Annotated in this window: 52 protein-coding genes (1 of these 52 running past the window's edge); 28 read left to right on the forward strand and 24 right to left on the reverse strand. The window is 71.5% G+C overall.

Annotation, left to right across the window (positions count from 1 at the left end; all coding sequences use genetic code 11):
* On the reverse strand, positions 1 to 843 hold an 843-nt coding region (locus EXE41_RS06560; RefSeq protein ID WP_137690651.1), incomplete at its 3' end, for an alcohol dehydrogenase catalytic domain-containing protein.
* Positions 844 to 935: 92 nt separating this feature from the next.
* Positions 936 to 2,021, reverse strand: coding sequence for a sulfite exporter TauE/SafE family protein (locus EXE41_RS06565; protein ID WP_086216994.1), 1,086 nt, complete (start codon positions 2,019 to 2,021; stop codon positions 936 to 938).
* A gap of 216 nt (positions 2,022 to 2,237) precedes the next feature.
* Between EXE41_RS06565 and EXE41_RS19880 the strand changes: the two genes are divergently transcribed.
* From EXE41_RS19880 to EXE41_RS06585, 5 genes are all read left to right on the forward strand, one after another.
* Positions 2,238 to 2,366 (forward strand): hypothetical protein, encoded by a 129-nt coding sequence (locus EXE41_RS19880; protein ID WP_256370414.1) that lies wholly within the window; start codon positions 2,238 to 2,240, stop codon positions 2,364 to 2,366.
* Positions 2,363 to 4,774, forward strand: a complete 2,412-nt coding sequence (locus EXE41_RS06570; RefSeq protein WP_137690601.1) for a type II/IV secretion system ATPase subunit — start codon at positions 2,363 to 2,365, stop codon at positions 4,772 to 4,774. The genes EXE41_RS19880 and EXE41_RS06570 overlap by 4 nt, the downstream gene beginning before the upstream one ends.
* Positions 4,771 to 6,894: a type II secretion system F family protein gene (locus EXE41_RS06575; RefSeq protein ID WP_241987203.1), complete on the forward strand. Its 2,124-nt coding sequence runs from the start codon at positions 4,771 to 4,773 to the stop codon at positions 6,892 to 6,894. The genes EXE41_RS06570 and EXE41_RS06575 overlap by 4 nt, the downstream gene beginning before the upstream one ends.
* Before the next feature lie 73 nt (positions 6,895 to 6,967).
* Entirely contained in the window at positions 6,968 to 7,639 is a 672-nt protein-coding gene (locus EXE41_RS06580; protein ID WP_049931854.1) for a hypothetical protein, read from the forward strand.
* Between the two features lie 431 nt (positions 7,640 to 8,070).
* A complete protein-coding gene (locus EXE41_RS06585; RefSeq protein ID WP_137690602.1) occupies positions 8,071 to 8,766 on the forward strand; it encodes a hypothetical protein in 696 nt (231 codons plus the stop codon).
* Positions 8,767 to 8,806: 40 nt separating this feature from the next.
* Here the strand turns inward: EXE41_RS06585 and EXE41_RS06590 are convergent, their stop codons facing one another.
* Positions 8,807 to 9,295 (reverse strand): cupin domain-containing protein, encoded by a 489-nt coding sequence (locus tag EXE41_RS06590; protein WP_137690603.1) that lies wholly within the window; start codon positions 9,293 to 9,295, stop codon positions 8,807 to 8,809.
* A 339-nt stretch (positions 9,296 to 9,634) separates the two neighbouring features.
* Here EXE41_RS06590 and EXE41_RS06595 point away from each other — a divergent pair, with 339 nt between their 5' ends.
* Positions 9,635 to 11,206, forward strand: coding sequence for an alpha-isopropylmalate synthase regulatory domain-containing protein (locus EXE41_RS06595; protein ID WP_199240860.1), 1,572 nt, complete (start codon positions 9,635 to 9,637; stop codon positions 11,204 to 11,206).
* 51 nt (positions 11,207 to 11,257) lie between these two features.
* Positions 11,258 to 11,569, forward strand: a complete 312-nt coding sequence (locus EXE41_RS06600) for a hypothetical protein (protein WP_049931849.1) — start codon at positions 11,258 to 11,260, stop codon at positions 11,567 to 11,569.
* 27 nt (positions 11,570 to 11,596) lie between these two features.
* Here the strand turns inward: EXE41_RS06600 and EXE41_RS06605 are convergent, their stop codons facing one another.
* Complete coding sequence (locus tag EXE41_RS06605; RefSeq protein ID WP_094592884.1) at positions 11,597 to 13,042, reverse strand: MATE family efflux transporter; 1,446 nt, start codon at positions 13,040 to 13,042, stop codon at positions 11,597 to 11,599.
* 29 nt (positions 13,043 to 13,071) lie between these two features.
* Positions 13,072 to 14,175: an ATP-binding protein gene (locus EXE41_RS06610; protein WP_158294399.1), complete on the reverse strand. Its 1,104-nt coding sequence runs from the start codon at positions 14,173 to 14,175 to the stop codon at positions 13,072 to 13,074.
* A gap of 127 nt (positions 14,176 to 14,302) precedes the next feature.
* Here EXE41_RS06610 and EXE41_RS06615 point away from each other — a divergent pair, with 127 nt between their 5' ends.
* Together EXE41_RS06615 and ilvA are read left to right on the forward strand one after the other, a co-directional pair.
* Positions 14,303 to 14,710, forward strand: coding sequence for a gamma-glutamylcyclotransferase family protein (locus EXE41_RS06615; RefSeq protein WP_049931846.1), 408 nt, complete (start codon positions 14,303 to 14,305; stop codon positions 14,708 to 14,710).
* A 263-nt stretch (positions 14,711 to 14,973) separates the two neighbouring features.
* Positions 14,974 to 16,185, forward strand: a complete 1,212-nt coding sequence (ilvA, locus tag EXE41_RS06620; protein ID WP_137690606.1) for a threonine ammonia-lyase — start codon at positions 14,974 to 14,976, stop codon at positions 16,183 to 16,185.
* A gap of 357 nt (positions 16,186 to 16,542) precedes the next feature.
* Here the strand turns inward: ilvA and EXE41_RS06625 are convergent, their stop codons facing one another.
* The 5 genes from EXE41_RS06625 to folP all read right to left on the reverse strand — a co-directional run bounded on the left by EXE41_RS06625 (position 16,543) and on the right by folP (position 23,573).
* Positions 16,543 to 17,103 carry a hypothetical protein gene (locus EXE41_RS06625; protein ID WP_137690607.1) on the reverse strand — a complete coding sequence of 187 codons (561 nt, stop codon included), beginning with the start codon at positions 17,101 to 17,103 and terminating at the stop codon, positions 16,543 to 16,545.
* A 138-nt stretch (positions 17,104 to 17,241) separates the two neighbouring features.
* Positions 17,242 to 18,312 carry an NAD(P)/FAD-dependent oxidoreductase gene (locus tag EXE41_RS06630; protein ID WP_086215769.1) on the reverse strand — a complete coding sequence of 357 codons (1,071 nt, stop codon included), beginning with the start codon at positions 18,310 to 18,312 and terminating at the stop codon, positions 17,242 to 17,244.
* A gap of 158 nt (positions 18,313 to 18,470) precedes the next feature.
* Positions 18,471 to 19,193, reverse strand: coding sequence for a bifunctional 2-polyprenyl-6-hydroxyphenol methylase/3-demethylubiquinol 3-O-methyltransferase UbiG (locus EXE41_RS06635; protein WP_094579804.1), 723 nt, complete (start codon positions 19,191 to 19,193; stop codon positions 18,471 to 18,473).
* Positions 19,194 to 19,270: 77 nt separating this feature from the next.
* A complete protein-coding gene (locus EXE41_RS06640; protein WP_049931836.1) occupies positions 19,271 to 20,767 on the reverse strand; it encodes a DHH family phosphoesterase in 1,497 nt (498 codons plus the stop codon).
* Positions 20,768 to 20,852: 85 nt separating this feature from the next.
* A complete protein-coding gene (folP, locus tag EXE41_RS06645) occupies positions 20,853 to 23,573 on the reverse strand; it encodes a dihydropteroate synthase (protein ID WP_137690608.1) in 2,721 nt (906 codons plus the stop codon).
* A 146-nt stretch (positions 23,574 to 23,719) separates the two neighbouring features.
* On the opposite strand from folP, the gene EXE41_RS06650 reads away from it, so the two are divergent.
* From EXE41_RS06650 to EXE41_RS06665, 4 genes are all read left to right on the forward strand, one after another.
* Positions 23,720 to 24,754, forward strand: a complete 1,035-nt coding sequence (locus EXE41_RS06650; protein WP_086215766.1) for an ABC transporter ATP-binding protein — start codon at positions 23,720 to 23,722, stop codon at positions 24,752 to 24,754.
* Positions 24,751 to 25,506, forward strand: coding sequence for an ABC transporter permease (locus EXE41_RS06655; RefSeq protein WP_049931830.1), 756 nt, complete (start codon positions 24,751 to 24,753; stop codon positions 25,504 to 25,506). Before EXE41_RS06650 ends, EXE41_RS06655 begins: the two co-directional genes overlap by 4 nt.
* A gap of 91 nt (positions 25,507 to 25,597) precedes the next feature.
* Complete coding sequence (locus tag EXE41_RS06660) at positions 25,598 to 25,741, forward strand: zinc ribbon domain-containing protein (RefSeq protein WP_129452291.1); 144 nt, start codon at positions 25,598 to 25,600, stop codon at positions 25,739 to 25,741.
* Between the two features lie 89 nt (positions 25,742 to 25,830).
* Positions 25,831 to 26,844 carry an aldo/keto reductase gene (locus EXE41_RS06665; RefSeq protein ID WP_137690609.1) on the forward strand — a complete coding sequence of 338 codons (1,014 nt, stop codon included), beginning with the start codon at positions 25,831 to 25,833 and terminating at the stop codon, positions 26,842 to 26,844.
* Between the two features lie 14 nt (positions 26,845 to 26,858).
* On the opposite strand, the gene hisH is transcribed toward EXE41_RS06665, so the two are convergent.
* Positions 26,859 to 27,512 (reverse strand): imidazole glycerol phosphate synthase subunit HisH, encoded by a 654-nt coding sequence (hisH, locus tag EXE41_RS06670; RefSeq protein ID WP_137690610.1) that lies wholly within the window; start codon positions 27,510 to 27,512, stop codon positions 26,859 to 26,861.
* 129 nt (positions 27,513 to 27,641) lie between these two features.
* Here hisH and EXE41_RS06675 point away from each other — a divergent pair, with 129 nt between their 5' ends.
* From EXE41_RS06675 to EXE41_RS06685, 3 genes are all read left to right on the forward strand, one after another.
* The gene (locus tag EXE41_RS06675) at positions 27,642 to 28,682 is read left to right on the forward strand and encodes a phosphate/phosphite/phosphonate ABC transporter substrate-binding protein (RefSeq protein ID WP_137690611.1); all 1,041 of its coding nucleotides are present in this window, start codon (positions 27,642 to 27,644) and stop codon (positions 28,680 to 28,682) included.
* A gap of 71 nt (positions 28,683 to 28,753) precedes the next feature.
* Positions 28,754 to 29,572, forward strand: coding sequence for a phosphonate ABC transporter ATP-binding protein (gene phnC / locus EXE41_RS06680; protein ID WP_049931823.1), 819 nt, complete (start codon positions 28,754 to 28,756; stop codon positions 29,570 to 29,572).
* The gene (locus EXE41_RS06685) at positions 29,569 to 30,576 is read left to right on the forward strand and encodes an ABC transporter permease (protein WP_049931821.1); all 1,008 of its coding nucleotides are present in this window, start codon (positions 29,569 to 29,571) and stop codon (positions 30,574 to 30,576) included. Before phnC ends, EXE41_RS06685 begins: the two co-directional genes overlap by 4 nt.
* Positions 30,577 to 30,582: 6 nt before the next feature.
* On the opposite strand, the gene EXE41_RS06690 is transcribed toward EXE41_RS06685, so the two are convergent.
* The 3 genes from EXE41_RS06690 to EXE41_RS06700 form a co-directional block, all read right to left on the reverse strand.
* Positions 30,583 to 31,215: a uracil-DNA glycosylase family protein gene (locus EXE41_RS06690; RefSeq protein WP_137690612.1), complete on the reverse strand. Its 633-nt coding sequence runs from the start codon at positions 31,213 to 31,215 to the stop codon at positions 30,583 to 30,585.
* 65 nt (positions 31,216 to 31,280) lie between these two features.
* Entirely contained in the window at positions 31,281 to 31,847 is a 567-nt protein-coding gene (locus tag EXE41_RS06695; protein WP_137690613.1) for a DUF99 family protein, read from the reverse strand.
* Positions 31,848 to 32,030, reverse strand: coding sequence for a DUF5786 family protein (locus EXE41_RS06700; protein WP_007995123.1), 183 nt, complete (start codon positions 32,028 to 32,030; stop codon positions 31,848 to 31,850). It lies immediately after the preceding gene.
* A gap of 112 nt (positions 32,031 to 32,142) precedes the next feature.
* Here EXE41_RS06700 and EXE41_RS06705 point away from each other — a divergent pair, with 112 nt between their 5' ends.
* Positions 32,143 to 32,784, forward strand: coding sequence for an MBL fold metallo-hydrolase (locus EXE41_RS06705; protein ID WP_137690614.1), 642 nt, complete (start codon positions 32,143 to 32,145; stop codon positions 32,782 to 32,784).
* A gap of 238 nt (positions 32,785 to 33,022) precedes the next feature.
* On the opposite strand, the gene EXE41_RS06710 is transcribed toward EXE41_RS06705, so the two are convergent.
* Together EXE41_RS06710 and EXE41_RS06715 are read right to left on the reverse strand one after the other, a co-directional pair.
* The gene (locus tag EXE41_RS06710; RefSeq protein ID WP_006629440.1) at positions 33,023 to 33,172 is read right to left on the reverse strand and encodes a 50S ribosomal protein L40e; all 150 of its coding nucleotides are present in this window, start codon (positions 33,170 to 33,172) and stop codon (positions 33,023 to 33,025) included.
* Positions 33,173 to 33,257: 85 nt separating this feature from the next.
* On the reverse strand, positions 33,258 to 33,527 hold the full coding sequence (locus EXE41_RS06715) for a co-chaperone YbbN (protein ID WP_006111654.1): 270 nt from the start codon (positions 33,525 to 33,527) through the stop codon (positions 33,258 to 33,260).
* Between the two features lie 158 nt (positions 33,528 to 33,685).
* On the opposite strand from EXE41_RS06715, the gene EXE41_RS06720 reads away from it, so the two are divergent.
* From EXE41_RS06720 to hisE, 3 genes are all read left to right on the forward strand, one after another.
* Positions 33,686 to 33,847, forward strand: a complete 162-nt coding sequence (locus tag EXE41_RS06720; RefSeq protein ID WP_049910744.1) for a preprotein translocase subunit Sec61beta — start codon at positions 33,686 to 33,688, stop codon at positions 33,845 to 33,847.
* 94 nt (positions 33,848 to 33,941) lie between these two features.
* Entirely contained in the window at positions 33,942 to 34,535 is a 594-nt protein-coding gene (gene pdxT / locus EXE41_RS06725; protein WP_049931813.1) for a pyridoxal 5'-phosphate synthase glutaminase subunit PdxT, read from the forward strand.
* Positions 34,532 to 34,858, forward strand: coding sequence for a phosphoribosyl-ATP diphosphatase (gene hisE, locus EXE41_RS06730; protein ID WP_094495442.1), 327 nt, complete (start codon positions 34,532 to 34,534; stop codon positions 34,856 to 34,858). The genes pdxT and hisE overlap by 4 nt, the downstream gene beginning before the upstream one ends.
* Before the next feature lie 20 nt (positions 34,859 to 34,878).
* On the opposite strand, the gene EXE41_RS06735 is transcribed toward hisE, so the two are convergent.
* Positions 34,879 to 35,274, reverse strand: coding sequence for a hypothetical protein (locus EXE41_RS06735; RefSeq protein ID WP_086215759.1), 396 nt, complete (start codon positions 35,272 to 35,274; stop codon positions 34,879 to 34,881).
* Between the two features lie 116 nt (positions 35,275 to 35,390).
* Here EXE41_RS06735 and EXE41_RS06740 point away from each other — a divergent pair, with 116 nt between their 5' ends.
* The 8 genes from EXE41_RS06740 (at position 35,391) to EXE41_RS06775 (ending at position 50,891) form a co-directional block, all read left to right on the forward strand.
* On the forward strand, positions 35,391 to 36,353 hold the full coding sequence (locus EXE41_RS06740) for a glycerophosphodiester phosphodiesterase (RefSeq protein WP_241987204.1): 963 nt from the start codon (positions 35,391 to 35,393) through the stop codon (positions 36,351 to 36,353).
* Between the two features lie 69 nt (positions 36,354 to 36,422).
* Positions 36,423 to 38,723: a hypothetical protein gene (locus EXE41_RS06745; protein ID WP_137690615.1), complete on the forward strand. Its 2,301-nt coding sequence runs from the start codon at positions 36,423 to 36,425 to the stop codon at positions 38,721 to 38,723.
* 119 nt (positions 38,724 to 38,842) lie between these two features.
* Complete coding sequence (leuS, locus tag EXE41_RS06750; protein WP_137690616.1) at positions 38,843 to 41,515, forward strand: leucine--tRNA ligase; 2,673 nt, start codon at positions 38,843 to 38,845, stop codon at positions 41,513 to 41,515.
* Positions 41,516 to 41,585: 70 nt separating this feature from the next.
* Positions 41,586 to 42,998: a kynureninase gene (kynU, locus tag EXE41_RS06755; RefSeq protein WP_086215756.1), complete on the forward strand. Its 1,413-nt coding sequence runs from the start codon at positions 41,586 to 41,588 to the stop codon at positions 42,996 to 42,998.
* 111 nt (positions 42,999 to 43,109) lie between these two features.
* Complete coding sequence (locus tag EXE41_RS06760) at positions 43,110 to 45,746, forward strand: PAS domain-containing protein (protein WP_137690617.1); 2,637 nt, start codon at positions 43,110 to 43,112, stop codon at positions 45,744 to 45,746.
* A 158-nt stretch (positions 45,747 to 45,904) separates the two neighbouring features.
* Positions 45,905 to 48,859, forward strand: coding sequence for a DEAD/DEAH box helicase (locus EXE41_RS06765; RefSeq protein ID WP_199240861.1), 2,955 nt, complete (start codon positions 45,905 to 45,907; stop codon positions 48,857 to 48,859).
* Positions 48,860 to 48,939: 80 nt separating this feature from the next.
* Positions 48,940 to 50,445, forward strand: coding sequence for a stage II sporulation protein M (locus EXE41_RS06770; RefSeq protein WP_137690618.1), 1,506 nt, complete (start codon positions 48,940 to 48,942; stop codon positions 50,443 to 50,445).
* A 92-nt stretch (positions 50,446 to 50,537) separates the two neighbouring features.
* Positions 50,538 to 50,891, forward strand: a complete 354-nt coding sequence (locus tag EXE41_RS06775) for a hypothetical protein (RefSeq protein WP_086215754.1) — start codon at positions 50,538 to 50,540, stop codon at positions 50,889 to 50,891.
* A 230-nt stretch (positions 50,892 to 51,121) separates the two neighbouring features.
* Here EXE41_RS06775 and EXE41_RS06780 read toward each other — a convergent pair whose 3' ends face one another.
* Complete coding sequence (locus EXE41_RS06780) at positions 51,122 to 51,511, reverse strand: DUF6276 family protein (RefSeq protein ID WP_094495448.1); 390 nt, start codon at positions 51,509 to 51,511, stop codon at positions 51,122 to 51,124.
* Between the two features lie 116 nt (positions 51,512 to 51,627).
* Complete coding sequence (locus tag EXE41_RS06785) at positions 51,628 to 52,329, reverse strand: V-type ATP synthase subunit D (RefSeq protein ID WP_049931793.1); 702 nt, start codon at positions 52,327 to 52,329, stop codon at positions 51,628 to 51,630.
* 153 nt (positions 52,330 to 52,482) lie between these two features.
* Positions 52,483 to 53,907: a V-type ATP synthase subunit B gene (locus tag EXE41_RS06790; protein ID WP_049931791.1), complete on the reverse strand. Its 1,425-nt coding sequence runs from the start codon at positions 53,905 to 53,907 to the stop codon at positions 52,483 to 52,485.
* Positions 53,908 to 53,909: 2 nt separating this feature from the next.
* Positions 53,910 to 55,673: an ATP synthase subunit A gene (locus EXE41_RS06795; RefSeq protein WP_137690619.1), complete on the reverse strand. Its 1,764-nt coding sequence runs from the start codon at positions 55,671 to 55,673 to the stop codon at positions 53,910 to 53,912.
* A gap of 1 nt (position 55,674) precedes the next feature.
* On the reverse strand, positions 55,675 to 56,004 hold the full coding sequence (locus tag EXE41_RS06800) for a V-type ATP synthase subunit F (RefSeq protein ID WP_006629423.1): 330 nt from the start codon (positions 56,002 to 56,004) through the stop codon (positions 55,675 to 55,677).
* Positions 56,001 to 57,047: a V-type ATP synthase subunit C gene (locus tag EXE41_RS06805; protein ID WP_049931788.1), complete on the reverse strand. Its 1,047-nt coding sequence runs from the start codon at positions 57,045 to 57,047 to the stop codon at positions 56,001 to 56,003. Before EXE41_RS06805 ends, EXE41_RS06800 begins: the two co-directional genes overlap by 4 nt.
* A protein-coding gene (locus EXE41_RS06810; RefSeq protein ID WP_049931787.1) for a V-type ATP synthase subunit E crosses the window boundary here: on the reverse strand, positions 57,044 to 57,047 show its final stretch. 575 nt of this gene lie beyond the right edge of the window; 4 of the gene's 579 nt are visible here — the last part of the coding sequence; its start codon lies off the right edge, out of view; the stop codon is at positions 57,044 to 57,046. The genes EXE41_RS06805 and EXE41_RS06810 overlap by 4 nt, the downstream gene beginning before the upstream one ends.

The raw sequence follows: 57,047 nt of genomic DNA on the forward strand, positions 1-57,047 counted from the left end.
CCCCTCGACGGCGCCCCGCGTCCCGACCAGCTGCTGGGCGTCGACCGACACCGGCTCGCCGGGGATCCCGGCGACGATCACCGAACCGTCGATCCCGAGCCCACCCACGACCGACTCGATGGCGTCGCTCGCGGGGGCAGTCGTGAGGACGACGCTCGCGCCGCCCAGCTCCGAGAGCCGCGCGGCCGGGTCCGACTCCGCGGCGTTCACGAAGTGGTCGGCCCCGAGGTCCCTCGCGAGCGGCTCCTTCTCGGGGGTACGCGAGATCGCGACCGTCTCGTAGCCGGCGGCGTGCGCGTACTGGACCGCGAGGTGACCGAGCCCGCCGACGCCGACGACGGCGACGAGGTCGCCGGCGCGGGCGTCGGAGTTACGCAGGGCGTTGTAGGTAGTGATCCCGGCGCAAAGCAGCGGGGCGGCGTCGACAGCGTCGAGGCCGTCCGGGATCGCCGCCAGCGCCTCGGCGGGGACGGTGGCGTACTCGGCGTAGCCGCCGTCGAACGTGAGCCCGGTGATCTCGGCATTCTCGCACTGAAGGAACTGCCCGCGGCGACACGGCTCGCAGGTGAAACAGTGGCCGCCGTGCCACCCCGCGCCGACGCGCTCGCCCGGCTCCCACGCGTCGACATCGGCGCCGACCGCGTCGACGCGCCCGGCGACCTCGTGGCCGGGGACGCGCGGGTAGTCCACGCCGGGATAGCCGCCCTCGACGACGAACTCGTCGCTGCGGCAGATCCCGCACGCCTCGACGGCGACCCGGACCTCGCCGGGGTCCGGTTCCGGCACGTCGCGCTCCACGAGTTCGAACTCGGCTCCGGGCTCCGGCACGACCGCGGCACGCATGGTGTCCGTCATCGGAACACGCTCCGGTCGAGACGATCAAGAAGCTGACGCCGGCGGCGATACGACCGGTCGGCGGCGGGGGGCGTCAGCCCTCAGATCCCGCCGGCGGCCATCGCGAACAGCGCGACTGCGATGACCGCGAACAGGCCGCCCACGCCCGCCTTGATCGTCCCGGTGTCCAGCGCGGTCGAGACGTACGGGGCGATCTGCCCGCCGAGCGTCGTCGCCGGGACCGTCCAGACGACCATGTTCCACGGCGTCGTCGCCAGGTCCATCGTGTGGCCGCCGACCAGTCCGCCGCCGAACACGTGGACGACGGACGCCAAGACGGCAGTCGTCGCGACGACGATGTGGTTGGTGCCGATCGCCACGCGGACCGGGACCTGCGTCCGGAGCATCGAGATGATCCCGAGCTCGCCGATCCCGAAGCCGGCGAGCCCCTGGAACACCCCGCCGACGCTGTAGTTGAGGAACCGTTCGAGGTAGCCGCCGCGGGAGTAGGTGTAGTCGTCGCCGTCGCGGTCGACCCGGGTGACGGTGCCGGACTCGTCGGTGTCGACGCCTGCCGGCCCGAGCTTGTTATCGTCGTCGGGGAGATCCGGTGACGAGCCGCCGTCGGTCGCGACCTCCTCGTCGCCCCCGCTCTCGGTGGGGTCGCCGTGGGCCAAGTTGGCCTTGAACAGCAGGTACGAGGCCGCCAGAAGCGCGACCCCCAACAGCGCGTGGAACACCGGTTCGGGGATCACGAACGAGAGGAGCGCCCCGCCGACGACGAACGGGACGCCGCCCAACACGAGCGAGAGCGAGAGCCGGCGGTCGACGAGCCCGTACTGGATGAACGCGAGCGACGAACTCGACAGCCCGAACGACTCGCTGATGAGGCCGATCTTCACCAGCGTCGTCGGCTCCAGCGGGTAGGCGACCAGCGGGAAGGCGAAGATGAGGAACGGCACGAACAGCGCCGACCCGCTGATCCCGACGGTGTTGACGATCGTGGCGCCGGCGGTGAAGACCGCGAACAGCCACCAGTACTCGGTCCAGTAGCCGACGCCGGCGTCGGCGGGCGTCGGCGCGAAGGCGTACACGCCCCCGACGAACGCGAGGGGAGCGAGGAAGACGAAGACGTGCTGATAGCGCAGAAAGGCGCGCTGAACGTCGCTCGACAGTGACGTGCTCATTGAGGCGTGGAACGCGGGTTACGGGGAGACGAATAAATGCGTTTTCACACGTCACGATAGTGATGATCGATCGTCACCGTCGCGGAGCGCGTCGGAGCGGGTACCGCACCTTCGATATCCGACCGGACGAGCGCACGTTTTCGCGGCGTGAAATGAATGGACAGTGACAGAAAAGAAACGGTTAAACGGAGCCGTAGATCACCCGCGGATCGAACGATGACACGGGATCTCGGGACCGCGGCGCACGGCGTCTCGGGGACGGCGACGCGCCCGCCGGGCGCGATAGACGCGATAAGCGGAGAGACGACGACTGCGGACCGGCGGAGCCGGAGGACGGGGCGGTGAGCGACGGAGCGACCCTCCGGATCGTCGACGAGCCCGACGAGGGGTCGAGCGGTGCGGTCCCCGCGCCGGTGCCGCCGGACGACCCCGAGGCGTGGTACGCCCCGGACGTCCGGGCGCAGTACGAGGCCGCCCCCGGCGTGGTGGCGACCGTCCGCGAGCGCGACGGCGGGCGGTTCGGCTACGACGCCCGCGAACCGCCGCTGTCGGTCGGGGACGAGCGCGCGCTCGACCGCGTCCGGGACCGCTTCTCCGCAGTGCGGCACCGTCGCCCGCTCACCCGGGTCGGGGTCGTCGAGCGCTCCGAGGCCGGGTTCGAGCCGAAGTACGCGGAGGCGATCGACCGGTTGGTGGACGCGAGCGCCGCCGCGCGTCGACGGATCGACTACCACGCGCTGCGGGAGTTCCGGCTGCTCGGCGCGCTCACGCCGATCGCCTTGGACGACCGAATCGAGGTGGCCGACGTGGGCGACGACCGCGAGCTTGTCGTCCACACCGAGACGTTCGCGCCGCTGGAGACGGGGATCGACGCCGACGCCGACTACGTCGAACGCGTGGCGGCCGAGCGGCTCGCGCAGTACACCGTCGAGTTCGCCGGGCTCGCGGTCGAGGTGGTCCTCTACCGCGAGCGGCTGCTCGGCTCGGACGCGTTCGAGACGAAGTACGCCGTGCTAGAGCCGGACCTTCTGCCCGGCGACGAGGAGCTCATCGAGGAGTGTAAGTCGCGGATCTGGGAGACGACCGTCAGCGACGTGATCGAGGATCGGGAGTCGTTCGTCGCCGCCCGCGCCCGCCGCTTCCTCTCGCGGCGGCTGACCGCGCGCAACACCCGGGCGTGGCTCGACGCCGCCGCGTACCGGGCGAGGTCGGCGCTCGCGGACCGGGGGCTCGTCGCGCCGCCCGTCGACTCGCGGTTCGCCCGCGACCGGCTCGACGACCTCGCGTACTACGTGCTGCGCGACTTCGTCGGCGAGGGGATCCTCACGGTCCCGATCCGCGACCCGCACCTCGAAGACGTGGAGGCGAACCGGGTCGGAGAGCGCGTGAAGGTCGTCCCGCGCGCGTCCGTCCTCTCCGGCGCGGCGGACGAGACGGGCCGTTCCGCCGCCGCGAGCCGGGGTGACGGCGAGGCCCCGGCGGTCGGCTCTCGGATCCCGACGAACCTCGCGTTCGAGGACGAGACGACGTTCGTCGACGTCGTCACGGGGATCGCCGCCCGCGACGGGACGGAGCTCAACGCCTCGACGCCCTCAGCGAAGGTGAACCTCGAACTCGACGGCGTGCCGCAGACGATCCGGTGTGCGGTGGCGCTCCCGGTCATCTCCGAGGGCGGCCCGCACGTCTCGATCCGGAAGCAGCGCGCAGACGCGCTCACCCCGGTCGACCTGATCGAGCGCGGGACCCTGTCGGTCGACCTCGTGACGCTGCTGTGGCTGCTGTACGAACACCGCGGGGTCGTCCTCTTCGCCGGACCGACGGGGGTCGGCAAGACGACGCTGCTCAACGCTCACGCGCCGTTCATCCCGTTCGACGCCCGACCGGTCTCCGTCGACGAGGGCTCCCGCGAGGTCCGGCTCCCCCACGAGACGGGCGTCTCGCTCACCACGCGCGACCACGAGGACGCCTACAAGTCGGTGGGAATGGCCGAGCTGATGACCGAGGCCAACTACCTCAACCCTGACGTGGAGGTCATCGCCGAGATCAACACCCCGGAGAGCTTCGAGACCTTCGCGGAGAGCCTGAACACCGGCCACGGCGTGATCGGGACGACGCACGCGGAGGACATCGAGGCGCTGGCGAACCGCCTGCGCGAGCGCGACCTGCCCGCGCGCCTGCTGCGGGAGGTCGACCTCGTCGTCTTCCCGCGGCGGGTCGACGGCGAGCGGTACGTCTCGCGGGCGATCGAGCCGCTCTCCGAGGCCGCGTACGACGGCCTCGGCCCGGAGGCGACGCGGAGCCCGACCGGCGACCCGAAGCGCGGCGGTGCGGGCGTCGTCGAGGCGGGCGGGGAGTCCGTCCGGTACAACACGGTCGCGTGGCGCGACGGCGACGGGACGTTCCGGTTCCCCGGCGCGCCGGGCGGCGACGCGGACGGGGCGGCGTCGAGCGCGACCGCGGCGGGCGAAGCTCCGGGCGGCGGTCGGGACAGCGACCCGCTGTTCCGCGCCTTCGACCGGATCGCAAGCCGGACCGACCGTGACCGCGAGGCAGTCGCCGCCGAGTTCGCGTCGAAGCGTCGGTACGTGGAGTTCCTCGTGCGAGACGGCGTCGACGACCCGGACGAACTGTTCGAGTTCCTCGCCGACCTGCGTACCGACGAGGCCGCGACCGTCGAGCGCGCCGCGCGGATGATGGACCGCGACGACGGGGGCGAGAGCCGAGACGAGTCAGCGGAACGGGGGCGGCCGTGAGCCGGCGTCGCGCGACCGAAACGGTCGGCTCCGAGGCGAACAGCGCGAGCGCGGCCGGGACGTGCGCGGGCCAATCGGACGCGGCGCACGCGGACCGAGCGGACGCGGCGCACGCGGACCGAGCGGACGCGGCGAGTGTAGACGCGACAGGCGAGACGGGCGCGGACGACCCCGTCGCGGCGGGCGGGCGGTTCGCGGTCGTCGGCCGGGTCTGCTACGCGCTGTTCGCGCGCCACGCGAGCGACCGGCGGCACGACGCCGACCGGAAGCGGTACCGCGGCACCGCGCTCGACACCGGGTTCGAGACGTACCTCTCGGGGGCGTACGGGCTCTCGTGGATCGTCGCGGCCGCCGCCTTCCTGCCCGCGCTGGTCGTCGCGGCGGGCGCGGCGCCCGCGGTCGCGGCCGCGGTCGAGGCGCGGTTCGGCGCGGCGTTGCTCGCAGCAGGGTCGACGGCGACGCCGGCCCCGACGCCGGACTCGGTCGGCCCGCTCCGCACGGACCGGGCCGCGCTGCTCGTCGCTACCGGTGTCGCGCTCCTCGCCAAGCGCGCGACGGTCGCGGTGGCCGGACTCCACCTGCGGTGGGTGGTCGCGACGCGGCGGACGGACATCGAGCGCACCCTCCCGGGGGCGGTGCGCTACCTCGAACTGCTCTCCTCGGGGAGCGACGAGCCGCGGGCCATGCTCCGGAAGGCGGCCGACGGCGACGCGTACGGCGGCACCGCGACCTCGTTCCGGAAGGCGCTCAACGCCGCCCGGCTCGCGGGGAGCCTCGACGAGGGGCTCCGGCGCGTGGCGCGGGACACCCCGTCGCGGGAGCTGCTCGCGCCGTTCCTCCTCAAGTTCCGGAAACACGCTGCCACCGGCGACGAGGCGCTCTCCGAGTTCCTCGCGACCGAGCGCCGGATGCTCTCGCACCGGCAGGACCGCGCCCGGAAGCGAGCCCGGCGGTTCCTCGAACTGCTCACGGAGCTGTTCGTCGCCGTGTTGGTGTTGCCGGCGCTTCTCGTCATCGGCGCGACCGCGCTGTCGGTCGTGATCCCCGAGCTGCTCCCGCCGGTCTCGACGCCGGTCGGCGTGGTCCCGACCCGGGCGGTCGTCCTCTACGGCGCGGTCGCGTTCCTCGTCGCGTTCGGCCTCGCGGCGGCGGTCGCGGTGGGCACGCTCCGCCCGCCGAGCCAGCGGGCGAGCTACGAGGCGCCGGCGAGCCCGCGGGCGGTCCTCGCGACCGCCGGGCGCAACCCCGCGAGCACGGCCGTCGTCGCCGCGGGGCCGGCGGTCGCCCTCGCGCTCTGGCTCGCGGTCGCGGGCTACACGCTGGTCAACGTCGCCCTCGTCGGCTACGCCGCCTTCGCGGTGCCCGTCGGGCTCGTCGCGGCGCGCCGCACGCGGATCGACGACGCGAAGGACCGCGAACTCGCCGACTTCGTCCACGCCGTCTCGGGCCACGTCGCGCAGGGGCGCCCCCTCGAGGCCGCGGTGGCGGCGGTCGCGCGCGACGCCGACCTCGGCGTCCTCGACGACGACGTGGCCGACCTGGCGTTCGCGCTGCGGTCGACGACCGCGCCCGCCGACTCGGCCCGTTCGGAGCCCGGAGCCGGCTCACCGGAGGAGCCGACCGCGGTCGACCTCCGCGGGGCCGCCATCGAGCGGTTCGTCGACCGCGTCGACACGCCGCTCGCCGCGCGGACGCTCGGGCTCGTCACGGGGGCGTTGAACGCCGGCAGCGACGCCGACGCCGTCTTCGAGACGCTCCGCATCGAGGTCGGGCGGCTGTACAGCGAGCAGCGCGCGCTCCGCTCGTCGATGCAGCCGTACATCGCCGTCGGCTGGGCCGCGGCGGTCCTCGTCGCCGGCGTCGTCGCGGTCGTCAACACGCAGGTCGTCGACGCCGCGCGGCTCGCGGAGTTCGCGGCCGCGTCCGAGGCCGTGACGGAGCCGGAGGGGGTATACCCCGAGTTGGAGCGGTTCCGACTGTACGTCGTCACGCAGGCGACCGTGCTGGCGTCCGGGTGGTTCGCCGGGACCGCCGCGCGAGGGCGGTACGCCGCGCTGCTCCACTCGGGCGCGCTGGTGGCGTGCTGTTACGTGGTGTTCACCGTGGGTGGGTTGGTGTGAGGCCGGAGCGATACCGGTGTGGACGCCGCGCCGACACGAGGCTTTTCAGCCGTGCCCGCGTAGGACCGCTCCCATGGACGAGAAGACCGCCGAACTCCGCGACCTGTTCGTCGACGCCACCGGCTCGGAGACGGTCACCGAACGCCAGGAGGCGGAGCGGGGGACCCTCGTCAATCGCGACGACGCCAGCGAGGGGGTCCGCGACCTCGTCGCCGCGATGCGGGAGCGGTACGGCTTCTCGACGCCGCTCGACGACGCCGCCTACGCGCTGGTCGCCCGCGGCCGGTTCGCAGACGAGAGCGACGCGGCGGTCGCGGCGGCGATCCGCGACGAACTCGGCGATCGCGAGGACGGCGACGCCGAGGTCGATCCGGACGATATCGACGCCGAGACCGTCCGGAAGGCGCGTCTCGACCTCCACCTCGTCCGCGAGTCGGACCGTAAGGTCGGGACCGACGACGGCGCCGACCCGCCGTTCGCGTACGCCGACCTGAAGCGGCTCACCGCCGCCGGGAACTCGATCGTCGAGTGCGCCGAGGAACTGGACGCCGCGCCGGACACGGTCGCCCGGTACGCCGCCGTCGCACGCACCGACATCGCCTCCACGCGGGCGAACGACCGCTTCCGCGACGCGTTCCGCGACCTCCTTACCGACGCCGATATCGAGGGATCGCTCGCGAGCGACGCCCGCGAGGACGGCCTCCGCGAGGCGACCGAAGACATCGAGACGGACGTGTCCTTATAAATAGTCGACGACTGAGCGGCGGCGAACACCTCCAAAGCCCCAGCCGCTCGTTTGTAAATGGATGCTGACGGATCCGTAACGAACACCTCCAAAGCCCCAGCCGCTCGTTTGTAAATGGATGCTGACGGATCCGTAACGAACACCTCCAAAGCCCCAGCCGCGAGGACTCGCGCGGCTCGCTGCGGTCCTCAGTCAGTCGCTGGCGCTCCTTCCTTGCGGTCCTTGCGTCGCCGTGCTTCGTCCTCGCGGCTGCCCCTTTGAGTCCCGCCCCGCACAGCACCGCAGCCTCACACCTCCCCAGCCTCGTCGCTGGCACCCTCCGCTTCGCTCCGGGGCCAGCGACTCCCTCGCGCGTGCTCCTCGCGCCCGGTGGGCGCTCGGAGGCACGCGCCGTCGTTCATTTATAAACGAAGCCGCGGCCAGCGGCTCGCGTGACCCTCGTCCCGTTCAGCGACTTGGCCCGCGCGGCGTACTGTCCCCGCCAACTCTACTACGTTCGGCGCGACGACGAGCGAAGCGTCCCCCCGAAGGCGCGCGAGCGCATCGGACTGGCGTTCCGGTACGACGAACTCGTCGACGCGCCCGATCGGGCGCTCCGGCAGCTTCCGCTTCACCGATCGCCCGCGGCCTACCGCCGGAATCTGGACCGCCTGCGCGAGCGCGACCTGTACGGGAGCCTCGTCGACCCCGCGAGCGAGCGCGGGTTCCTCTCGGGCAGGGACTGCCACGGCACCGTTCACAAGGTGCTGGAACCGAGCGGAGGGGCGGAGGACCCGGACGAGACGGAACAGTCTCCCCCGCCGATTCCGACGCTGGTCTCGTCGGGCGAGCCGCCGGAGAACGGCGTGTGGGAGCCGCAGGCGGTCCGTGCGGTCGGGATCGCGAAGGCGCTGGCGTGGGAGCGCGAGCGCGAGCTACCGCGCGCGCTGGTCGAGTACCCGGCCGTCGGGGTCGTCCGCGAGGTCCGGCTCACGCTCCGGAAGAAGGCGGCGTACCGCGAGGCGCTCCGCGCGGCGCGGTCGATCGACGGGCCCCCGCCGCGCGTCGACGACGGCCGCTGTTCGACCTGCGACTACGCCGCCGAGTGCGGCACGCGGCGGCGGTCGCTCCGGTCGCTGCTGGGCTGAGGCGGCGCGGGCGGTGGTCACCGAGCGCCGCAAACGATCCTCACGGCGAAAACGACGTGCCGCACTCGGTACAGGTGAACCGGAACCGGCCCTCGTCGGTGAGTTCGGTGTCGTGGACCCGTTCTTCGCCGCAGTCACGGCACTCGACGATCGACTCGATCCGGTCCCAGTCGTGGCGCGCGCCCGGCGCGCCGATCGCCCACGCGACCACCCCCTCGTCGGCGTCCTCGGGGACGAATCCGGACTGGAACTCGCCGGGCGCGAAGCGGATCGCCTCGCCGGGGCCGACCTCGACGCGCTCGCGCTCGCGCCCGGCCTCGAACGTGGCGGTGCCCGAGCGCACGTAGAATATCTCCTCCTGGTCGCCGTGAGTGTGGAGGCCGCCGGAAAAGGCGTCGCCGGGCGCGAGCTCGAAGTAGTTCATCGCGACGTGGTCGGCGCCGAGCGCGCGCGAGACCGGCTTTCGGATGTCGTGAACGCCCATCGGGTTCGTGACGACGTCGACGTCGTCGATCGCGGCTCGCTCCATGGGCGTCGCTCTCGGGGGCGGGTCGTAATCCTGTCGCCGGCCGCGTGTGAAACCGCCGGCGTGTGACGCTCTCGCCGACCCGCGCCGAGGATCCCTCAGCGATACCCCGGGTCGCGGCGAGGATCGCTCGGCCAAACCTGACGCGACCCGGCAGTTTATACGTGTGTACATTGTTCACACGGGTACGAATGACGCGAGACACTCGCGATCGTTCGGAGGATAGAGGAAGTCGCCTCGCGGCGGCTGGCCGCGAAATTCTCCGACGATAACGACTCCGGGGCACGACCGCCCCGCGGCGGCACCGACCCCGAGACCACCGCAGAACCGACGGACTCCCTTTTGACCCGAACACCACTCACTGACCTCGACGAGGTACAGCTACTCGACACCACCCTGCGCGACGGCGAACAGATGCCGGGCGTCTCGATGACCCCCGGCGAGAAGGTCGACGTGGCCCGCGAGCTCGACGCCGCGGGCGTCCACCTGATCGAGGCCGGCTCGGCGTGTACCTCGGCGGGCGAGCGCGAGGCGATCAGCCGCGTCGCCGACGAGGGAGTCGACGCGACCGTGACGAGCTTCGCCCGCGGGGTGCGGGCCGACGTGGACCACGCGCTCGACTGCGGCGTCGACGGGGTGAACCTCGTCGTCCCCGCCTCCGACAAGCACGTCGAGACGAAGGTGGGGTCGACCCGCGACGAGGTCGTCGAGACGACCGTCGAACTCGTCGAGTACGCGACGGATCACGGTCTGTGGGTCGAGGTCCTCGGCGAGGACGGCTCGCGCGCCGACCTCGACTACCTCGAACGCCTGCTCGGCGCCGGGCTCGACGCCGGCGCGGACCGAATCTGCTACTGCGACACGGTCGGCGCGGCCGACCCCGAACGGACCGCCCGCGTCGTCTCGCGGCTCGCCGACCTCGGCCCGACGAGCCTCCACACCCACGACGACCTCGGGTTCGGACTGACGAACGTCCACGCGGGGCTGAAGGCCGGCGCCGACACCGTCCACGGCACCGTCCTCGGGGTCGGCGAGCGCGCCGGCAACGTCGCGCTCGAGGAGGTCGCCATCGCGCTCGGGGAGTCGTACGACGTCGACACGGTCGAGCTATCTCGGCTCTATCGGCTCTGCCGGGCCGTTTCAGAGGCAACCGGCGTCGCGCTCCCCCCGAACAAGGCCGTCTGCGGCGCGAACGCCTTCGCCCACGAGTCGGGGATCCACACGGACGGCACGTTGAAGGACGGGACGATGTACGAGCCGTACCCGCCCGAGACCGTCGGCCGGGAGCGCCGGCTCGTCCTCGGGAAGCACGCCGGGCGCGCGGGGGTGAAGGCGGCGCTCGCCGAGCACGACGTGGCGGTCGACGACGGCGAGCTGCGCGAGGTCGTCGCCCGCGTCAAGGAGCTCGGCGAGCGCGGCAAGCGGGTCACCGACGCCGACCTGCTCGCGATCGCCGACGACGTGCGCGGGCGCGAACGCGAGCGCCACGTGGAGCTCGTCGACCTCTCGGCGACCTCCGGCGGGAACCTCCCGACCGCCTCGGTGCGGCTCCGAGTCGGCGAGGACGAGCGCGTCGCCTCCGGCACCGGCGCGGGTCCCGTCGACGCCGGCCTCGAAGCGGTCCGCGCGGCGCTCGCGGGCGACGACGGCGGGCGCGGCGGGGACGCGGGCGCCGAGGCGGACGTCGCCTTCGAGCTCGACTCCTACCACGTCGACGCGATCACGGGCGGCACCGACGCGGTCGTCACGGTCGAGGTCGACCTCTCGCGGGGCGACCGCTCCGTGAGCGTCTCGGCGTCGGACGCGGACATCACCCGCGCGAGCGTCGTCGGGATGGTCGACGGGCTCGACCGGCTGCTCGCGGCGGAGGCAGACGCGACGGACGCCGACCCGAGCGCCGTCGCCGACGACTGAGCGCGCCGGCGTCTGACGAGGTTTTTATTCGAGGGCGGTCGATCGTCGGGTGTGAGCGTCGTCGTCGCGATCAAACCCTCGGCCCGCAAGCGGAACGCGAAGGTGGGACGGCTCGTCTTCGAGGACGGTCCCAGCCACACCTTCGAGAGCCGCGCGGCCGCCGAGCGCTGGGCGGACGACCTGTCGGCCGGCGACGGCCACGTCTGGGTCGCGAGCGCGCACCCCCGCGACGACGGCGACGCCGACTGTTACCTCGTCTCGCGGGCGACGAACGCGAAACTGGAGGCCGCCTACGACAAGCGCCGCCGCCGGCTCAGGGGCGACGCGGGGTCGGAGCAGGAGTCGCTCGGCGGCGAGCCGTAAGAGCGGGTTCGGAGGCGACCGCGGCGGCTACGACGATTTTTCGCCCGGCGTGGGGTCCGATTCGGCGCCCGATTGCGGGTCGGGGTCGGCGTCCGGGCCGGACCCGCGCGCGTCCATCATGTCCGCGGCGCGGGTCGCCCAACCCGAGTAGCGGAAGCCGGCGACGACGACGAGCGCCATCCACGCGTAGGCCGCGGACACGCCGACGTACGCGCCCGTGGGGCCGAGCCCGACGGTGCGTCCGAGCAGCCACGAGAGCCCGAGGAAGAGGCCGAACATCGCCGAGACGCGCGCGACGAGCGGGATCCGGGTCTCGCTCGCGCCCTGGAGCGACCCGGAGAGCGCGGAGAAGCAGGCGAGGGCCGCGCCGGCGAGCCCGTACACCCGCGCGAAGTCGACCGCGGACGCGACCGTCGCCGCGTCGTCGGTGAAGATCGGCACGATCCGCGGCGCGCCGATCACGAGCCCGAGCCCGATCGTTCCGACCGTGAGCACGCCGAGCCCGGCGACGGCCCAGCCGTCGAACCGCGCGCCCGCCGGGTCGCCCTCGCCGAGCGCCTGGCCGACGAGGACCGACGCCGCGACGTTGTAGCCGCGCGAGAGCGGGCCGGTCACCTGCTGGTAGACCCGGCGACCGATCTGGAAGCCGGCGTTGACCGACTCGCCGAAGCCGAGGAGGAGCGCGTTGAACGGGAACTCGGCGATCTCCGAGCCGAACCCCTCCAGCACGCGCGGGGCGCTCACCACGAGGAGCTGCTTCGCGATGGTGAGGTCGCGCGGCCACGCGAAGTCGGCGTCGGTCCACGACCCCCAGATGGCGAAACAGAGCAGCCCGGCGGTGAGCACGTTCGCGGTCGCGGTCGCGAGACCGACGCCGAACACCTCCAGCCGCGGGAAGCCGAACAGGCCGAGACCGAGGACGACGGAACCGGCGATGTTGACGGAGTTGGCGGCGATGTTGACGTACATCGGCGTGCGGGTGTCGCCGGTGCCCTGGAGCGCGCGGGCGCCGACGAGGGCGACGTGGCGCGCGGGGGCGGTCGCGAACACGATCGCGAGGTACGTCGACCCGAGGTCGACGACCGCGGGCGAGGTCCCCTCGCCCACCAGACGGCCGAACACGTCGATCGCGAGCTCGCCGAAGAGGACCCCGAAGAGGACGAACGGAATCCCGGCGAGCGCGCCGAGTACGATCGCCTGCGTCACCGCCTCGTCGCGGTTCTCAGCGGCGCCCGCGCCGGTGTCCTGCGAGGAGAGCGCGATGGCGCCGCCGCCGAGGCCGAGCCCGATCCGCAGCGGGAACCGGGCGTACAGGTCGGCGAGGCCGATCGCGACGACGGCGGCCGGGGAGAACAGCGCGGTGACCAGAATGTCGGTCGTCCGCATCGCGGTGCGGAACGTCTGCTCGGCCATCACGGGCCACGCGAGCGAGAACACGCGCTTCCAGACGCGCCGCAGCCGCGGGAGGTCCATGCGTCGGTCCCGACGAGCGCCCGCGGTTTCTACGTATCGGAGCCGGCCGAGTCGGCCGGTGCGTGCGGGAGCGTCACCGTGAACCGCGCTCCCCCGAGCGACGACTCGCCGGTGTCGAGGGACCCGTCGTACGCCTCCACGAGCGTCGCGACCAGCCGCAGGCCGCTGACGCCGCCGTCGCTCGCCCCGCCGACCGCCTCGTCAGTCAGGAACGACCCGTCCCGTACCTCCGGGGGAAGCCCCGGACCGTCGTCCTCGACGACCAGCGCGACCCCGTCGTCGCCCCCGAGGCGCGCCGCCTCGTCGCCGTCGGCGCGGACGGCGACGCGGACGGTGACGCCCGGACCGCCGTGTTCGACCGCGTTCTCGACGAGGTTATGGACGATCGACCGCACGCCGTCGTTGGCGGCGACGGGGGCCGCGTCCGGGAGGTCGGTCTCGATCGCCGCCGATTCCCCGTCGGCGACCCCCGCCAGCACGTCTCGGGTCGTGTCCGCGAGATCGACGCGGCTGGAGTCCGCGTCGCCGAGGATCGCGTCCGCGACCGCGCTCGTCGCCTCGATGCGTTCGAGCCCCTCGCTCGCCTTCGCCGCAACGGTCTCGGCGTGACCGGAGCCGTCGGGGTCGTCGAGCAGGTCGGCGTAGCCGCGGATCGTCGAGAGGTCGTTTCGGAGGTCGTGCCGCAGGAGGTGGTTGACGAAGGAGACGGCCCGGACCGCGTCCCGCGCCCGGCGCGCCTCCGCCGACTGCCGGACCGCGTAGTACCCCGCGATCGCGCCGCCGAGGCTCCCGACGCCGGCGGCGACGAGCATCGGGAAGGCCGGCTCGACGAGCGGACGGCCCTCGAAGGCGCGCACGGCGAGCGTCGCGGCGAAGGCGGCGACGGCGAGGACGGTTCCGGTGGCGGTCCACCGCGCGACGCGCTGCTCCTCGCCGGGCGAGAGGTCCCGGCGAGCGATCCGGCGGCCGGCGACGAGGACCGCGACCGCGATCCCGCCGTCGAGCGCGAACGCCAGCAGCGGCCCGGCGGAGCTCCCGATGGCGCCGATCTCGGCGCCGTGGTGGACCGCGGCGGCGACGAGGAGGCCGGCTCCGATCAGGGAGACGGCGCGGTGGCCGCGCAGCGTAGACATTACGAATCCGACCGCGGAAGCGAGTAAAACGGTTGTGGATTCGTCGGGAGGCCGGCCGCAGCGCGGCGAGAGAGACGCCGCGGGGAGCCGTCCGAACGTTGAAAGCCGCGAGCGACCCACGGCACCCATGGACGTCTTCGTGTACGGGACGCTGACCGAACCGGAGCGGGTCGCCGAAGTCGTCGACTCGTTCGTCTTCGTCGGCTCCGCGACGCTCGACGGCCTCCGGCTCGTGGAGGGGCGGTACCCGACGCTCGCGCCGGGCGGCGAGACGGGGGGCCGACTCCTCCGGACGGAGGCCGTCGACGCGCTCGACGCCTACGAGGACGTCGGGGGCGGACTGTACGTCCGCGAGACCGTCCCGCTCGACGCGCCGGCCGACTACCCCGACGCCGCCGCGGTGTACGTCGGCGACCCCGAACGCCTCGACGCGGACGCGACGTGGCCCGGATCCGGCCCGTTCCCCAACCGAGTGCGCTCCGTCCTCGACGCCCGCGACGTGCGGGTGCGACTGACCCCCCGAGATACCGTCTGACGGGCGGATGACGGCGCCGCTGTCGTGCGGTTTCACTTTCGCTCTGGTAGCCCCACCTTTTTGTATTTCCGTCGCATCATTTCACTCGCACGTCACACGCGTGCATTCCCCCTTTCACCGACCGCGAGCCGTCGGCTCGGCGTGCCGGGCCGCCCGGCGGCAGGCAGTCGGCACACGGCGACCGCGGCGGGTGCCGTCGACCGTCCCGTGGACGGTCGCCCCCGACCGGAACCGATTAGCGGGCGGCGCGGCGACGGGGTGGCATGCTCAGTCTTGCCGACATCCGCGAGGCGCGCGAGCGGGTCTCGGGCGTCGCCCGCCACACGCCGCTTGAGCGGTCGCGCTCGTTCTCCGAGATGAGCGGCGCGGACCTCCACCTGAAACTGGAGAACTTCCAGCGGACCGGCGCGTTCAAGATTCGCGGCGCGATGAACCGGATACAGACGCTCTCGGAGGCGGAGCGCGAGGCCGGCGTCGTCACCGCGAGCGCCGGGAACCACGCGCAGGGCGTCGCGCTGGCGGCGAGCCGCGCTGGCGTCGACGCCACCGTCGTGATGCCGAAGTTCGCGCCCGTCTCGAAGGTGAAGGCCACCCGCGGGTACGGCGCGAGCGTTCGCCTGGAGGGCGTCGACTACGACGAAGCGCAGGCGTACGCGCACCGGCTGGAGCGCGAGGAGGACCGGACCTACGTCCACGCGTTCGACGACCCCGTGGTGATGGCCGGACAGGGGACCCTCGGCTTGGAGATCGTCGACGACTGCCCCGACCTCGACACCGTCGTCGTCCCGATCGGCGGCGGCGGCCTGATCTCGGGCGTCGCGGTGGCGATCAAAGAGCAGCTGCCGGACGTGCGCGTCGTGGGGGTCCAGGCGGAGGGTGCGGCGTCGGCCGCGAAGTCGCTCGAGGCGGGCGAGGTCACGGAGATCGACAGCGTCGACACGATCGCCGACGGGATCGCGACGCGGTCGGTCGGCGAGGAGACCCTCGAGGTCATGGCCGAGTACGTCGACGAGGTCGTCACCGTCGACGACCGCGAGATCGCCTTGGCCCTCACGCTGCTCTTGGAGCGCGCGAAGACGCTCGTGGAGGGCGCGGGCGCGGTCGCGCTCGCCGCCGTCCTCTCGGAGGCGTTCGAGTACGACGACGGCAAGACGGTCGTCGCCGCGCTCTGCGGCGGTAACATCGACCTCAACCGCCTCGGTACCGTGGTCCGGCGCGGGCTCGTCCAGATGGGCCGGTACCTCAAGATCACGATCGACCTGAAGGACCGACCCGGCGAACTGGAGCGCGTCTCCAGCATCGTCGCGCGCACCGGCGCGAACGTGTACGCGGTCCACCACGACCGAACCTCGCGGGACGTGGCCGTCAACGCCGCCGAACTCGAACTCGAATTAGAGACCGACGACGCCGAACACGCCGCCGACATCGTCGACGCACTCGAAGCGGAAGGGTACGACGTGGAGATTCTGTCCTGAATCGGTCGGCGATGGCGACCATTTACAAATAGAACTACGGTGGCGCGTGCCTCCGAGCGCCCGGAGGGCGCGAGGAGCGCGCGAGGGAGTCAGTCGCCCGGAGCAACGCGGAGGGCGACTGACGAGGCTGGGGAGGTGTGAGGTGCGGTTGCTGTGCGGGGTGGGATTCAAACTGGCAGCCGAGAGACGGGCACAGGCCACGCAAGCACCGAAAGGAGCGAGCAGCGCGAGCGACTGAGGGACACAGCGAGCGTGCGCCCGCCTCTCGGCTGGGGCTTTGGAGGCGGCCACCGCCGGTCGATTGTCAGTTGTTCATAAGCGAGCAACTGGGAGTTCGGCTACCATAGCTCTCCCGATTCACTCCGACGAGTCCGTCGAGTTGCTCCCAGAATCGGGAGCCGAAACGCTGCCGCTCACGCTCGTCGACCCGCCGAGGAGCGAGGAGTCCGAGTCGCCGCGCAGCGTCGTGACCGTCTCGCCGTCCTGTTTCACGATCAGGGTCCACGGGTCGTCGCCCGCGGGAATCCGCACCGTGCCGTTGTAGCGGACGACGCCGGAACACGACCGCGGCGCCGCGTCCGTCTCCTCGGTCGGAACGTCGAGCACGTAGGCGGACTCGTTCACCCGCTCGAACGTCGGGCCGCCGATCGCGTGCGAGGGTCCCGGCAGCGAGACGTTTCTGGAGTACGTGATCTCCGTGTTCTCGGCGCCGGCGACCACCGACGTCGAGCTGTTCGCCGAGAAGTCGTCGGGACAGCGGACCCCGTCGGTATCGAAGTGGAGCAGCGCCGGCGGATCGCTCGCCCCGCCGAGGAGGCCGCCGGGCCCTCCCGACACGGGGCCGGCGAGGGCGACGGCGCTACCGGTCACGAACAACGCGAGCGCAGCGGCGGCGACGACCAGACCGCGTCTGTTCATCACGTTTCCAACGACGGGAGAGGCGGAAATAGTACCGCGTATAACTCAAAGAGGGGTTTGCGTCACCGATCGCGTCACGGGTGTGGACGGAGCCGTCGAGACGGCGAATCGAACGCGTCGGAACCGACGGACCGCGCTTCAGTCGTCCGCGGCCGCGGCGTCGAGCTCGCCTTCGTATAGCTCGCCGGCGCGCTCGCGCTCGGAGAGGTACTCGTCGGCGTCGAGCGCGGCCTTCACGCCCATCCCGCCGGCGGTGGCCGCCTGCTGGTAGTGGAAGTCGACCACGTCGCCCGCGCCGAAGAGCCCCTCGACGCCGGTCCGGGTCTGGCCGCCGCCGCGGCCGCCCTCGGTGAGCAGGTAGCCGTCGTCGTCGGTCTCGATACCGGTGCCTTCGAGGAAGTCGGTGTTCGGCGTGTGACCAATGGCGTAGAAGACGGCCCCCACGTCGAAGTCGTACTCGTCGACCGCGTCGGCGGTCGCGGGGTCGTCGAGCTTCTCCTTCGGGTGGCCGTCGGGGTGTTCGACGAGGGCCACGCGGTCGATGCCGTCCTCGGGGGTGCCGTGGATCTCGGTGAGCTCGGTGTTGAGGAGGAGCTCGATCTCGCCGTCTTCGACGGCGTCCATCGTGCGCTCGATCCACACGTCCTCGGCGCGGAACTCCTCGCGGCGGTGCGCGATGTACACCGTGTCCGCGAACTTCGTCAGGAAGTTCGCCTCCTCCATCGCAGCGTCGCCGCCGCCGACGACGAGCATGTCCTCGTCGCGGAAGAACGCGCCGTCGCAGGTCGCGCAGGTGGAGAGGCCGTAACCCATCAGCTCCTCCTCGCCGGGGACGCCGAGCGTCCGCGCGCTGGCGCCCGACGCCGCAATGACGGCGTCGGCGGTGTACACGTCGCCGTCGGTGAGCGCGACGTGGAAGTGGCCCGCCGGCTCCTTCGAGACGTCCTCGATGACGCCGTTTCGGGTCTCGGCGCCGAACTTCTGCGCCTGCTCTTTCATGTCGTTGATCAGCCCCGGCCCGGAGATCCCCTCGGGGAAGCCGGGGTAGTTCTCCACGTCGGTCGTCAGCGTGAGCTGGCCGCCCGGCTCGTCGCCCTCGACGAGCAGCGGGTCGTTGTTCGAGCGCGCGGCGTATATGGCCGCGGAGAGACCCGAGATACCGGTGCCGGCGATGATGAGTCGGCGGTGTTCGACGATGTCGTCGGTCATTACCCACAGTTGGCCGCCGCGTCCTATGTACGTTGCGACCGTTGCGCGATTCCCGCACGACCGCCCCGCCGATGCTGCCGCGGACTTGCCCGCCGGACCACCACCGAGCCGCTCGGCGAACTGCTGCGGACCCGCTCGACGAACTGCCGCGGACCCGCTCACCGCACCGCGACGAACACGCTCCGGTCGTCGCCGGGGCCGTACCCCGAGGACACGTCAACGTCGTCGAACCCGGCATCTGCGAGCGCGTCGCCGATCCGTTCGTCGGCGAACGGCGTCATCCGGCGCCGGTCGGTGAACGGGTCGCCGTCGGGGGTGAACGTCACCGCGCGCCAGTCGAGCCGGCCGTCGTCGGTCGCGACGTGGTGCGCGACGCGGACGTACCGGAGTTCCCCATTTGCGTCGTGGCCAACGTCGAGACCCGGGGAGTTCCCGTCGGACGGCAGCGGGGAATTATCGAAGACGAGGACGCCGCCGGGCCGGAGTCGGTCCCGGAGCGCGGCGAGCGCGGGGTCGAGGTCGCCGGGCCCGAGGTGGTTCACGACGCCGCGGATGGCGACGGCGGCGTCGAACGGTTCGGTGTCGTACAGGTCCGGCTCCGGGAGCCCGGTCCGGTAGATCGAGACGGCGTCGGCGGGGCACTTCTCCCGCGCGACCGCGAGCATCCCCTCGTGGACGTCGATCGCGGTCACGTCGACTCCGCGGGCCGCGAACCGGCGCGTGTGCTCGCCGGTTCCGCAGCCGACCTCCAGCAGACGCTCGGGGTCGACGCCGCGGTCGGCGAGCGCGTCGAACACGAAGCCGGCGTCGCGGTCGTAGTCCCACTCCGACTGGATCGCGTCGTACAGCCGCGGGCGCTCGTCGTAGAGGCCGTCGGACATGGCGGGAACAGGCGCTATCTCGGCGCCCGGTGATGAGTGTCTTACGCCGCCTCGGGACCGGTTCGCACGACGGCGCCTCAGTCCGTCGGGAACTCCGGCGGAAGCCCGGTCGGCTGCGCCGGCGCGTCGTCGAGGGCCTCGAAGAAGCGCCCGGCGACGAACTCCTCGACGACCTCGGGCAGCGACTCCGACTCGTCGACCGCGGAGAGGATGCCGAGCGGGACCTGCGCGCCAGCCATCGAGGCGTGGCCCCCGGCCGACCCCGCGGGATCGAGTGCGTCACGCAGCAACTCGCCGGCGTCGACCTCGGCGCCGCGGGCGCGGGCAGAGCCGTAGATCACGCCGTCGGTGTAGCCGTAGACGAACGTCACTGTCACGTCCTCCAGGTCGAGAAGCCGATCGGCCGCCTGCGCGAGCGCGTCGCGGTCGGTTATCTCGCCGACGCAGGAGGCCGCGACCGACCCGCGCACGTCGCGGTTCTCGATGGCGGCCGCGAGGACGCGGAGCGTCTCCGGGCTCACGCTCGGGCTCTCGACGCGTTCGAGCGTCGACTCGTCGGCGTGCGCGAGCAGCGCGGCGGCCGCCTCGAAGTCGTCGGTCGCGGTCGCGCGGGTAAAGTCCTTCGTGTCGATCCGGATGCCGTACAGCAGCGACGTGGCGAGTTCCCGGTCCGGCGCGATCCCGTACCGCGAGAGGTACTCGGCGATGAGCGTGCTCGTCGCACCGACGTCGGGCCGGATGTCGACGAACGATCCCGCGACCGGCCCCCGCGGCGGGTGGTGGTCGACGACCACGTCGACCGGGTGGCCCTCGGGGAGGCTGTCGTTGATCCCGGCGCGGGAGTGGTCGACCAGGGCGACGCCGCCGTACTCGTCGAGGTCCACCCCGTCGAACGACCGGAGCCCGATGTCGAGGAGGTTCACCAGCGCGCGGTTCTCCTGATGGGAGATGTCGCCGCCGTAGCAGGCGTCGGCGTCGACGCCGATCGACTCCGCGATCCGCGCCAGCCCGAGCGCGCTGGCGATGGCGTCCGGGTCGGGGTTGTCGTGCGCGACGACCAACAGGGGCCCCGAGAACCCCCGGAGCGTCGCGAGCAGCCGGGCCGGCTTCTCGCCGTCGTCGGCATTGGCGCGCGAGAGGGCTGCCCCGGGGGAGGCGCCGCGACCGTCGGCGAGTCCGATCGCCTCGGAGACCCGATCGACGACCGCCTCGACGGGGTCGACCACGCGGTCGGCGACCGCCTCGACCGCCGCCCGCTGCTCCTCGGTCGGCGCCGTACCGAGGTGCGCGACGATCATCGCGTCCGGGTACCTGTCCCGAGCGGCGCGCGCGGCGGCGACGTTGCGCTCGGGGTCGTCGCTCGCGACCAGCACGACCGCCGCCGAGTCCGGATACGTCGCGGGGTCGGAGGGGTCGGCCTCGACGGTGGCGACGTTGCGGTCGCGCAGCGTCGACACCCAGCCGGTGTCGTCCGTGATCGCCACAAGGTCGTCGCGGTCGCCGCGCTCCTCGCGGGCGCGCTCGACGAGCGCGTTCCCGACCGCGCTACAGCCGAGCAGCAGGCGCCGGGTCATACCGGCGCGAGGGGATCGCGAGGCAAAACGCTGCCGTCGGCGCGGCGCGGGGCCGCTCCCGGGCCGAGCGGGCGCCGATGCCGAGTCACTCCGGGTCCTCCCCGTCGCGGAGCGCGCCGTTCGCCGCCGCGGCGACGTCGACCGCCGCGCGGTTCTCGGCCACGTCGTGGACCCGGACGATGTCGGCGCCGCGGTCGGCCGCGAGCGCGGTGCCGGCGACCGTCGCGTGCTCGCGGTCGTCGGCGTCGCGCCCGACCGCGCCGTACAGCGACTTGTGGGAGTGGCCGACGAGGACCGGGCAGCCGAGCGCCGCGAACTCGCCGCAGCGCGCGAGCAGCTCGAAGTTCTCCGCGGGCGACTTCCCGAAGCCGATCCCGGGGTCGACAATGACGCGGTCGCGGTCGATGCCCGCCGTGTCGGCCAGCGCGAGGCGCTCGCGCAGCGCGTCGACGACCTCGCCGACCACGTCGTCGTACTCGGGGTCGGCGTCCGGGTCGACCGGCGCGTCGAGGCTGTGCATCACGATCACCGGGCAGTCGGCGTCGGCGACGACCGACCGCATCGCCGGGTCCTCCAGCCCCGTCACGTCGTTGATGATGTCCGCGCCCGCCTCCAGCGCCGCCCGCGCGACCGCCGGCTTGCGCGTGTCGACCGAGACGAGCACGTCCCCGGACCCGACCGCGGGCACCGACTGGATCGCCTCGATCGTCGGGACGACGCGCTCGATCTCCTCGTCCGCCGGGACCGGGTCCGCGCCCGGACGGGTCGACTCGCCGCCGACGTCGACGATGTCGACCCCGGCGTCGACCATCCGCTCGACGCCCGCGACCGCGTCGTCGAGGTCGGCGTGGCGCCCCCCGTCGTGGAAGGAGTCCGGCGTGACGTTGAGCACGCCCATCACGGCGGTCCGGTCGCTCCACGGGAACTCCGGGGCGGACTCGTCGTCCGCGGACGCCGACCTACCGTCCGGCGCGTCGATCCCGACCGACGCGGCGATGTCGGTCGCCACGCCGCCGAGCCCGCCGCCGTCGCTCGCGGCGAGCCGGTCGACGAGCGCGCGGAGCTCGGCGACCGTTCCCGCGACGGTGACGGGGACGTGCTCGCCGCCGGCCCCCCGGTCCTCGTTCGCGCCGAGCCCCCCGAGCGCCGCGTCGCCGCCGACGATCCGCGCCGCGGCCGCGACGCGCTCGGCCCGATCGCCTCGTAGCCGGAGCGTGAGGGTGCGGTGGTCGACGCCATCCCGGTGCGCCGCGATCCCGTCTGGTTGAACGCCGGCCGTGTCGAGCGCGTGGGCCGCGCCGTCGACGCCGCGGACCGTCCGCTCGCGGACCGTTCGCATCCGCGCCGCCCGGGCCTCGGCGACGGCGAACAGCGAGCCGACGAGCAGCACGCAGTCGCCCGCCTCGGCGCGGTCGACCGCCGCCGCGAGCGCGTCCGCCACGTCGTCGCCGGCGGTCACGCGGTCGACGCCGGCGGAGCGCAGCGCCGCCGCGAGGACCGCGGGGTCCTCGGCGCGGTCGATGGCGGGCCGGCAGGTGACCGCCGTCGCCGCGTCCGGGAGCGCCGCAGCCGTCTCGGCGTGGTCCTTGTCGTGCATCGCCGCGTACACGAGGTGGAGGTCGTCGTAGTCGTACTCGGCGAGCGTCGCGGCGAGCGTGCGGGCGGCCGCGGGGTTGTGCGCGCCGTCGAGGACGGTCAGCGGCGCGGTGTCGACCACCTCGAACCGGCCGGGCCACGTCGCCCGCGCGAGGCCGTCGCGCACGTCGCGGTCGTCGAGGTCGGTTCGCAACGCTGCCGCGGTCCGGTCCGCGAGCGCGACGGCGACGGCCGCGTTCGTCGCCTGATGGCGCCCGACGAGCGGGATTCGGTAGGTGCCCTCGCGCTCGCCGGCGAGCGCGACCTCGGCGTCGGTGGCGCTGACGCGACCCTCGTAGCTCGCCGCGAACGCCGGCGGGTCGTCGGGTTCGGCATCGCTATCGGTGAGGTCGGCGCCCTCGTCGCGCTCGTCGGGTTCAGCGTCCTCGTCGCTATCGTCGGCTTCGGCGTCCTCGTCGCTATCGTCGGCTTCGGCGTCCTCGTCGCTATCGTCGGCTTCGGCGTCCTCGTCGCTATCATCGGGACCGGCCGCCTCCGACGCGCCGTCACCGACCACTCGCGTCACCGGCGCGCCCGCCTCGCCGGCGACCTCGCGGACCACGTCGAGCGCTTCGCCCTCACAGGCGGTGACGAGCGGCGCGTCGGGGTGGGCGATCCGAGCCTTCGTCCGGGCGATCTCGGCGATCGTGTCGCCCAGCACGTCGGTGTGTTCGAGCGAGACGTTCGTCACGGCGGTCGCGACGGGGTCGACCGCGCTGGTCGCGTCGTACTCGCCGCCGAGGCCGACCTCCAGGACGGCCACGTCCACGTCGCGCCGCGCGAACTCGCGGACGGCCATCGCCGTGACGACCTCGAAGAAGGTGAGCGGCTCGCCGGCGGCCGCCCGGTCGATCAGCCACGGGCGCACCGCCTCGACGAAGTCGGCGATCGCCGACTCGGTCATCTGCCGGCCGTCGACGCGGACCCGCTCGGCGAGCGCGGAGAGGTGCGGCGAGGTGTACAGCCCCACCGACAGCCCCGCCTCCCGGAGGACCGACTCGGTCAGCCGCGCCGCGCTGCCCTTCCCGTTCGAGCCGGCGATCTGGACGAACGGAACGTCCGCCTGCGGGTCCCCGAGGTGCGCGAGCAGCGCCTCCACCCGATCCGTGCCGGGCTTGACCGAGAAGCGGCGGAGGTCGAAGAGGAACGCCGCCGCCTCGTGGTAGTGCATGTCCCGTGAGTCGGCGGCGCGTCGCTTAGACGTAACGGACCTGACCGGGAGGGCGGGCGCGGTGACCACGACCGCGCCGGAGGGGCCGACACCCCTGCGTCGACCGAAAAGTAACCCTTACGCGCGCGGCGGCCGCAGTCGATCGCATGGACGAGACAGCGACCGCCGACGCCGCCGCGGGAACGGCCGCCGACGGGGCCGCGGCCGACCCCGTCGTCGCCGGCGAGGGGGTCCGGAAGGAGTACGGCGAGGTCGTCGCGCTCGACGGGGTCGACCTCGACGTCGCGGCCGGCGAGGTGTTCGGGCTCATCGGACCGAACGGCGCCGGGAAGACGACGCTGGTGCGCGCGCTCACGGGGACCACCGAGGCCGAGGGCGACCTGCGCGTCTTCGGCGAGGCGCCGGCGGCGGTCGACCCGGCCCGGATCGGGCTGCTGCCGCAGTCGTTCGACCCGCCCGCGCGGCTCACGGCTCGGGAGCTGGTCGACTACTACGGCGGGCTGTACGACGCGGCCCGCGACACCGAGTCCGTCCTCGGCGACGTGGGGATGGCGGACGACGCCGACGCCTGGTACGAGACGCTCTCCGGGGGCCAGCAGCGGCGCACCTGCGTCGCGACCGCCGTCGTCAACGACCCCGACCTCCTCTTCCTCGACGAGCCGACGACGGGGATCGACCCGGCCGGCCGCCGGGCGATCCACCGCCTGATCGAGCGGCTCGCGGCCGGCGGGACGACCGTCTTCCTCACGAGCCACGCGATGGACGAGGTCGAGCGGCTCGCCGACCGGGTCGCGCTGCTCCGCGACGGGCGGGTCGTCGCGAGCGGAGCCCCCGACCGACTGGTCGCCGAGCACGGCGGCGCGCCCCGCCTCGACGCCGACACCGCGACGGCGACGGGCGAGGAGACCGTCGAGCGCGTCGCGGCCGGCGTCCGCGAGCGCCTCGGGGACGACCCGACCGTCGAGGCGACCGACGGCGGGCTCCGGGTGCGCGGCGTCCGCCCGGAGGCGATCGGGGACGCGGTCGACGCGCTCGACGCGGCCGGCGTCGCGTTCGACTCGCTCTCGTGGTCCGAGCCGTCGCTGGAGGACGTGTACCTGCGGCTCACCGGCGAGGAGTACGCGCGGCGGGGCGGCGCGGCGGAGGCGACCGAGGCCGTCACCGACGGAGGGGAGCGATGAGCCGCCTCGGGCGGGTCCGGACGGAGGCGGTCGCGGCGGCGCGCTCGTTCACGCGCCGCCGGACGGCGGTGTTCTTCACCTTCTTCTTCCCGGTCATCCTCGTCGTCATCTTCGGCGCGCTGGTGCGGACCCAGCCGACCGGCGGCGGCCTCTTCGCCGAGCCCGCGGGCTACTACATCCCCGGCTACCTCGCGGTCGTCGTCCTGTTCACGCCGCTGTCGCGCGTCGGGTCCGAGATCGCGCGCCACCGCGACGGCGGGCGGTTCGAGAAGCTCGCGACGACGCCCCTCTCCCGCGCCGAGTGGCTGCTCGCGCACACGCTGGTCAACGTCGGGATCATCGGCGCCGCGAGCCTGCTCATCCTCGGGCTCGTGCTGGCGGTGACCGACGCGACGCTCATCCTCTCGCCCGCGCTGGCCGTCCTGCCGGTCTTCGTCGCGGTCGCGGTCGCGCTGTTCTGCGGGCTCGGAGCCGTCCTCGGCGCGCTCGCCGACTCGCAGGACGGCGTGATCGCCGCGAGCAACACGGTCGCGCTCCCGCTCCTCTTCCTCTCCGAGACGTTCGTCACCCCGTCGCTGCTGCCGGCGTGGTTCCGGCCCGCGGTCGCGGCCTCGCCGCTGACGTACTTCGCGCGGGGGACCCGGGCGATCACCTTCGAGGGCGGCGCGTGGACCGGCGACCTGCTGGTGTTGACCGCGCTCGCGGCCGTCTTCCTCGCGGTCGGCGCGTACGCGGTCCCGCGGACCGAGTGAGGGCTCGCCTCCGAGGCGGCGTCGGCGCCGCGGTTCGGAACCGTTCATTTATGGTCACAGCCCGCGCATCCGTGAACCGAGAGGAAGGCCGTTGACCACCGTTCACTTCACCTGTCCGGACTGCGACCAGACTATCGAGGTCAACGACGCGATGCGAAAGACGATCCTCGACACCGGCTGCCCGGTGTGTACCGCGGCCGCGGCCGAGGAGCACTTCGCCGTGACCTGTGAGTAGCCGCCGCTGGGCCCCTGCGATCGACACTCGTTGACACATCGCGTCCGCTTACTGTGCCTTTTTGCGTCGACCGCGACAACCGTTCGGCGATGACGCCCGAACTCGACGAGATCGACCTGGGAACCGTGCCGCTCGGCCGAACCGGCCTGCGGACGAGCGAGCTCCAGTTCGGCACGTGGCGGTTCGGCCGCGTGACCGAGGCGGGGAACGTAGAGATCGACGAGGAGCGCGCCCACGAGCTGCTCGACGCCTACGAGGCGGCCGGCGGACGGTACATCGACACTGCCGACGTGTACGGCGGCGGCGACTGCGAGCGCTGGATCGGCGACTGGCTCGCCGAGCGGGACCGGGAGCGCTACACGATCGCGTCGAAGGTGTACTGGCAGATCCGCGACGGCGACCCGAACAGCCGCGGGACGAACCGCAAGAACGTCCGCCACCGCGTCGACGCCCTCCTCGACCGGCTCGACACCGACTACATCGATGTCCTCTACATCCACCGCTGGGACGACGAGACGCCGGCCCGCGAGCTGATGAAGACGCTCAACGGGCTCGTCGAGTCCGGCAAGGTCCACTACCTCGGCGCCTCCACGCTCCGCCCGAACGCCTGGAAGGTCGCCCGCGCCAACGCGATCGCCCGCAGCGAGGGGTGGGAGCCGTTCACGGTGCTCCAGCCGCGGTACAACCTCGTCGACCGCGAGATCGAGGGGGACTACCTCGAGTTCGCGCGCCAGCAGAATCTCGCCGTCTCCCCGTGGAGCCCGCTCGGGCAGGGCTTCCTGACGGGGAAGTACGACCGCGACGCGGACCTCCCCGACGACTCGAAGGCCGCCGAGTCGAGCCGCTTCCAGGAGGCGTACCTCACCGAGGAGAACTTCGACGTCCACGACGAGCTGGACGCGGTCGCCGACGAGGTCGGCGCGTCGCCCGCGCAGACAGCGCTCGCGTGGCTCGCCCACCGGGACGGCGTCACCGCGCCGATCGCCGGCGCGCGGACGGTCGACCAGCTGCGCGAGAACCTCGCGGCGGCGACGATCGACCTGTCGGACGAGCAGGTTGACCGCCTGACGGCGGCGAAGCCCGGCCCGTACGACGAATTATAAGACGATCGCGCGGCCTACCGCTCCGCGCAGTAGTCGACGAAGTTCCGCAGGATCGTCAGCCCCGTCTCGCCGCTCTTCTCGGGGTGGAACTGCGTGCCGAACACGTTGCCGGCCTCGTTGGCGACGACCGCAGGGAAGTCGACCCCGTAGTCGGCGGTGGCGACGACCGCGTCCGGGTCGTCCGGCGCGGCGTAGTAGGAGTGGACGAAGTAGGCGTGCTCGCCCGCGACCCCGTCGACGATCGGGTGGTCGCGCTCGATGTCGAGCTCGTTCCAGCCCATGTGCGGCACCTTCCGGTCGACCTCGAACCGGACGTTGGTGCCGGGGACCAAATCGAGGCCGGTCACTTCGCCTTCGCCCTCGTGGTCGGCCTCCTCGCTCGTCGTGAGCAGCATCTGCATCCCGAGACAGATCCCGAAGAGGGGGCGGCCCGCCGCGGCGTGGTCGGTCAGCGCCTCGCGCAGCGGACCGGCGTTCTCCATCCCCTCGCGGAACGCGCCGACGCCCGGGAGGACGACGCCGTCGGCCGCGGCGAACGCCTCGGGATCGTCGGTGATCTCGACGGTCGCGCCCGCGCGCTCCAACCCCCGGGTCGCCGACCGGAGGTTCCCGAGCCCGTAGTCCACGAGCGCGACGGACACGTCGCGGTCCGGTGGAGATTCGTCCATGGTTCCGGTTCGCGACCGCGGTGGAAGTCAGTTTCCATCCGTGAGGCGTTGCATAGCGGTACGTAGCCGTACGTATATTTGAACAGCAACACTTTTGATAGAACAGTAAAACCCACACACGTACTCCTCATGGAGCGACGACGCCAATTCCTCAAGATCGCGGGTGCGGCAAGCATCGTTGGACTGGCCGGCTGTAGCGGCGGCGGCGACGGGTCGGACGGCTCCGACGGCATGAACGGCTCTGACGGGTCGGACGGCTCCGACGGGTCGGACAGCGAACCGGAGATGACGTTCGGCGGCGACAGCACGATCGACTTCGGCATCTCGCCGTCCGTCCCGCAGGAGGACCTCAACGTACAGTACTCCCCGCTCGAAGAGCACATCGGGAGCTACCTCCGGGAGAACTACGATGTCCCCAGCGACCTCAGCGTTGAGGGGACCATCGGAAGCAACTACAGCGCCATCATCCAGTCTCTCGGCCAGGGGACGCTGGACATCGCCGAGACCGGGCCGTTCGCGGCCGCCCTCGGCGTGAAGACCGGCAACGCGGAGGTCATCCTCCAGCGGTACGGCTACGGCGGCTGGACGTACAAGAGCATCATTGCGACGCCGAACGACAGCGACATCACCGAGCTGTCCGACCTCTCCGGGAAGACCGTCGCGTTCTCCGACCGGCTCTCCACCAGCGGCGCACTGTACCCGCTGTACAGCATGTCGAGCCAGGGGGACCTCGACGTCGGCGAGCTCCCCGAGGGCAACGGCTCGCAGGCCGAGTTCGACGCCCGCTTCGCCGGCGGCCACGTCGGCTCGTACACCCTCCTCGAACAGGGCCAGGTCGACGCGGCCGCGATGGGCGGCTTCGTCCGCGACACGAAGACCGGCCCCACGCCAGACGAGTGGCAGGAGGTCGCGACTACCCTCCACGAGGACGAGGGGCTCCCGCGCGCACCGATCGTGGTCTCGCCCGAGCTCGACGACGACGTGAAAAGCGCCATCCAGGAGGCGTTCCTGGAGGGCCCGGACAGCATCTACTACGGCGCGGACAGCGAGGACGGCACCGAAGACGACCTCTGGTTCAGCCGCGTCCGCGGGGCGACCCAGGACGACTACCAGTCCGTCATCGATGTCGCCGACGAGCTCGGCGTCGGAACCGACATCTTCAATCAGTAGATCCCTCACAGTCCCCCAACTTCGGATCGTTTTTCACACGATCGGTCTGTTTTTGGACAAACTCACACCTCATGCCAACGATCGAATTCGAAAACGTCAGTAAAATATACGACGAGGACACAGTCGCCCTCGACGACGTGTCGTTCACCATCGACGAGGGGGAGTTCGTCATTCTGCTCGGTCCCTCCGGTGCCGGCAAGTCGACGATGTTGCGGGTGTTGAACGGGCTCACGGAACCCACCGAGGGGTCCGTTCGCATCGGCGGCGAAGAGCTTCAAGGGAACCGCAGCGGGGTCGGGATGGTGTTCCAGGAACACTACCTCATCGAGAGCAAGACCGCGTTCGGCAACGCGCTATCCGGGGCGCTCTCGCGGAACGGGCTCCTCCGGAGCGCCCTCGGGATGCACGACGACGCGGACAAGCGGACCGCCCTGGAGGCACTCCAGACCGTCGGCCTCCTCGACGAGGCTGGGCAGCGCGCCGAGTCGATGAGCGGGGGACAGAAACAGCGCGTCGGGATCGCCCGCGCGCTCGTCCAGAACCCCGAGATCGTCCTCGCCGACGAGCCGGTCGCCAGCCTCGACCCGAAGGCGGCCCGCGACGTGATGCGCTACCTCAAGAAGGCGGCGACCGAGCAGGACCTCACCACGATCACCAGCCTCCACCAGGTGAACATCGCGCGCGAGTTCGGGGACCGGTTCCTCGGGATCCGCGGCGGCGAGGTGATCTTCGACGGCGACGCCGACGACCTCACCATGGACGAGATGGACCGGATCTACTACGGCGAAGCCCAAGGCGGCAAGACGGTTCCGACCGGAACGAGCGGCGACGAACTCGGCGGGAGCGACGCCGACGTCGACGCCGCCGCCGACGGGGGTGAGCGGGCGTGAGCTCGCCAGACTCGGCGATCGACGACCAGTTCCGCGCGCTCGAACGGCTCCGCCGACTCAAATACCTCCTGTGGGCCGGGCTGCTCGCGGCCGTTCTCGGCGTCACCTACTGGGGTCTCGGCTTCATCGGGTTCCAGCCCAACGTCGTCGCCGGGCGGCTCCCGGGGATGTACGAGTTCATCTCGACCGGCTTCTTCCCGCCGGACTTCCAGAACTTCACGATCTACACCAAAGACCAGGGGATCAGCGGGCTACAAGCGATCCCCGCGAGCTTCGGCGACGGCGGCGCCCACATCATCGAGAGCTTCCAGTCGTCGCGGCAGTCGCTGGTGAAGGCGAGCCTCGTGACGCTCCTGCTCGGCATCATGGGCACCGTGTTCGCCTTCCCGTTCGCGCTCGTCCTCGGGGTCCTCGGGAGCGAGCGCGTCACGCCGTTCCCGTTCAACTTCATCTTCCGGGGTACCCTCAGCGGGATCCGCGCCATCCCCGCCATCGTCTGGATTTTCCTGTACATCCCCATCGGCCCACCGGGACAGGTGACAGCGGTGCTCGCGATCGCGACCGACAGCATCGGGAACCTCGGCCGCCTGTTCACCGACGACCTCGAAGAGATCGAGGAGGGGCCGATCGAGGCGATCCGGTCGACCGGTGCGTCGGGCACCCAGACCGTGAGCTTCGGGATGTTGAGTCAGGTCTCCCGCTCCTTCATCGCGTGGACGCTGTACATCTTAGAGATCAACACCCGGATCGCGATCTCGCTCGGCGTCGTCGGCGCTGGCGGGCTCGGACTGATGATCCGGAACAGTCAGGACCTCTTCGAGTTCCAGCAGACCGCCGCGGGGCTGGTGATGGTGTTCATCGTCGTCCTCGGCATCGAACTCATCTCCTCGCGCATCCGCGCCCGGCTCCGGCCGGGCGAGCACGAGGGGAAGGGGCTCATCGAAGCGATCCGCGGCCTGTTCGACCCGAAGAAGTGGCTCGGCGTCGGCGACCGCCGCGACTGAGCCGACTCAGAACTCGCCGAGCCGCGACTGGCCGTCGCCGCCGTTTTCTCCCCGGTCGCTGACGCCGCTCAGTTCGGCCGCCCGGGCGATCGTCTCGAAGAAGCCGTCGCGCTGACTCCGGTCGTACAGCGTCGCTGCGGGGTGGACGGATAACAGTACGCGCCGCGACACGCCGGCGAGCCGCGCGTCGACCACGTCGCCGGACTCGCCGGTGATCGCGACCGAGCGGTCGAGGAGGTGTTCGCTCGGCACCTTCCCGAGCGTCACGATCAGCTCCGGGTCGAGTCGGTCGATCTCGCCTTCGAGGTACCCGCGGCAGTTCGCCAGCTCCTCGGTCGTCGGGTCGCGGTTGTCCGGCGGTCGGCAGCGCACGCAGTTCGTGATCCGCACGTCGGCGCGGGCGAGCCCCGCGTCGCGCAGCGCCTCGTCGAGCACGTCGCCGGACCGCCCCACGAACGGCTCGCCCGCCTCGTCCTCGGTCGCGCCCGGCCCCTCGCCGACGAACAGCAGGTCCGCGTTCGTCGGGCCGACGCCGTCGACGATCCGGCTCCGCGACTCCACCAGCGCCGGGCACCGCTCGCAGGATGGCACTCGGAGGTCCTCGTCGAGCGCGGAGCCGTCGCCGCCGTGTTCGCTCATGCCCACGCCTCCGGGCGCGGTCGTCTAAGTAGCGTCGGTCGAACGGGCCGCACGCCGAGCCCCGCCTACTCGGCCGTCGCCGCCTCACGGTGCGCGCTCGCGGCGAGCGCCGCGATCCGGAGGGGCTCACAGCGCCGGAAGCCGTCGCGAGTGAGTCCCCGGATCGCCGCGGCGGCGCGCTCCGGTTCGATACCGACCGCGCGGACGAATCGGGGCCGATCCGAGTCCGGGTCGCCGACCGGAACGCGGGGCGGAAGCGACCGGTACGCGGCGAGCCGGTCGGCGAGGGCCTCGCCGTCGAACGCGTCCCGGAGCGCCGGTTCGAGCCCGGGGCTCGCCTCGTAGCTCACGGCGTAGACCGGGCGGTCGAGCGTCTCGGCGAGTTCGTCGAGGTCGAGGAGGTTGAACCACGCGGGCGCGACCCCCGCACAGACCACGTGGCGGACATCCTCGCGGGCGAGCGTGCGCCAGCAGTCGATCACCGCGTCGGTCGCGTCGGTGCCGCCGACGGTACACCGCGCGAACGCGAAGCCGTCGGGGGTCCCGTCGGCCCGAACGACGACGCCGGCCGCGTGGCTCGCGTCGCGGGCGTCAGAGAAAGCGACGCCGAGCGCGCGGCTCGGCGTGGTCACTCACGCGTCCTCGGACTTTATCTCCTGGAGCCGGTCGAGAAGCTCGTCGTTCGAGGCGCCGGGTTCGTAGTCCACGGACCCTTGGTGGGTCTCCTGGGCAGCCCGGACGCCGTCGTCGTCGTCGAAGTCCGCGTCCAGGTCCTGATTCTCCTGTTCGGACTCGTCGTAGCTGCCGAAGCCCATTTGTGTGTGACACTAACAGGGGGTAAGTGATAAATCCACGGCCGTCAGCGGACCCGAGGGGCTCGCTGGGGTGCGACTGTACGCTTTTGTCGCTCCGCGAGCGAGTGGAGGCATGGAGCCGATCACCGTCACCGCGGACGCGGAGGAGTTCACCTGTAACGCGTACCTCGTCGTCGGGGACGAGACGACGCTCGTCGACGCGGGAACGATGCCCGGCGTCGAGGACGCCGTCGCCGACGCCCTCGCCGACGCCGGCGTCGACGGCCTCGACCGCGTCGTGATCACGCACCAGCACCGCGACCACGTGGGCGAGCTCGGCGCGGTGGTCGAGCGCTTCGACGCGGAAGTGCTCGCGTACGCCGATCACCCGCTCCGGGACGCCGCGCTCGGGGACGGCGACGAGGTGGTGGTCGGCGACGAGTCCTGCGAGGTCGTCTACACTCCCGGACACGCCGACGACCACGTCTCGCTCGTCGGCGCGGAGCGGCTCTACTCGGGCGACGTAGTGGTGTACAACGACGGCGCCTTCGACGACGGCTCGTTCGGCCGGACCGACATGGTCGGCCAGTCGCGCGAGCGCCTGATCGGGAGTCTCCGCGAGATCCTCGACCGGCTGCCCGACTCCACGGGGGCGATGTTCCCCGGCCACGGCGACGTCTACCGCGCCGTCGACGGCCCGGACACCCTCCGCGAGGTGATCGAGCGCGCGACGGAGCGCGCCGAGCGCCGCGAGCCGAAATACCCCGACGGGTGAGCGGGAGCCGGGTTTAAATTCGAGTGACGGCGAGACCGACCACCGACTTCGGCGCGCGCCTCCAAGCGGCCGCCCTCGGCGGCCGCGAGGAGCGCGTGCGAGGGACGCGGTGAGAGAGGGGTGACCGAAGGGAGCCCCGAGCGAACCGCGAGGCTGGGGCGGAGCGAGGCACGCGCGCGGCTGGCGGTCAGGAGGAGAGTCCGCGAGAAGGGCCGTGAACGACCCGGAAACGGCCGGGTTACGCCGCGCGGCGCTCGGTCGCCTTCGGGCGGAGCTTGGTGTAGCCGCACTTGCGGCAGCGCTCGGCCTCGGAGGCGTTGCGGGCGTTACAGCGCATACAGATCTGTCGGTCGAGCATGCGACGTTCGGCGGCGTCGAAACTGGCCATACAGCTACTGTGCGGGCGGTGCTGTAAAAGGTTGCGAGACGTCGCGACGGTCGCGGGAGGAGAGGCTAGTCGGCGAAAGTCCTGGTCAGGCGCCCGCTTCCGAGAGGGCGGCCTCGATGTCCTCGCGCTGCGTGACGCCGACGAAGCGGTCGACGACGCCGTCGTCGTTCTCGACGATGAGCGTCGGGAGCGAGCGGACCTGGTACTGGTTCGCGACGTCCTGCTCCTCGTCGACGTCGACCTTCTGGAGCTCGAACGCGTCGCCGAGGTCTTCCTGGATCTCCTCCAGGATGGGGTCTTGGGTCTTACACGGGCCGCACCACTCGGCGTGGAAATCCAGCAGTCGAACGGTCATAGTCGCGGTCAACTACCGCCGGGCCGCGCATAAGGGTTTCCCACTTGTGCGTGCGCGCGCTCGGCGGCGGCTCGACCGGGCGACGGCGCGACGGTGGCGCGAACACGGTCCGAACGACGAACGAAACGTTTAGAACGCGTCGCCGTCCAGAAGCGGACATGAGTGGTTCCAACTCCGGCGGGCTGATGTCCAGTGCGGGACTGGTCCGCTACTTCGAGAACGAGGACCGGAACGCCATCGCGATCGACCCCAAGACGGTCCTCGCGTTCTGCGTCCTCTTCGGCGTGTTCGTCCAGATCCTCTCGCTGACGGTCGCGTAACGGCCTCGCCGTTCCCGTTCTGCCGACGCACCGATCCCGAGTCGACCGGTCGCGTAGCGCGCCCTTTTTCCACGCGCCCGCCCCAGCGATACGTATGAAAGCAGGCGTCATCGCCGTCCAGGGCGACGTGGCCGAACACGCCGCCGCCGTCCGCAACGCCGCGGCCGCCCACGACGAGTCCGCGGAGGTCGTCGAGATCCGAGAGTCGGGGGTCGTGCCCGACTGCGACGTCCTCCTGATGCCGGGCGGGGAGTCGACGACCATCTCGCGGCTGATCCACCGCGAGGGGATCGCCGCGGAGATACGGGACCACGCCGCGGCCGGGAAGCCGATCCTCGCCACCTGCGCCGGACTGATCGTCTGCTCGACCGACGCGAAGGACGACCGGGTCGAGCCGCTGGGGCTGGTCGACGTCTCCGTCGACCGCAACGCGTTCGGCCGGCAGAAGGACTCCTTCGAGGCGAAGGTCCCGGTGACCGGCCTCGACGACCCCTTCCACGCCGTGTTCATCCGCGCGCCGGCCATCGACGACGTGGGCGACGGCGTCGAGACGCTCGCGACCGTCGACGGGCGCCCGGTCGCGGTGCGCGACGGGCCGGTCGTGGCCACCGCGTTCCACCCGGAGCTCACCGACGACCCGCGGATCCACGACCTCGCCTTCTTCCCCGAGCGGGAGGTGGTCGCGTGAGCGATCCGGCCGAGGGCGAAGCGAGCGCGGACGAGCCGCCCGAGGCCGTCCTCGACGAGCTGTTCGCCACCATCGAGTCGCGCAAGGAGGAGCTCCCGGAGGGGTCGTACACCGCGTCCCTGTTCACCCACGAGAAGGGAGAGAACGCGGTCTTAGAGAAGGTCGGCGAGGAGACGACGGAGGCCATCCTCGCGGCGAAGGACGACGACCGCGAGGAGCTCACCGCGGAGAGCGCCGACCTCGTCTACCACCTGCTCGTGTTGTTCGCGATGAAGGACCTCGACGTCGACGACTTACGCGCTGAGCTCCGCGAGCGGTTCTGAGTCCCCGCGGCGGTCGACGCCTACCGCTCCCGTTCGAGTTCGCGGTCGATTTCGTCGACCTCCTCGGTCTCCAACTCCTCGCCGATGCGCCGCTCGAACTCCGCCTCGCTGATCTGTCCCTCGACGTACTGCTTCCGGAGGCGGTCCTGGCGGCTGCTCCCGGCGTCGACCGAGGTCGACGAGGCGGACTCCGAGCCGATCGAGTCGAGCGACGGCGAGCCGCCGTCGCCGAGTAGCCACGAGCCGGCCTTGTAGGCGACGTAAACGAGCCCCGCCAGCACCGCGAGCGAGACGACCCCGGAGACGATCGTCCAGACGAGGCTCACGAGCGCGGAGACCACGCTGACGACGATACCGACCCCGATCAACACCGCGATCGCGATCGCCGCGTAGTAGAGGGCCTGCTTCCCGTCCATACCCCGGAATCGGGCTGCCGGCCGCAAATACCTTCTCCCGGAGACGGCGTCGCGCGGTTCGGTCCGTGCCCCCGGACTTTTGTCCGTGGCGCCGAACGTCAGACGGTGAGACCGCCGTGCGCGACGCCGCCCCGCCCGAATCCGACGCGCGGACGGAAGCGACCCGCAGAGCGATGCTTCGGCGGAGCGGGGCGCTCGCGGTCGGTGCGGTCGCGGCGACGGGGTCGGCCGCCCTCGCCGGTTGCGCCGGGCGCGGGAGCGGCGATGCCGGCGGAAACGACGGCTACGCCGCGGGGGCCGGCGCGGCCGCCGGTAGGGGGGACCCTCCGCTCGTCGCGCACCGTGGCTTCGCGGCCGAACACCCGGAGAACACGGTCGCGGCTATCGAGGCGGCGACGGCCGTCGTCGACCGGGTCGAGCTCGACGTGCGCCGCTGCGGCACGGGCGAGCTCGTCGCCTTCCATGACGCGACGCTGGGGCGGGTGACGGACGCGACCGGTCGCGTCGGCCGGACCCCGGCGGGGCGGCTCGCCGAGCTCTCCGTCGAGGGGTCGGGAGAACCGGTGCCGACGCTCGCCGCGGCGCTCGACGCCGTGCCGTCGGACGCGTGGGTCCTGCTCGACCTGAAGGAGCGCGGCGTGGCGGCCGACGCGGTCGCGGCCGGCGCGGAACGCGACCACGGGCTCGCCGTCGCCGCCGACGACCCCGCGGCCATCGAGGCCGCGAACGCGGCCGACCCGACGGTCCCGGCCGTCTACGGGGCCCGGGAGTCGGTCCCAGCGCGGCCGCTCAGGCCGCTGATCCCGGGGAGCCGAGCGGGGGTCGGACTGCCGAGGTGGGCGTATCCGCCGCAGGACGTGGCGGGGATCGTCGAGACGGCGACGGCACTGGGCTGTGCGGCGGTGTCGCCGCGGTACGAGCTGTGCCTCCGGACGGATATCGTCTCGCGGGCCGCGACCGCCGGGCTGCGGGTGCTGCCGTGGACGGTCGCCTCGGCCCGGGAGTACGGCGCGGTGGCGTCGGTCGACGGCGTCGGCGCCGTCGTCTCGGACGTCTCGCTGGGACGCCGGGAGCCGTGACAACCGAGACGAACGAGCGGCTCGCGGGCGGCAGAAGTGTTATTCGTGCGGCTCACGTCGCCCGAGGAAATGGATCGGGACGCCGACGCCGGCGACGGTGCGAGGGGGAGCGGGCCGGACGAGGCGCCCGGCGGGGCGCCCGCGAGCCGCGTCGACCGCCGGACCGTCCTCGGCGCGCTCGCGGGCGCCGGGAGCGCCGCGGTCGCGGGCTGTTCCGGCCCTGAGCCGGACGACGCGTCGACGACCGATCTCGACGCGGACCGGCTCGACGAACTCGCGGCGCGGTTCGCGCCGACGCTGTACTTCGACAGCGCCGAGCCGTGGTACCCGACCGACCCGCGACCGTACGCGAGCGAGGCGGACGGCGAGACGGTCGTCGACGGCTTCGCCGCGTTCGACGGCTACCACGAGCGGTACGACGAGGCGGGCGAGCCGCCAGACCCGACCGTCTTCTACAACGGGATGCGCTACGAGGACTCCCCGCTGGCGGTCGTCCAGTTCTGGCTCTACTCCGCGTTCGACCAGTTCACCGCGAACTTCCACTGGCACGACTGGGAGGTGCTCCACGTCTTCGTCGACCTCGACTCGGGCGACCCGCAGCTGTACGTCGCCAGCTCGCACTCGCGGAGCGTGCCCAACAACGAGTTCCTCGACCCCGACCCCGAGGTCGTCCCGCGGATCCTCCCCGAGCTCGGCTCGCACTCCAGCACGCTCTCGATCAACGAGATCCCGGACGGCTTCCGGCGCGTCGGCGAGGAGGGCCTGCTCGCCGACATCACCAACACGACGATCGACACGGTCGAGGACCTGCTCGGGATTCCGATCGCCTACGGTCTGCCCCGCGACGAGGGGGCCCGACTGCCGTTCGTCGTCCCCGAGTACGAAGGGGAGCCGATCTACGACCACCCTGACCTCCCGTCGGTCTCGGAGTCCTCGCTGGTCGACGGCGCGCTGACGGTCCGGTCGCTCGACGCGCTGCGCTCGCCGCCGACCGACCTGCCGCTCCGGGAGACGGGGATCGCCTTCCGACACGGCGAGCGCCCCGACGACGGCGACGACGCTGCGCTCGCCGCCGAGGCCGCCAAGTCCGTCGTCGAGTACGAGCTGGTGGAGAGCGCCGAGCTGGAGGACATCGACGCGTTCACCGGCCCGCAGCTCAGCTTCGAGTTCGCCGTGCCCGAGGCCGTCGAGGACGCGGTCGCGAGCCACATCACGACCACCGGCGTCCCGTGGGAGCAGCCGCGCTACGAGAACCCCGCGCTCGACGTCACTGCGGGGAACCACCGGTCCGAGATGGCGGACCGGTACGACGCGATCGCCGACGACCCGTCGTTCGGCGACGAGGCCGCCAGGGGGCTCGACGCCGTCGTCGCGCGCGTCACGCGGGCGACCGAGAGCGACGAGGCGCCCGACGGCGAGGGGTTGACCACGACCGAGTCGAGCGTCGAGTCGTTCGCGCTGATCGAGAGCGACCCGGAAGCGGTGCCGACGTTCGCCGGCGGCATCGCGGTCGCGAACGGCGTCCCCGAGGGCGATCACCGCTTCACGGTCAACGGCGCCGGGCGGGCGCCCCACAGCGAGCGGCTGACCGTCGCGGCCGACGAGGCCGTGACGACCGCCGGCGTCGACGGCGAGATTCCGCTCGTCGCCCGCGAGAACGCCCGGAAGGTCGAGCTGTCGGACGCGGAGAGCGAGGTCGACCTGACCCGGACCGCGATCGAGGACGACTTCGCCGGGCGGATCTACGACTCCGCGATCGAGGGGAGCGACGCCGCCTACGTCCACGCCGGCGGCGCGTACACGACGGAGGTCCGCGACGCCGACGACGAGGTCGGCGCGTACCGCGTCAACCCGGACCGGCCGGGGACGGGAGACGACGGCGACGAGGGAGACGGTCCGGGCGCCGGCGACGACGCGATCCGGATCGAGCGCCCGGAGACCGGGGCGGCCCCGCTCGCGGGCTACGTCGCCGACGTGGCCGAGGAGACGCGCGCGGCGGTCGCGGCCGCGGCGGCCGAGAGCGACGGCGGGGACGGAGACGGCGGCGCGGGCGGCGGGAGCGGCGGCGGAAACGACAGCGGCGGGAGCGGCGGCGGTTCGGGGGGCCCGTCGAACGCGGTCAACGGGCTCGAACGCGCCCTCGCGGCCGCGGTCGACGCCGCGGAGCGGGCCGAGGAGCGCGCCAGCGAGGGCGACGCCGAAGGGACGGAGCGTCAACTGGCGAACGTGCTCGACCGGATCGCCCGGATCGAGGAGCGGCTCGCGGCCGCGCGGGAGGGGCTCCCGCCCGGGCTCGCGAACGCGACCGGAAAGCGGGTCGAGCAGGCGACGAAGCGGGTCGAGCAGGCGAGGAACGCCGAGAAGCTGTAGGCCGCCAACGCTCCGGCGCTCGCGCGGGCGCGCGCGCAACGGCCGCGTCGCCCCGTGTCACGGCGCACCACTGGATGGAAAGCTATACGACGCAGAACCGACCACGAGTATATAAGCAGATGTCTCAGGAGAGATACGACCACGCGACGGTCGAAGAACGGTGGCAGGAGGCGTGGGACGACGCCGACGTGTACCACGTCCCGGACGAGGCCTCGGACCCGACGTACGTCCTCGGGATGTACCCGTACCCGTCCGGGAAGCTCCACATGGGTCACGTCCGCAACTACACGATCACGGACGCGTACGCCCGGTACCGGCGGATGCGCGGCGACGACGTGCTCCACCCGATGGGGTGGGACGCGTTCGGACTGCCCGCCGAGAACGCCGCCAAGGAGCGTGACACCAACCCCCGCGACTGGACGTTCGACTGCATCGACACGATGAAGGGGCAGATGAAGTCGATGGGGTTCGGCTACGACTGGGACCGCGAGGTCACCACGTGTACCCCCGACTACTACCGGTGGAACCAGTGGCTGTTCCGCCGCTTCCACGAGGCCGGCCTCGTCGAGCGCCGCGACGCGGAGGTGAACTGGTGTCCCTCCTGCGAGACCGTCCTCGCCGACGAGCAGGTCGAGGGCGACGCGGAGCTGTGCTGGCGCTGCGACACCCCCGTCGAGACCCGCGAGCTCGACCAGTGGTTCCTGAAGATAACCGAGTACGCCGACGAGCTGCTGGACGCCATCGACGACCTAGAGGGGTGGCCGAACTCGGTCCGGCAGATGCAGCGCAACTGGATCGGCCGACAGCACGGCAGCGAGGTCGACTTCTCGATCGACGGGTACGGGGACGTAACGGCGTTCACGACCCGGATCGACACGATATACGGTGCGACCTTCTTCGCGATCGCCCCCGATCACCCGATCGCCGAGGAGCTGGCCGAGGAGGACGACGAGATCCACGAGTTCGTCCACCACGAGGCCGACCCCGACGGCGACGAGCCGAACGGGGTCGAGACCGGACTGACCGCGACCAATCCCGCCACCGGCGAGGAGATCCCGGTGTACGTCGCCGACTTCGTCCTCTCGGACGTGGGGACGGGCGCGCTGATGGCCGTGCCCGCCCACGACGAGCGCGACCACGCGTTCGCGACGGAGAAGGGCGTCGAGATCCGACCCGTGATCGCGCCGGAGTCCGACGACCCCGACGGCGAAGCGGTCCCGGACGCACCGGACGTGGAGGAGGCCGCGTTCACGGAGGACGGCGTCCTAATCGGCTCCGGCAAGTACACCGGACTGGACAGCGAGACCGCGCGCGAGCGGATCACGGACGATATCAGGAGCGCCGAGCCGGCCACGCAGTACCAGCTGCGCGACTGGGGCATCTCCCGGCAGCGCTACTGGGGGACGCCGATCCCGATGGTCCACTGCGACGACTGCGGCGCGGTCCCGGTGCCCGACGAGGACCTGCCCGTCGAGCTGCCCGAGTTCATCAACACCACCGGGAACCCGCTCGACGCCGCCGACGAGTGGCAGGAGACGACCTGTCCGGAGTGCGGCGGGCCAGCGACCCGCGAGACCGACACGATGGACACGTTCGTCGACTCCTCGTGGTACTTCCTGCGGTACGTCTCGCCGGACCTGGCGGACGCCCCGTTCGACCTCGGCCGCGCGAACGACTGGATGCCGGTCGACCAGTACGTGGGCGGCATCGAACACGCCGTGATGCACCTGCTGTACTCGCGGTTCTTCACCAAGGTGTTGGCCGACGAGGAGGACCTCGACCACCGCGAGCCGTTCACCAACCTGCTGGCACAGGGGATGGTCCAGCTGGAGGGCGAGAAGATGTCCAAGTCGAAAGGGAACGTCGTCTCGCCGCAGCGGATCGTCGACGAGTACGGCGCCGACACCGCGCGGCTGTTCATGATGGAGGCCGCCCAGCCCGAGCGCGACTTCGACTGGTCCGAGGAGGGCGTCCGGTCCACCCACCGGTTCCTGACCCGGCTCAGCGACCTCGTCGAGGCGCACGCCGCGGGCGACGTGGCGACGGCCGACCCCGACACCGACCGCGATGAAATCGACGACTACGTCGCCGACGAGACCGACGCCGCGGTCGCCATCGCCGGCGCGGAGTACGACGACCTGACGTTCAACGTGGCGCTGCGGGAGGCGCAGGACCTCGTGGGGACGCTCCGGAGCTACCGCGAGCACGCCGACCCGCACCCCGCCGTCTTCGAGCGCGGCGTCGACGTCGCGGTCCGCCTGCTCGCCCCCGTCGCGCCCCACCTCGCCGAGGAGCTGTGGGAGTCGCTCGGCCGCGACGGGTTCGTCGCGGAGGCCGACTGGCCGACCGCGAGCGTCGACCGCGAGACGGTCGAACGCCGGCGCCGGCTGGTCGAGAACACCCGCGAGGACGTGCGCGACATCGTCGAGGTCGCCGGGATCGACGACCCCGAGCGGATCGACGTGGTCGTCGCGCCCGACTGGAAGTACGACGCGCTGGAGATCGCGATCGACAGCGACGCCGACAACCTGATCTCCGAGCTGATGGCCGAGAGCCACATCCGCGAGCGGGGCGACGACGCCGCCTCGTACGGGCAGGACCTCCAGGCGAACCGCGAGGCGCTCCGTGAGACGCTCGACGGCGACGCCGAACACGACGCCCTGCGAGCGGCCGCGTGGCTGATCGAGCGCGAGTTCGACGCCCCGGTCCGCGTCGAGCGCGCCGCGGACGCCGAGGAGGCCGTCGTCAGCAAGGCGGAGCCGGGCCGACCCGCGATCGACATCGTCGAGTAGGTCACCCGACCGTTTCGCGGCCCTCGCCGGACCCCGGAAACGCTTAGTCGCCGGCGCGGCGCCCTCGTGTATGGACGACTCGTACGCCCCCGCGCGCGACGCCCTCGCGGGCGAGGGACTCGGCGCCGACGACGGAGAGGACGCCGACCCCGCGGTGCTCGCCGCGCGACTCGACGAGGACGATCCGCTCGCGTCGTTCGCGGACCGCTACCGGGTCCCTGACGGTGTTCTCTATATGGACGGGAACTCGCTCGGCCCCGCGAGCGACGCCGCCCTCGCGAGCCTCGACCGCGTGGTCGACGAGTGGCGCGAGCTGCTCATCTCCGGGTGGACCGACGCCGACCCGCCGTGGTTCGATGTCGGCGAACGACTCGGCGACGCGCTCGCGCCGCTGGTGGGCGCGGAGCCGAGCGAGGTGGTCGTCGGCAACTCGATCACGGTGAACATCCACACCCTGATCGGCACGTTCCTCGACGAGCTGCTGGCCGGGAACGGGCCCGAACGCGAGGACGTCGCGGCCGCGGACGGAGAGTGGGCGCCGGACGGCGACCCGGACGCCGACCCCGCGGTCCTCGTCAACGAGCTCGACTTCCCCTCCGACCACTACGCGCTCCGGGCGCAGCTCCGGCAGCGGGGGATCGACCCGGACGAGAAGCTCCGGGTCGTTCCGAGCCGCGACGGGCGGACGATCGATCCCCGGGACATCGAGGCGGCGCTGGCGGCGCACGACGACGTGGGGATCGTGTTCATGCCGACCGCGCTGTACCGCTCGGGCCAGCTGTTCGACGTCGAGCGGATCGCGACGGCGGCCCACGAGGTGGGCGCGTACGCCGGCTTCGACGCCGCCCACTCCGCGGGCGCCGTCCCCCACGCGTTCGGCGACGCCGGCGTCGACTTTGCGGTGTGGTGTACGTACAAGTACCTCAACGCCGGACCGGGGTCGATCGGCGCGCTGTTCGTCGCCGAGCGCCACCACGGGCTCGACCCCGCGCTGGCCGGGTGGTGGGGCCACGAGAAGGCGACACAGTTCGAGATGAACATGACCTTCACCGCGGCCGACTCCGCCGGCGCGTGGCAGATCGGCACGCCGCCACTGCTTTCGGCCGCGCCGCTTGAAGGGTCGGTCGAACTCCTGCGTGAGGCCGGGATCGACCGCCTGCGGGCGAAGTCGCTCGCGCTCACCGACTTCCTCATCGCCCTCGTCGACGACCGGCTCCCGGGGGTCTCGGTGGGAACGCCCCGCGAACACGCCGCGCGCGGCGGTCACGTCGCCCTCGAACACCCCGAGGCCGAGCGGCTGAGCGAGGCGCTCAACGACCGGGGCGCGGTCGTCGACTTCCGACCGCCGAACGTGGTGCGGGTCTGCCCCGCGGCCCCCTACACCTCCTTTGCCGACGTGCTGGAGGTCGTCGACGAGATCGAGGCGATCCTCGACTCGGGGGCCCACGAGGCGTACGCGACGGGCGAGGGCGGCGTAACGTAGCGGGCGCGGCGCCGTGAGGGGCCGCGAGCGGGGTCGACGGGCGGTCTGTTCCCCGCGTTGACATCCGCAGTATTATTACTCTCAGTAACGTAAAGAGAGAAGAACGAGATCATGGGAAGAGGTTCATCGACGAACGGTGCCGATCGGTTCGGATCGGACGGCGACGAGGTGACGAGCGTTTACGAGGCGATGTTTCAGGAGGCTGACGACGCGATCTTTCTCGTTGACGTGGCGCGGACGGACGGCGAGTACGAGTTCACGTTCAGGCAGAACAACACCGCACACCAGCGACAGACCGGGCTGACCGAGGACGCGATGTTCGGGAAGACGCCGCGGGAACTCCTCGGAGAGCAACAGGGGGCCGCGGTCGAGGCGAACTATCGGCTCTGCGTCGAGCGGGGGACGACGATCGAGTACGAGGAGCGGCTCGAGTTCCCGGGCGGGGCGACCGACTGGCAGACGAAGCTTACCCCGGTCGTCGACGACGGAACGGTGACGCAGATCGTCGGCGTCGCCCGCGACGTCACGCGACAGAAGGAGCGGGAGCGGGAACACCGGCGCACGCACCGGCGGTTCCAGACCGTCTTGGAGACGATGTCCGCGGCGGTGTTCCTGAAGGACACCGAGGGGCGGTACCTGCTGATGAACCAGGCGTGCCGCAACGTGTTCGACGTCGACGAGGATCCCGTCGGGATGACCGACGAGGAACTCTTCCCGGAGGCCGTCGCGGCGCAGGCCCGCGCTGACGACCACCGGGTCGTTGAAGACGGCGAACGGATCGAAGTCGAGGAGACGGTGCCGACGCCCGCCGGAGAGAGCGTTCGGCTGACGCGGAAGTCCCCCGTGTACGACGAGGAGGGGGAGATACGCGGTGTGTGCGGTGTGTCGACCGACATCACCGAACAACGGGAGCGAGAGCGAGCGCTCCAACAGATCAAAGACCGCCTCGAACTCGCGGTCGAGGGCGCACAGATCGGCGTCTGGGACTGGGACATGGCCACCGACGAGGTCGAGTTCAACGACCGGTGGGCCCGGATGTTGGGCCACGCGCCCGACGAGATCGAACCGCACGTTGACGCGTGGGAGCGGCGCGTTCACCCCGACGACCTCGGGCCCGTCGAAGACGCCCTGTCGAGCCACATGGCCGGCGAGACGGAGCTCTACGACACGGAACACCGGATGCGCACCGCGGCGGGGGACTGGAAGTGGATCCGGGACGTCGGGAAGGTCGTCGAGCGCGACGACGACGGGAAGCCGGTCCGCGCGGTCGGGGTCCACCTCGACATCGACGACCAGAAGCGCCGGGAGGCGGAACTGGAACGCACGCGATCGGTCATCGAGCGCACCCAAGAGAGCGCGTCGATCGGCTGGTGGGAGGCCGATCTGGTCGAGGACTCGCTCACGTGGAGCGATGAGGTGTACCGGATCCACGAGGTTCCGCCCGACGACACGATCCGCCTAGAGGACAGGCTCAGCTTCTACCACCCGGACGACCGCGACGCCATCGAGGCGGCGTTCGACCGCCTGACCGAGGCGGGCGAGTCGTACGACCTCGAACTCCGCATCGTGACGGAGTCCGGTCGGACCAAGTGGGTGCGGGCGATCGGCGATCCGCAGTACGACGACGCGGGGAACGTCGTCGGGGCGCTGGGGCTGTTCCAGGACGTCACGGAGCGGAAGGAGTACGAGCGGGCCATCGAGGCGACGCGCGAGGAGCTCCGGCGGATCATCGACCTCGTGCCCGACCTGGTGTTCGTGAAGAACCGGGAGGGCGAGTACCTGCTGGCCAACGAGGCGACCGCGGCGGCGTACGGGAAGACGCCGGAGGAGGTAGAGGGCAAGTCCGAGGCGGAGATCATCCCCAGCGCCGAGGACTCCGAGGCGTTCAGACAGGACGACCTCGCCGTGATCGAGTCGGGCGAGCCGAGGACGATAGACGAGGAGACGCTGACCACGGCGGACGGGGAGACGCGCATCCTCCAGACGACGAAGATACCCTACGAGGTTGCCGAGACGGGCGAAGACGCCGTCCTTGGATACGCCCGCGACGTGACCGAGCTCAAGCAGTACGAGCGGACGCTCGAAGAGCAGCGGGACAACCTCACGCTGCTCAATCAGGTCGTCCGCCACGACATCAGAAACCAGCTGATGGTGGTCGAGTCGTACACCGGACTCCTCGAGGACGCGCTCGTCGACGACCAGAGCCGGACCTACGCGCGGACGGTCATCGAGGCGGCGAAGCAGGCGGCGGACATCACGGAGACCGCCAGGGACGTCACCGACGTGCTGCTACAGGCCGGCTCCGACCTGACGCCGATGAACCTCCGAGCCGAGCTCAACGGACAGATCGAACAGGTCCGGTCGGAGCAGGACCGGGCGACGGTCACCGTGAGCGAGTCGATCCCGGACGTGACGGTGGCGGCGGACGACCTGCTGGAGGCGGTGTTCCGGAACCTGCTGACGAACGCGGTCGTCCACAACGACAAGGAGAGGGCCGAGATCACGGTCTCGACGCGCGTCTCGGACGACTCGGTGCGCGTGTCGATCGCGGACAACGGCCCCGGGATCGACGACGACCACAAGGAGGACATCTTCCAGGAGGGCGCGAAGGGGCTCGAGAGCGGCGGGACGGGGATCGGTCTGTACCTCGTCGAGACGCTCGTCGACAAGTACGGCGGCGACGTGTGGGTCGAGGACAACGAGCCGACGGGGAGCGTGTTCGCCGTCGAACTGCCCCTCGCGAACTGATCGGCGCGCGCGAGGCGGGCGCCGTGCGTCGCCGTCCCGCGCGTCTCCATCCAGCGCGTCGCCGTCGCCGCGCGTCGCCGCCGCCTCACGTCGACCGTGCGCGTCGCGCGGGGCGACGGGCTTAATCGCCCGAGCGCCCAAGGTCCGACGATCAGACAATGGCGGAATCGTCGGGCATGGACGCGTTCGCGCACCTCGGGAGCGATATCCGCGAGGCGCTCTCCGACCGGGGCTTTTCCACGCCGACGGAGCCCCAGCGCGAGGCGATCCCGCCGCTCGCCGACGGGCGGAACGCCCTCGTCCTCGCGCCGACGGGGACCGGGAAGACGGAGACGGCGATGCTCCCCGTCTTCGACGCGGTCGTCGCGGCCCGCGACGCGCCCGGCGACCCGCCGCGGGAGGGAATCTCCGCGCTGTACATCACCCCGCTGCGCGCGCTCAACCGCGACATGATGGACCGGCTTGAGTGGTGGGGCGACCGCCTCGGCGTCGAGGTCGCGGTGCGCCACGGCGACACCACGCAGTACGAGCGGTCGAAGCAGGCCGACGACCCGCCCGACGTGCTCATCACGACCCCGGAGAGCCTCCAGGCGATCCTCACCGGCTCGAAGATGCGGGTCGCCCTGGAGGACGTGGCGCACGTCGTCATCGACGAGGTCCACGAGCTCGCCGCGGCGAAGCGGGGCGCCCAGCTCACGGTCGGCCTCGAGCGCCTCCGCCGCGTCGCGGGGCCGTTCCAGCGCGTCGGCCTCTCCGCGACGGTCGGTGACCCCGAGGAGGTCGGGCGCTTCCTCGTCGGCACCGGCAAGCGCGACCCCGACCGCCCCGGCGACCGCGCGTTCGAGACGGTCGAGGTCGCGGCCGGGACGCGGACCGACGTGCGCGTCCTCGATCCGGCGATCACGGACCGCGATACCACGCTCGCCGGCGAGCTCGCGGTCGACGAGACGACCGCGAGCCACGTCCGGACGATCCGCGAGATCGTCGCCGAGAACGAGTCGACGCTGATCTTCGTCAACACGCGCCAGACCGCGGAGGCGCTCGGCTCGCGGTTCAAGACGCTCGCCGAGAACGAGCGGGAGGCCGCCGAACGCGACGGGCGGGACGACGCCGCCGACCCCACCGAGATCGAGCTCCACCACGGATCGCTCTCGAAGGAGGTCCGGGTCGACGTGGAAGACCGGTTCAAGTCGGGCGGTCTGGACGGGCTCGTCTGCACCTCCTCGATGGAGCTCGGGATCGACGTGGGGCGCGTCGACCACGTGGTCCAGTACGGGAGCCCCCGCGAGGTGGCCCGGCTGCTCCAGCGCGTCGGCCGCGCGGGCCACCGCCGCGACCTCGTCTCGGAGGGGACCGTCGTGACGCAGGGAGGCGACGACACGCTCGAAGCGATGGCCATCGCGCGGCGCGCCGGCGAGGAGCTCGTCGAGCCCGCGAACATCCACCACGGGAGCCTCGACACGGTCGCCAACCAGATCGTCGGGCTCGTGATGGACGAGGGCGAGGTCCACGCCCGGGAGGCGTACCAGACGATCACGAACGCCTACCCGTTCGCCGACCTCTCGGAGCCCGAGTTCCAGGAGGTCGTCCGCGAGCTCGACGGGAACCGCCTGCTGTGGCTCGACGAGGAGACGGACACTCTCGAAAAGTCGGGCGGCACCTGGCAGTACTTCTACGCGAACCTCTCGATGATCCCCGACGAGTCCACCTACGAGGTGTACGACATGTCCTCGCGGCGGGGTATTGGCACCCTCGACGAGCAGTTCGTCGTCAACTTCGCCGGGCCGGGCGAGACGTTCGTCCAGCGCGGCGAGATGTGGCGGATCACCGAGGTCGACGAGGAGGAGGAGCGCGTGAACGTCACGCCGATCCCCGACCCGACCGGCGAGGTCCCCTCGTGGGTGGGCCAGGAGATCCCCGTCCCGAAGCCAGTCGCCGAGGAGGTCGGTCGGATCCGAGGCGAGGCCGCGGCCGCCCTAGCGGCCGGCTCCACGCCGACGGCGGTCGCCGCCGACCTCGCCGAGTGCTACCCGACCGACGAGGAGACGGTCGCGGCCGCGCTGAAGGCGGTCGTCGACCACGTCGACGCCGGCCACCCCGTCCCGACCGACGAGCGGATCGTGATCGAGGGGAGCGCCCGCATCGTCGCGGTCAACGCCGCCTTCGGCCACGAGGTCAACGAGACGCTCGCGCGGTTGCTCGCTGCGCTCGTCGGCCAGCGCGCCGGCTCGTCCGTCGGGATGGACGTCGACCCGTACCGGATCGAGTTCGAGGTGCCGAACGGCGTCAGTCCCGGAACCTTCCGCGAGGTGCTGGAGACGACGGACCCCGACCGGCTGGAGGCGTACCTCGAACTCGCCGTGAAGAAGTCGGACGCGCTGAAGTTCACGCTCGCGCAGGTCGCGGCGAAGTTCGGCGCCGTCAAGCGGTACAAGGAGGGGCGCGGCCGATTCGGCGGCGACCGCCTGCTCGCGGCCCTCGAAGACACTCCCGTCTACGACGAGGCGCTCCGTGAGGTGTTCCACGCCGACCTCGCGGTGCCGGAGACCGCGGACCTGCTCGCGGCGCTCCAGCCGGACGACGGGGGACGGGACGGCCCGCTCGACCTCTCTATCGCCCGCGAGCGCACCCCGCTCGGCACCGCGGGTCGCTCCGCCGGCACGGAGTTCCTCGTCCCCGACAACGCCGACGCCGACGTGATCGAGACGGTCAAAGAGCGCATCCGGGACGATCGAGTGATCCTCTTTTGTCTCCACTGTACGGACTGGAAGCACACGACGAAGGTCCGGCGCGTCCGCGACCAGCCCGAGTGCCCCGAGTGCGGGTCCACCCGGGTCGCGGCGCTCAACCCGTGGGACGACGAGACGGTCGCCGCGGTGCGCGCGGCCGAGAAGGACGACGAGCAGGAGCGCCGCACCGAGCGGGCGCACCGCGCCGCGAGCCTCGTCCAGACGCACGGGAAGCGGGCGGTGATAGCCCTCGCGGCGCGCGGCGTCGGGCCCCACAACGCCGCGCGGATCATCAATAAGCTCCGCGAGGATGAGGACGAGTTCTACCGCGACGTGCTCCGCCAGGAGCGCGAGTACGCGCGCACGCAGTCGTTCTGGGACTGACCAACGGCGGCCCGGACCGCGCCGAACCGCTCCCCCGTCCGGACTCCCGTTTTTAAGTTGCGGACGACCGAACCGACCGTATGGACCTCTCCGCCGCCGTCACGGCAACGACTGCGACCCTCCGTCGACGCCCCGCCGACGTCCTCTCCTTTTACCTCCTCGGCACCGCGGTGCCGGCGATCGCTCGGCTCGGCCCGTTCGCGGCGCTCGCGGGGATCTACCTCCACCTCGAACTGAACGGCCGCCTCGCCGCGGCCCGCGACTCGCTCGCCGGAGTCGAACCGCCGCCGGAGACGCAGGACCCCGAGGCGCTTCAGGCGTGGGCCGAGGGGTTGGGCCCCGCGTTCGAACCGCTGCTCACGCCGACCGTCGTGGTCCTCTTCGCCGGGGGCGTCCTCCTCGCGGTCGCCCTCTCGGTCCTCGCGTACGCCGTCGTCTCGGCCGGCCAGCTCTCGGCGGTCGCCGCGAGCCTCCGCGACGACCGCGGGCTCGTCGCCGGGATCGCGGGCGCCCGGTCCCGGTGGCTCACGTTCCTCGGGCTGTACGTCGCCGAACTCATCCTGTGGATCGGCGTGGTCGCGCTCGGATTGATCGCGGTCGGCGCGGCGTTCCTCGCGAACCCGTTCCTCGGGGCGGCGGTGGCGATCGGCGCCCTGCTCGCCGGCTTCGTTGCCCTCGCGCTCGTTCGGATCCTCTTCGCGTTCGCGCCCGCGGCCGTCGTCGTCGACGACGCCGGCGTCGTCGGCGGGGTCGAGGGCGCCGGCGGCTTCGTTCGCTCGAACCCCGTCGACGCCGCCGCGTACCTCGTGGTCGCGATCGGCGCGCTGGTCGCCGTCGCGTCGGTCGCCTCCGGGATCGCGTTCGTCGGCGGGGGCCCCGTCGTCGCGCTCGCCAGCGCCGTCGTCGTCGCGCCCGCGCTCGACCTGCTGAAGACGGTCCTCTACGGCGACTACCGCGGGACGGTCGACCCCCTCTCGCCGACGGAGGCCGGCCTCCGGGCCCAGCTCGGCGGCGGCCTCCGACGCGGGTGGCGGGAGCTGCGCGGGTTCGTCCGGTCGACGCCGGGCTCCCACGCGCTCGCGCTCGGAGTGGCCGTCGGGTTCGGCGCGCTCGGGTGGGTCGCCGCCGCGCCGTTCGCGGAGATGGCCCCGACCTCGATCGAGGGTCGGATCGCCGGACAGATCCCGCCCGTAGCGGCGCTGACGTACTTCGGGAACAACTGGGGGGTCGCGATCGCGACCGCCTTCTCGGGCGTCGGGCTTGCCCTCCCCGCGCTCTCGTCGCTCGCGTTCAACGGCCTCGCGCTCGGCGCCACCGCGGCCTTGGAGGAGAACCTCTCCGCGCTCGTCGCGTTCGTGGTCCCGCACGGGATCTTCGAGATCCCCGCGCTCGTCGTCTCCGGCGCGCTCGGCGTCCGCCTCGGCGCGGTCTCGTGGCGGACGTTCCGCGGCCGCGCGAGCCGCGAGCGGTTCGCCGACGCCTTGGAGACAGCGTTCTGGGTGACCGTCGGGATCGGGATTCTGATCACCGTCGCCGCCGTTATCGAGGGGTTCGTCAGTCCGTACTACTGGCGGCCGTTCCTCTAGCTCGCGACCGAGCGGCGACCCGTCTGCGGGCGTCCGGCCGCAGAGGCGCCGGCCCGCCCGCAGCCTTATTACCGCGCGGGCGAAGCGTCGGTATGCGACCGCTCGTTGCCGTCATCCTCGTCGGCGTCCCGCTCATGTGGCTCGTCGGCTTCGCCGCCTACGCGTACGTCGACGCGCCCAAGTACGGAATGGACCCGCGCAAGTGGGCGCTCATCTCGTTCGTCGTCCCGCTGTTCGGCTTCTTCGCGTACGTCTTCGAGCGGGGTGAGCGCGACTACGACCCGGACACCGACCCGTACGCCGGCGGGAGCGACGAGCGGACCGGCGGCTTCGCCGTCCACGAGTCGCGGCAGGGCGAAGAGCGGCTCGGCCCGGCGGGGACGGAGGCGGACGACGGTGACGACGCGGACGACGAGTGGAACGACCCGGACAGCGTCGACCTCTGACGGGACGATCGGGACAGGCCCCGGTCAGTACCGAGACGGCGGTGAGTGAGACGGTACGTAATCACCGATGAGGCTGGGGAGGTGTGCGATGCTGTGTAGTGCCGTACTGGGCGGGGCGGGAGTCAAAAGGGCAGCCGCGGGGCTTTAGCGGGTTTCACTGCCGATGTACTCGCCACGATTTAGTTACGGTCGGCGTCACCGTTCGACAGAAGCGACCAATCGTACCAGTACTAAATCGCGTCGCGGAGCGCCGTTCGCCGACGGTCGAGGTCGAACGCGGCGTCAGGTGCGTCGAGCCGGTCGAAGAACGCGAACGCGTCGGCGCCGGCGCGCTCGGCGTGGCCGATCAGCGCCTCGATCGCCGCACGGTTGAGCGCGAACGACTCCAGCTTGCCACAGCAGAGCGCCAGCGCGACGCCCGCCTCGCCGGAGGGGAAGGCAGGGTCGATAACCGACAGGTCCGGGTCGACGGGCGCATCGCCCGCGACCCCCGCCTCCGCGGCCGGGACGACCCGCAGGCACCGAGTACAGATCGCGACCGCGTCGGCCGGCGCGTACTCGCGGATCGGGGGCGGCACGGCGAACCCGACGGCGTCGGCGTCGCAGTGAGGACAGGGCACGACCGGAGATAGGCGGCGCTCGAAAATTAAACGCGGCCGTCTTCGGTGCGGCGAGAGCGGCGAGGGAAAACGGACAGAGCGATCAACAGAAAGAACGGCCGACGCGCGGTGGACGGTCAGTCGGCGGGCTCGGGTTCCTCGGTCTCCGCGGCCGCGGCCTCCGCGGCCGCCTCGGCCTCCTCGGCAGCCTCCTCTTCCTCCTTTTTCGCTTTGATCTTCTTCATGCGGAATATCTCCTCGCGCTCCTGCTCTTCGAGCTTCTGCTCGATGTACTCCTGATTCTCGTAGAGGCTCGGGAGCAGGGTGAACTCCAGGGCGTTCACGCGGCGCTTCGTGGTCTCGATCTCCGTGAGCATCTTCTTCATCGCCGTCTCCACCTCGGCGGCGAGGATGATCGACTCGAGCAGCTCCTCGTAGGCGTCGGCCGCCTCGTCGATCCGCGCCGAGGAGCCGAGCAGGCCGTACCCGCGCTCGTCGAGGCTCTTCTGTACCTTCGAGGACTCGATCTGCGGGACCACGACGCCCATGATGTTCTTCGACTGGGTCGTGATCTCCGGGTGCTCTTTCAGCGCCGCGGCCGCGCCGCGGACCGCCACGTCGCCCTCCATCGCCCGGGCCATGTCGATCTTCCGCTGGGCCGTCTCGTAGTTCTCGGAGACCTCCGACCGGACGTCCTGCGCCTGGTCGAGGATGTCCATGAACTCCATGATGAGCCCGTCGCGCTTCTGTTCGAGCGTGTCGTGACCGCGCTCGGAGAGCTCGATGCGGTCCTCGATCGCCATCAGGTTCTTGCGCGTCGGTTTGACGTCCTTGGCCATCTTGGGGGTAGGTTCCGCTCCGAGGCGGTTAATTCTTTTCAGACGCGCCGGATCGGCCGGGCAGCCGCCGCGGATCGGCCCCCGAGCGCGGTCACCGCGGCGCGGTCGCTGGCGAGGGGTATCGACCGCGGGTAAAAGGTGAGTCGAGGCGGATCAGTCGGCCGCTTCGACGACCTTGCGCTCGGAGTCGTCCTCGCGGTAGTGCTCCTCGATGAACTCCTCGTCGATCCGGTTGAGGGCGTCCTTCGGCAGCATCGAGAGGAGGTCCCAGCCGATCGAGAGCGTCTCGTCGATGTCGCGGTTCGTCTCGAAGCCCTGGTCGATGAACTCGGACTCGAACGCGTCCGCGAAGTCGAGGTACTTGTTGTCGAGCTCCGACAGCGCCTCGCGACCGACGATGTTCACGAGGTCGCGGAGGTCCTCACCTTCCGCGTACGCCGCGAACATCTGGTCTTTCACGTCGGCGTGGTCGGCGCGGGTGAGCCCCTCGCCGATCCCGTCGTCCATCAGCCGCGACAGGCTGGGGAGGACGTTGATCGGGGGCTGGAGGCCCTGGCTGTTGAGGTCGGGGTCGACGTAGATCTGCCCCTCCGTGATGTACCCGGTCAGGTCCGGGATCGGGTGAGTGTCGTCGTCGCCCGGCATCGTGAGGATCGGGATCTGCGTGACCGAGCCCTCGCGGCCCTTGATCCGGCCCGCGCGCTCGTACAGCTGCGCCAGGTCGGTGTACATGTACCCGGGGTACCCGCGGCGGCCGGGCACCTCCTCGCGGGCCGCCCCGATCTCGCGGAGCGCCTCGCAGTAGTTGGTCATGTCCGTCAGGATGACGAGGACGTGGTAGTCCTTCTCGAAGGCGAGGTACTCGGCCGTGGTGAGCACCATGCGCGGGGTGACCGTCCGCTCGACGGCGGGGTCGTCCGCGAGGTTCATGAAGACGACGGAGCGCTCCAGCGCACCGGTGCGCTCGAAGTCCTCCATGAACTCGTTCGCCTCCTCCTGGGTGATCCCCATCGCGCCGAAGATGACGGCGAACTCGGAGCCCTCCTCGTCGTCGCCGCCTTCCTCCTCCTCCGGCACGCTAGCCTGCCGGGCGATCTGCATCGCCAGCTCGCTGTGCGGCTGGCCGGAGCTGGAGAAGATCGGGAGCTTCTGCCCGCGGACGAGCGTGTTCATCCCGTCGATGGCGGAGACGCCCGTCTCGATGAACTCCTCGGGGTACTCCCGGGAGTACGGGTTGATCGCCGCGCCGACGATGTCCTGTCGCTCCTCGGGGACGATCTCCGGGCCGTCGTCGATCGGGCGGCCGGAGCCGTCGAGCACTCGCCCGAGGAGGTCCTCGGTGACGGGCATCTTCATCGTCTCGCCAAGGAAGCGGACGGACGCGTCTCTGTCGATACCGCTCGTCCCCTCGAAGACCTGGATCGCGACCACGTCCTCCGAGGATTCGAGCACCTGTCCGCGCAGCGTCTCGCCCTGTGCCGTCTCGATCTCGACGATCTCGTCGTAGCCGATCGCCTCGTCGACCTCGGCGTACACGAGGGGGCCGCTGATCTCGGTGATGGTTTGATACTCTTTCATGATCAGTAGAGGCTCCGGAGCTCCTCGATGATCTCCGACTTGAGATCCTCGACGTACTCCTCGTAGTCCTCTTGGACGCCGATACGGTTAATCCGCGGGGCCGACTCGATGTCGATGATCTCCTCGACCGGGACGCCGGCGTCGAGCGCGTCGAACGCCTCGTCGTTGAACGTCTGGATCGTCGTCAGCATCAGGTACGTCTTCTCCGGCGGACAGAACGTGTCGACCGGGTGGAACGCGTTCTGCTGGAGGTACGCCTCGCGCAGGTAGCGCGCGACCTCCAGCGTCAGCTGCTGGTCGTCGGGCAGGGCGTCCTTCCCGACGAGCTGAACGATCTCCTGGAGCTCCGTCTCTTCGTCGAGCACGTCGACCGCCCACTGGCGGCGCTCCGCCCAGTCGTCGGCGACCTCGTCCTCGAACCAGGGGTCGAGCTGGTCTTTGTACAGCGAGTAGGACTCGTTCCAGTTGATCGACGGGAAGTGGCGCCGCTCCGCCAAGTCCGCGTCGAGCGCCCAGAACGTCTTCACGATCCGCAGCGTGTTCTGGGTGACCGGCTCGGAGAAGTCGCCGCCGGGCGGCGACACCGCGCCGATCGCCGAGACGGAGCCCTCCGTCCCGTTGATGTTCTCGAAGTAGCCGGCGCGCTCGTAGAACTGCGCGAGCCGGGCGGCGAGGTACGCGGGGTACCCCTCCTCGCCGGGCATCTCCTCCAGCCGGGAGGAGATCTCGCGCATCGCCTCCGCCCACCGCGAGGTGGAGTCGGCCATCAGCGCCACGTCGTACCCCATGTCGCGGTAGTACTCGGCGATCGTGATCCCGGTGTAGATACAGGACTCACGCGCCGCGACCGGCATGTTCGAGGTGTTCGCGATGAGCGAGGTGCGGGCCATCAGCGGGTTGCCGTTGGCCGGGTCCTCGAGCTCGGGGAAGTCCTCGATGACCTCGGTCATCTCGTTGCCGCGCTCGCCGCAGCCGACGTAGACGATGATGTCCGCGTCGGCGTACTTCGCGAGCTGGTGCTGCGTGACCGTCTTCCCGGAGCCGAACGGGCCGGGGATCGCGGCCGTCCCGCCCTTCGCGATGGGGAAGAGTCCGTCGAGGATGCGCTGGCCGGACACCAGCGGCGTCCGGGGCGTTTTTTTGTCGTTGGCGGGGCGCGCCTCGCGCACCGGCCACTCCTGGTGCATCGAGACCTCCTCGCCGTTGTCGAGCTCGACGACCGTCTCGGTGACGTCGAAGGATCCGGACTCGGCGGCGACGACCTCGCCGCCCTCGTAGTCCGGCGGCACCATGACCTTGTGGTCGATGGTGACCGTCTCCTCGACGACGCCGACGATGTCGCCGGGCTCGACGACGTCGCCCGCCTCGACCTCGGGCTCGAACTCCCACTCCTCCTCGAGGTCGATGCCGGGCGCGTCGACCCCGCGGTCGAGGTACGGACTGCCCATCTTGCCCTCCAGCACGTCTAGGGGGCGCTGAACGCCGTCGTAGATGGCGTCCAGCATCCCCGGGCCGAGGTCGACCGACAGCGGCTCGCCCGTGTTCTCGACGGGTTCGCCGGGGCCGACGCCGGAGGTCTCCTCGTACACCTGAACCGTCGTGAGGTCGCCCTCGATCTCGATCACTTCCCCCATGAGCCCTTCGTCGCCGACGTAGACGACGTCGTTCATGCGGGCGTTGAGATCGCGGGCGGTCACGACCGGACCGCTCACGCTCTGGATGACGCCGCTGTCTTCGACGGCGTCGGTTGTGTCTGCTTTGCTCATATTAGTCGTCTTCCTCCATCAGGTCGATGCCGATGGCGCGTTTGATCTGGTCGCGCAGCCCGCCGCTCCCGGCGCCGGAGCCGCCGAGCGTCACGAGGACCGGTTCGATGCTGCCCTCGACCGCCTCGCGGGTCCCCCGCGAGAGGTGGTCGAGGTCGTCGTCGTGCATCACGATGATGCCGACGCCCTCGTCGTCGAGCGTCCGCTCGACGGCGTCGTCGAGCTTCTCGTCCTTCTCGTCGTCCGGCACGTTCTCGAACGCCCGAACGCCGGCGAGGCGGAATCCGGTCGTGAACTCCGGGCTGCCGACGACCGCTATCTCTTGGCTCATGTTATCACCAGCTCCGATTCGATCTCGTCGGCCGAGAGGCCGGCCTCCTTGCCGCGGGCGATCGCCCGGATGTTCTCCGTCTCGCGCTCCTTCGCGAGGATGTACGAGATGACCGGGGTGACCGACACCGGGTGGATCGTGCCGAGCCGGTCGCCGTACGCCAGCAGCGCGCCGTCGATCGCGTGTTCGAACGCGATGAGGCTGTCCGCCTCCTCGAGCTCGCGCAGCGCGGGCCCGAGCTCCTCGCCGTACTGGCTGTCGCCGATGTACTCGACCAGTTCGTCGAGGTTCTGCGCCAGCCGCGCGAGCGACGAGCGGGTGAACAGGTCGCCCCCCTCGATGAAGTACGCGGCGGGATCGATGTCGGCGCCCGAGCGGGCGAGCCGGAGCGCGTTCGTCGCGTTCCGGAAGTCGACCTCCGCCACCAGGAACGACTCGTACTGCCGGGTCGGCTCGTCGCCGCCGAGCCCGGAGAGGAGCCGCTCGTAGAACGCGCGGTCGACCGCGTTCTCTAAGGGCACCAGCACGTCCGTCTCCTCGAACTCGGCGTACGCCTCCCGCAGCGGCTCCCCGTAGATTGTGTCTTCGAGGACCTCGATCACGCCGTCGATCGAGTCCGCCTCAAGCAGGCGACGGATCCGGCGGTCGTCGAACTCGCCGGCGCGGATCAGGTCGACCTCGACGGCCGACTGCTCCGCGTCGGTGTAGACGCCGCGGATGACCGTCTTCACGTTCCAGGCGTCGAACTTCCGGAGGTACCGGGCGATCAGGTCGTACAGCGACCCCTCGCTCCAGTCGAGGATGGCGTCGAACTGCTCGGCGAGGTTCCGGTTCAGCGCGTACTCGATCAGGTCCACGCCGCCGTGGCGGCTGCCGAGCGCGTTGATCTCCTCGCCGTAGCTCGACTCCTCCATGAACCGGGCGATCTCGGCCGGGCCCATCCGGGTGAGCTTGCGGTACTCCTCGTCCCCGTAGAGGCTGCCGCGGCGGGCACGAACCCGCGCGACGACGTACTCGGGGTTCGGGCTGCCGGCGGCGCTCAT

It is taken from the genome of Halorubrum sp. SD690R (genome assembly GCF_005435035.1).
GTDB lineage: Archaea > Halobacteriota > Halobacteria > Halobacteriales > Haloferacaceae > Halorubrum > Halorubrum ezzemoulense.

Bases quoted from the DNA above. Each gene is read 5' to 3' on its own strand.
- EXE41_RS06565 (WP_086216994.1), bottom strand. From the start codon at position 2,021: ATGAGCACGTCACTGTCGAGCGACGTTCAGCGCGCCTTTCTGCGCTAT.
- EXE41_RS19880 (WP_256370414.1), top strand. From the start codon at position 2,238: ATGACACGGGATCTCGGGACCGCGGCGCACGGCGTCTCGGGGACGGCG.
- EXE41_RS06580 (WP_049931854.1), top strand. From the start codon at position 6,968: ATGGACGAGAAGACCGCCGAACTCCGCGACCTGTTCGTCGACGCCACC.
- EXE41_RS06590 (WP_137690603.1), bottom strand. From the start codon at position 9,295: ATGGAGCGAGCCGCGATCGACGACGTCGACGTCGTCACGAACCCGATG.
- EXE41_RS06605 (WP_094592884.1), bottom strand. From the start codon at position 13,042: ATGGACCTCCCGCGGCTGCGGCGCGTCTGGAAGCGCGTGTTCTCGCTC.
- EXE41_RS06610 (WP_158294399.1), bottom strand. From the start codon at position 14,175: ATGTCTACGCTGCGCGGCCACCGCGCCGTCTCCCTGATCGGAGCCGGC.
- EXE41_RS06615 (WP_049931846.1), top strand. From the start codon at position 14,303: ATGGACGTCTTCGTGTACGGGACGCTGACCGAACCGGAGCGGGTCGCC.
- ilvA (WP_137690606.1), top strand. From the start codon at position 14,974: ATGCTCAGTCTTGCCGACATCCGCGAGGCGCGCGAGCGGGTCTCGGGC.
- EXE41_RS06625 (WP_137690607.1), bottom strand. From the start codon at position 17,103: ATGAACAGACGCGGTCTGGTCGTCGCCGCCGCTGCGCTCGCGTTGTTC.
- EXE41_RS06630 (WP_086215769.1), bottom strand. From the start codon at position 18,312: ATGACCGACGACATCGTCGAACACCGCCGACTCATCATCGCCGGCACC.
- EXE41_RS06635 (WP_094579804.1), bottom strand. From the start codon at position 19,193: ATGTCCGACGGCCTCTACGACGAGCGCCCGCGGCTGTACGACGCGATC.
- EXE41_RS06640 (WP_049931836.1), bottom strand. From the start codon at position 20,767: ATGACCCGGCGCCTGCTGCTCGGCTGTAGCGCGGTCGGGAACGCGCTC.
- folP (WP_137690608.1), bottom strand. From the start codon at position 23,573: ATGCACTACCACGAGGCGGCGGCGTTCCTCTTCGACCTCCGCCGCTTC.
- EXE41_RS06650 (WP_086215766.1), top strand. From the start codon at position 23,720: ATGGACGAGACAGCGACCGCCGACGCCGCCGCGGGAACGGCCGCCGAC.
- EXE41_RS06655 (WP_049931830.1), top strand. From the start codon at position 24,751: ATGAGCCGCCTCGGGCGGGTCCGGACGGAGGCGGTCGCGGCGGCGCGC.
- EXE41_RS06665 (WP_137690609.1), top strand. From the start codon at position 25,831: ATGACGCCCGAACTCGACGAGATCGACCTGGGAACCGTGCCGCTCGGC.
- hisH (WP_137690610.1), bottom strand. From the start codon at position 27,512: ATGGACGAATCTCCACCGGACCGCGACGTGTCCGTCGCGCTCGTGGAC.
- EXE41_RS06675 (WP_137690611.1), top strand. From the start codon at position 27,642: ATGGAGCGACGACGCCAATTCCTCAAGATCGCGGGTGCGGCAAGCATC.
- phnC (WP_049931823.1), top strand. From the start codon at position 28,754: ATGCCAACGATCGAATTCGAAAACGTCAGTAAAATATACGACGAGGAC.
- EXE41_RS06690 (WP_137690612.1), bottom strand. From the start codon at position 31,215: ATGAGCGAACACGGCGGCGACGGCTCCGCGCTCGACGAGGACCTCCGA.
- EXE41_RS06700 (WP_007995123.1), bottom strand. From the start codon at position 32,030: ATGGGCTTCGGCAGCTACGACGAGTCCGAACAGGAGAATCAGGACCTG.
- EXE41_RS06705 (WP_137690614.1), top strand. From the start codon at position 32,143: ATGGAGCCGATCACCGTCACCGCGGACGCGGAGGAGTTCACCTGTAAC.
- EXE41_RS06710 (WP_006629440.1), bottom strand. From the start codon at position 33,172: ATGGCCAGTTTCGACGCCGCCGAACGTCGCATGCTCGACCGACAGATC.
- EXE41_RS06715 (WP_006111654.1), bottom strand. From the start codon at position 33,527: ATGACCGTTCGACTGCTGGATTTCCACGCCGAGTGGTGCGGCCCGTGT.
- EXE41_RS06720 (WP_049910744.1), top strand. From the start codon at position 33,686: ATGAGTGGTTCCAACTCCGGCGGGCTGATGTCCAGTGCGGGACTGGTC.
- pdxT (WP_049931813.1), top strand. From the start codon at position 33,942: ATGAAAGCAGGCGTCATCGCCGTCCAGGGCGACGTGGCCGAACACGCC.
- EXE41_RS06735 (WP_086215759.1), bottom strand. From the start codon at position 35,274: ATGGACGGGAAGCAGGCCCTCTACTACGCGGCGATCGCGATCGCGGTG.
- EXE41_RS06745 (WP_137690615.1), top strand. From the start codon at position 36,423: ATGGATCGGGACGCCGACGCCGGCGACGGTGCGAGGGGGAGCGGGCCG.
- leuS (WP_137690616.1), top strand. From the start codon at position 38,843: ATGTCTCAGGAGAGATACGACCACGCGACGGTCGAAGAACGGTGGCAG.
- kynU (WP_086215756.1), top strand. From the start codon at position 41,586: ATGGACGACTCGTACGCCCCCGCGCGCGACGCCCTCGCGGGCGAGGGA.
- EXE41_RS06760 (WP_137690617.1), top strand. From the start codon at position 43,110: ATGGGAAGAGGTTCATCGACGAACGGTGCCGATCGGTTCGGATCGGAC.
- EXE41_RS06765 (WP_199240861.1), top strand. From the start codon at position 45,905: ATGGCGGAATCGTCGGGCATGGACGCGTTCGCGCACCTCGGGAGCGAT.
- EXE41_RS06770 (WP_137690618.1), top strand. From the start codon at position 48,940: ATGGACCTCTCCGCCGCCGTCACGGCAACGACTGCGACCCTCCGTCGA.
- EXE41_RS06775 (WP_086215754.1), top strand. From the start codon at position 50,538: ATGCGACCGCTCGTTGCCGTCATCCTCGTCGGCGTCCCGCTCATGTGG.
- EXE41_RS06785 (WP_049931793.1), bottom strand. From the start codon at position 52,329: ATGGCCAAGGACGTCAAACCGACGCGCAAGAACCTGATGGCGATCGAG.
- EXE41_RS06790 (WP_049931791.1), bottom strand. From the start codon at position 53,907: ATGAAAGAGTATCAAACCATCACCGAGATCAGCGGCCCCCTCGTGTAC.
- EXE41_RS06795 (WP_137690619.1), bottom strand. From the start codon at position 55,673: ATGAGCAAAGCAGACACAACCGACGCCGTCGAAGACAGCGGCGTCATC.
- EXE41_RS06800 (WP_006629423.1), bottom strand. From the start codon at position 56,004: ATGAGCCAAGAGATAGCGGTCGTCGGCAGCCCGGAGTTCACGACCGGA.
- EXE41_RS06805 (WP_049931788.1), bottom strand. From the start codon at position 57,047: ATGAGCGCCGCCGGCAGCCCGAACCCCGAGTACGTCGTCGCGCGGGTT.